The following is a 56,657-nucleotide window of genomic DNA, read 5'->3' as shown; positions in this document are numbered from 1 at the left end:
CGCCGGGCAGAACCGGCCAGGCTCGGTCCCGAGTCGACTCGCCATTGCATCCACAGGCCCCTGGGAGGGGACGATGTTCGATACCTACGTCACGGTCGTCGGCAACGTGCTGACCGCGCCGGAATGGCGTCGTACGGCGCAGAGCAACACCCTGGTCGCCAACTTCAAGGTGGCCTCGACCGCCCGCCGCCTCAACCGCGACAGCGGCCGGTGGGTGGACGGCAACAGCCTGCGCGTCCGGGTCAACTGCTGGCGCAAGCTGGCCGAGGGGGTGGCCGCCTCGGTCATGGTCGGCGACCCGGTGGTGGTCGCGGGACGGCTCTACACCCGCGACTGGACCGACGACGCCGGCAACCACCGGGTGCTCTACGAGTTGGAGGCGGTCGCGGTCGGGCACGACCTGTCCCGGGGCCGGTCCCGCTTCCTGCGCAACCGGCCGAGCATGGCCACCAGCACGGTGGAGGACGCGGCGGCGGCCCAGCGGGTGCACGGCGAGCCGACCGAGCCGGTGCCGGCCGACCAGGCGCCCGCCGCGCCGGACGACCGCCCCCTCGACGACGACTTCGACCTGTCCGGCTTCGGCTTCCCGCGCGCCGGCCACGACCTGCCGGGCGGCGGGTACGTCCCGCCGGCCGACCCGTTCGACGACGAACCCGACGACGACCTGGCCCCGCTGCCCGACGACGAACCGGCGATGCCGTCCGGCGGCGGGGACCGGCCGGGCGACGGGGACGGCCCGGCCGGTGGGGACGGTCCGGGCGGTGAGGGCGGTCCGGGCGGCGGGGACCGGCCGGGCGACGGGGACGGCCCGGCCGGTGGGGACGGTCCGGGCGGTGAGGGCGGTCCGGGCGACGGGGACGGTCCGGGCGGCGGGAACCGGCCGGAGGGGGAGAACGGCCCCGGCGACGAGGGGTCGGCCGGTGCGCAGGGCGCGGTCGTCCCGACCCCGGGCGAGGTGGCGCTCGGTCCGGCGGGCCGGGGTCGGCGTGGCCGGGGGCGGGTGCCGGTGCCGGCCTGAGAAACACCCCACGGGTGCCCGCACCGGGTGGGGGCGCGCTCCGGAACCCGTGCCGGGGAAGGGGCACGGGTTCCGGTTCGTACGGAACGGGGGCGGGGTGGCGACGGCGACGTGGTCACCCCGCCGTACGACTAGGCTGGCCGGCCGGAGGTGGTGACGGGTGGGGCGACGCACAGCGACGGCGGACACGGTCGGGCTGCTGGCCGGGTACGCGCTGGACAGCCTGCTCGGCGATCCTCGGCGTTGGCATCCGGTGGCCGGCTTCGGCCGGGCCGCCGGTGTCCTGGAACGGCGGGTCTACCGCGCCGACCGCCGGGCGGGAGCGTTGTTCACCGCCGTCGCGGTGGGCGGGCCGGTGCTGCTCGGGGCAGCGGTCAGCCGGGCCACCCGGCGACACCCGGTGGCCCGCGCCCTGGCCGTGGCCGCCGGCACCTGGACGGTGCTCGGCGGGCGGACCCTGCGCCACGAGGCGACGGTGATGGGCGCGGCCCTGCGTGCCGGTGACCTGCCGGCCGCCCGGCACCGGCTCGGGCACCTCTGCGGCCGGGACCCGTCCCGGCTCGACGAGGGCGAGCTGGCCCGCGCCACCGTCGAGTCGGTGGCCGAGAACACCTCCGACGCGGTCGTCGCGCCGCTGGTCTGGGGCGCGCTCGCCGGGCTGCCCGGCCTGCTCGGCTACCGGGCGGCCAACACCCTCGACGCGATGGTCGGGCACCGCTCACCGCGCTACGCCCGGTTCGGCACCCCGGCCGCCCGCCTCGACGACCTGCTCAACCTGATGCCGGCCCGACTGACCGGACTGCTCACCGTGGCCGCCGCGCCCACCGTGCACGGCGACCGGGAACGGGCCTGGCAGGTCTGGCGTCGGGACCGCAACGACCACCCCAGCCCCAACGCCGGGCAGTGCGAGGCGGCGATGGCCGGTGCGCTGGGCGTCCGGCTCGGCGGCCGCAACGTCTACTTCGGGCGGTCCGAGGTACGGCCGTTCCTCGGCGACGGCCCACGCCCCGAGGCACGGCACCTCAAGCGGGCCGCCCGGCTCTCCGGCACGGTCGGGCTGGCCGCCCTCGCGCTGGCTGCCGCCTGGCCGACGACCGGGGGCCGGCTGGTCGCCGCCGGTGGCGCGCTGTGCGGTCGCCCACTGCGTCGGCTCACCGGATGGTCGGCAGCGGCGGCCGGGCGCGGTCGGGCCGCCGGGGTACGGCGGCCGGCGTGGGCGTCCGGGCCCGCCGGGGCCCTCCGCGTACCGGCCGTCGCCGGAGTCGGTGAGCGGGGGCGCGGGCGGTGAGCGGCGGGCTGCTCGTCGCAGGGACCACCTCCGACGCGGGCAAGAGCGTGCTCACCGCCGGCATCTGCCGGTGGCTGCACCGGGCCGGCGTCGCCGTGGCCCCGTTCAAGGCGCAGAACATGTCCAACAACTCCGCCGTGGTGGTCGGCCCGGACGGGCGGGGCGGCGAGATCGGGCGGGCCCAGGCGATGCAGGCCGCCGCCTGCGGGCTCGTTCCCGACCTGCGGTTCAACCCGGTGCTGCTCAAGCCCGGCAGCGACCTGGCCAGTCAGGTGGTGCTGCTCGGCGAGGCCGTCGACACGGTCACCGCCGGCAACTTCCGCACCCTGCGTCCGAAGCTCGCCGAGACGGCGTACGCGGCCCTGGCCGAGCTGCGGACGACCTACGACGTGGTGATCTGCGAGGGCGCGGGCAGCCCCGCCGAGATCAACCTGCGGGCCGGCGACTACGTCAACATGGGGCTCGCCCGGCACGCCGGTCTGCCCACGATCGTGGTCGGCGACATCGACCGGGGCGGCGTGTTCGCCTCGATGTTCGGCACGGTGGCCCTGCTCGACCCCGCCGACCAGGCGCTGGTCGCCGGCTTCGTGATCAACAAGTTCCGGGGTGACCTCGGCCTGCTCCGTCCCGGGCTCGACATGCTGCACCGGGTGACCGGCCGGCCCACCTACGGGGTGCTGCCCTGGCACCTCGACCTGTGGCTCGACGCGGAGGACTCGCTCGCCTACGGCCGGGTGCTCGGCCGGCCCGCCGCCCCGCACGGCACCGACTGGCTCGACGTCGCCGTGGTCCGACTGCCCCGGATCAGCAACGCCACCGACGTGGAGGCCCTCGCCACCGAACCGGGCGTGCGGGTCCGGCTCACCGTCGAGCCGGCCGAGCTGGCCGCCGCCGACCTGGTCGTCCTGCCCGGCTCGAAGTCCACCGTCGCCGACCTGGCCTGGCTGCGCGAGACCGGGCTCGCCGAGGCGGTCACCGCGCACGCCGCCGCCGGCCGGCCGCTGCTGGGCATCTGCGGCGGCTTCCAGATGCTGGCGACCGCCATCCACGATCCGGTGGAGAGCCGCCGGGGCAGCGTCCCCGGGCTGGGGCTGCTCCCCATCGAGATCACCTTCGACCCGGTCAAGACCGTCCGCCCCGCCGTCGGCACCGCCGCGCCGGACGTCCCGGTACGCGGCTACGAGATCCACCACGGGTACGTCTCCACCGCCGACGCGGACCTGCCGCCGCTGCTGCACCACGCCGACGGCCGGCCCGAGGGTGCGCGGCTCGGCGCGGTGCACGGCACCCACTGGCACGGCGCGTTCGAGTCCGACGAGTTCCGCCGCCGGTTCCTGACCGAGGTGGCCCGGTCGGCCGGCCGGCACGGCTTCACCGTCGCACCGGGCACCAGCTTCGACGCCGTCCGCGAGCGCTCCCTCGACCTGCTCGGCGACCTGGTCGAGGAGCACCTCGACACCGCCGCGCTGTGGCGGCTCATCGAGAGCGGCGCTCCCGCCGACCTGCCGTTCATCCCACCCGGCGCACCACCGGCGACCTGACCCTCCCGCCCGCCCCGGCCGGACACCCGGTCAGTGCCAGCCCCGGCCGGACACCCGGTCGATGCCCGCACCGGTTGGGCACCCGGTCAGTGCCAGCCCCGGCCGGACACCCGGTCAGTGCCCGCCCCGGCCGGACACCGGCCCCGTGCCCGCGTCGGCCGGGCAGATGGTCGGGGGCCGGGCAGATTGGTCGGGCCATCGTCGTGCCGGGCCCGGTCGTCAGCGGCGCACGTCGGCGGGCTGGTCGGACAGCGGCAACCCGGCCTCCAGCCACGCCTGCACGCCGCCGGTCATGTCGGTGGCGTTGCGCAGGCCCAACGCCTGCAGGCTCGCCGCCGCCAGGCTGGAGCTGAACCCGTGCCGGCAGACCACCACGATCTCCCGGTCGTAGCCGGTCGCCTCGGGGATGCTCCACTCGCTGGCCGGGTCCAGCCGCCACTCCAGCACCGTCCGGTCGATGACGACCGCGCCGGGCAGGTCCCCCTGCTCCCGGCGTTGCCCCTCGGTACGCGTGTCGACCAGCAGCGCACCCGCCCGTACCGCCTCGACCGTCTGGTGAGGACTCAACCGGCGCAGCCCGGCCCGGGCCTGTTCCAGCAGAGCGTCCACGCCGGGACTCATCACGTCATTGAGCACGTCCAGATCATGCCCCGGCACCCACCGCGTCGCCCGACGAACCTCACTCCCCACGGCGGAACCAGGCTCACGGGGGACACCCACTAGCGTCACCTGTGTGACGGTGGCCCTGGTCGAGGCGTACGCGACGCTGGCCCGGCGGGTGCTCGCCGGGCCGGCGCGGTTGGGGCGTACCCGACTGGTGGCCGTCGACGGGCCCAGCGGCGCGGGCAAGAGCGTCTTCACCGCGCGCCTCGCGGACGCCCTGGCCGGCCTGCCCGACGGCGGACGGCCACCGGTGGTGCACACCGACGACCTGCTCGACGGCTGGGACGACCAGTTCACCTTCTGGACCCGGCTGGAGGAACGGGTGCTCACCCCACTGCGGGACGGGCGACCGGGCTGCTACCGACGGTACAGCTGGGTACGCCGGGCGTTCCTGCCCCGCGAGGTGCCGGTGCCGGTCGCGCCGGTGCTGCTGCTGGAGGGGGTGAGCGCCGCGCGGGCGGCGATCCGTCCGGAGCTGACCCTGTCGGTGCAGGTCACCGCCCCGGGTCCGGTGCGGTTGCGGCGCGCGCTGGACCGCGACGGCGCGCACCTGCTGGCGGAGCTGCGGCGCTGGCACGCGGGGGAGGAGGCCCACTTCGCCGCCGACCGGACCGCCGACGCCGTCGACCTGGTGGTCGACGGCGCGCCGACCCTGCCGCACGACCCGGACCACTACTACGTCCGCCGCCCGGCACCCGCCGGTGCTCCCGGCCCGGCCGTCGGGCCGGCGGCTGCGGCCGGTCGCCGGTCCGGCCCGACCGCGGGTTCCGGCTCGCCGGGTGGCTCGCGGTAAGGCCGGCATACGATGCCGGTCATGACCTCACCGATCATGTCCGAGTCCGAGGTGCGGGCCGCCGTCGCGCGGGAACTGCCCGGGGTCCGTGCCGACCTGGAACGTCTCGTCCGCATCCCCGGCATCGCGTTCGAGGGGTTCGACCACTCGCACGTCGAGCGCTCCGCCGAGGCGGTCGCCGAGTTGCTGCGCGGCTGCGGTCTCGACGTGCGGATCGTGCGGTCGGGCGGTCAGCCCGCCGTGATCGGGACGAGGGCCGCCCCGCCCGGCGCACCCACCGTGCTCATGTACGCCCACCACGACGTGCAGCCCGTCGGCGACCTGTCGCTGTGGGAGTCCGAGCCGTTCGAGCCGGTCGAGCGGGACGGCCGTCTCTACGGGCGCGGCGCGGCCGACGACAAGGCCGGCATCATGGCGCACGTCGCCGCCCTGCGCGCCTTCGGCGACCGGCTCCCGGTCGGCGTGGTGCTGTTCATCGAGGGCGAGGAGGAGTACGGCTCGGACTCGCTGGAGCGGCTGCTCGCCGAGCACCGCGAGGAGATCGCCTCGGACGTCATCGTGATCGCCGACTCCACCAACTGGGACGTGGGCGTGCCGGCCCTGACCACCTCGCTGCGCGGCGTGGTCAACCTGTTCGTCGAGCTACGCACCCTGGACCACGCGGTGCACAGCGGCATGTTCGGCGGGGCCGTGCCGGACGCGTTGACCGCGCTGGTCCGCCTGCTGGCGACCCTGCACGACGACGCCGGGGACGTGGCCGTCGAGGGCCTGACCGGCCGGGCGGGGGCCGAAGTCGACTACCCGGAGGACCGGTTCCGGGCCGAGGCCGGGCTGGTCGAGGGGGTCGCGCTGATCGGCACCGGCCGGATCACCGAGCGGCTCTGGACCCGGCCGGCGGTGGCGGTGCTCGGCATCGACGCGCCGGCCACCGGCGAGGCGCCCAACGCGCTGGTCCCGGCGGCGAAGGCCAAGCTGAGCGTACGGCTGGCGCCGGGCGACGACCCCAAGCGGGCGTACGACGCGGTGCGTACCCACCTGGAACGGCACGCGCCGTGGGGTGCCCGGGTGACGGTGACCCTGGAGCACGACGGCGACCCGTGTGTCATCGACGCGTCGGGGCCGATGTTCGACGCCGCCCGCGCCGCCTTCCGGGTCGCCTGGGACGGCACCGAGCCGGTGGACATCGGCGTCGGGGGTTCGATCCCGTTCATCGCCACCTTCCAGGAGATGTTCCCGCAGGCGGCGATCCTGGTGACCGGGGTGGAGGACCCGCACGCGCGGGCACACGGCCCCAACGAGAGCCTGCACCTCGGCGAGTTCGCCCGGGTCTGCCTGGCCGAGGCGTTGCTGCTGGCGAACGTGGCCGGGCAGGGGCGACGGGCCGGTTAGGTCGCGGAACCATAACGTCGGGGTCGATGTCGCGGTTTGCGGCGTGTCGTACGCGCACCTGGTATAGCCTTTCGAACATGCGTACGAACGACGTGATGACGCGGCTGGAAGCCGCCGTGAGCGCTCTGGGGGACGTCGACGTCTCCGCGTGGCCCGAGGACACGCTCAAGGAACAGCTCGGCGAGCTCTCGGCCGTGCTGGTCGCCCTGGACGGCGTGCTGTCCCGGGTCGCCGACGGCGTCCGCGCCCGTGGGCTGCGCATAGAGGAACCCGTCTCGGTCTGAGCCGTGGTCCGGGTGGTCACACCCGGTGCCACTGGGGAGGACGGCCGGATCGGGACGGCCCGGGTACGGCAATACCCGGGCGATGTCGGGGGTGGCTGGCAGGATGAGGTGCGTGCGGTTCCTCGACCTGGCAGCCACCTCCGCGGCCGTCGCGGCCACCACCGGCCGGCGGGCCAAGGTGGAGCTGCTGGCCGGCGCGCTGCGGGCGCTCGACCTGTCCGAGGTGTCGGTCGGCTCCGGCTACCTCGCCGGTGAGCTGCGTCAGCGGCAGACCGGTGTGGGCTGGGCCAGTCTGCGCGACCTGCCGCCGCCTGCCGCCGAGCCGACCCTGACCGTGACCGCCGTCGACGCGGCGATCGACGAGATCGCCGCCGTGCACGGACCGGGTTCCCAGGCCCGCCGCCGGCACCTGCTCGCCGCCCTCCTCGGTGCCGCCACCGTCGACGAGCAGCGGTTGCTGGTCGCACTCTTCCGTGGCGAGCTGCGTCAGGGTGCCCAGGCGGGCCTGCTCGCCGACGCCATCGCCAAGGCCGCCGAGGTCCCCGTGACGGCGGTCCGCCGTGCCCTGCTGCTCGCCGGTGACCTGCGGGCCGTCGCGCTGGCCGCCCGCACCGGCGGGGCCGCCGCGCTGGCCGGGTTCGGGCTCCAGGTGGGCCGTCCGCTCGCGCCGATGCTGGCCCAGAGCGCGCCCTCGGTCGACGCCGCGCTCCAGGCGACCGGGGTGCCGGCCGTGGTCGACGTCAAACTCGACGGCATCCGCATCCAGGTGCACCGCTCCGGCGACGACGTCGCGGTCTTCACCCGCAGCCTCGACGAGATCACCGCCCGGCTGCCCGGGGTGGTCGCCGCCGTACGCGCCCTGCCGGTCCGCGACGTGGTGCTCGACGGCGAGGCGATCGGGCTGGACACCGCCGGCCGCCCGCTGCCGTTCCCGCAGACCTCCAGCCGGGCGGCCCGGCGGGCCACCGCCACCGGGGTCACCTCCGCCAGCGGTGCGGCCGACGTGGCCCCGCTGGCCGAGGCGACCGCGCTCACGCCGTACTTCTTCGACCTGCTGCACCTCGACGGCGACGACCTGATCGACCTGCCGGGCCGGCAGCGGTGGGCCCGGCTCGCCGATGTGGTCGACGGGTCGCTGCTGGTCGGCCGGGCCGAGGTGGCCGACCCCGAGCAGGCCGGCGCGGTGTTCGCCGCCGCGCTCGACGCCGGTCAGGAGGGGGTGGTGATCAAGTCGCCGGACGCGCCCTACGACGCCGGTCGACGGGGCACCGCCTGGGTCAAGGTCAAGCCCCGGCACACCCTCGACCTGGTCGTGCTGGCGGTCGAGTGGGGCAGCGGCCGGCGGGAGGGGTGGCTGTCCAACCTCCACCTTGGTGCCCGGGACCCGCGTACCGGCGAGTTCGTGATGCTCGGCAAGACCTTCAAGGGCCTCACCGACGACCTGCTGCGCTGGCAGACCGAACGCTTCCTCGGGCTGGCCGTGGAGCGCGGGGACTGGGTGGTGCGGGTCCGCCCCGAGCAGGTGGTCGAGATCGCCTTCGACGGGGTGCTCGCGAGCACCCGCTATCCGGGCGGGGTGGCGCTCCGGTTCGCCCGGGTGCTGCGCTACCGCGACGACAAGTCGGCCGCCGAGGCGGACACCATCGACACGGTCCGGGCGCTGCACGCCGGGCGACCGACCGACCGACTGAGCCACCCCGGCGGGACGATCGTTCAGAGCGTGGACAGCGAACGGGCGTAGTTGACCTGGTTGTTGATCTGCTGCACCTGCCCCTGGTCGACCACCGGGATACGGGCCACGTACTGGTGGCCGCCGCTGGTCACCGTCACCTGCACCATGCCGTGGTACCGGGTCTCCTTGATCAGCAGGAAGAGCAGGCTGAAGATGGTGAGGCAGAAGAAGCCGAGGATGGCGCAGACGATCGCCCAACTGGCGATCTTCTCCTCCCGCTGCCAGTGGTCGGTGACGTACCAGGTGGCGCCGGCCAGGGGCAGCACCCCCGTCGGGGTGTGGATGACCGGCGGACTCACCATGATCTCGCCGATCTGCACCGCCGCCGGCTGCTGACCACCCGCGATCCCCGGCGTCGGGGTGAACTGCGGCGGGTACGGTCCCGGCTGGCCCACCGGCGCGGCGTACGGATCGACCCCGGCCGGTGCCGAGAACCCCGCCGGCGGCGTCGAGAACGGCACCGGTGGTGCGGAGAACTGCGCGGGCGGTGCGGAGAACTGGGCCGGCGGTGCCGGGTACGGCCCGGTGGTCGACGGGGTGGAGGGGTCGACCGGTACCGCCGGGGGAGGCGTGGTCGGGAACGGGGCCGTGGGGGGCGTCTGCTGCGTCGGTGCCGGGGGGAACACCGCCGGGGTCGCCGGGAAGGCCGCCGGGGGCGCGGGGAACGCCGTCGACGCCGGTGGCACGTCCGGCGACGGGGCCCAGGGATCGTAGGCGGGGCTCGCCTGCGTGGGCGGACCGGACGGCGTGGGCGGACCGGACGGGGCTGGCGGACCGGACGGGTACGACGGATCGGACGGGTACGACGGGGCGGGGTCGGCGGTCACCGCGACACCTCACGCGCGTTGGACATCCTGCGGACCATACAGCGTCCGACGTCGCCCCGCGTCCCGGCGTTCACCCGGCCCGGAGCGCGCCGGTCCGCCGGGGGCCCGCCGGAGGCCCGCCGGGTGCCGCTACCGCCAGCCCGGAACAGCACCGTGAGCCGCCGCTCGGCCCCGATGGGTTCGAGTCCGTCGTGCAGGCCGGGCAGGTGCCTGTCGTGGGCCCTGTCGAGGTGATGACGACAGCGAGTCACGGCCGAGCGGGAGTGGTGGGCCGAGCCCGCGCGGTCCCGGCAGCACCGGTTGATGCCGTGACGTCATCAGCTCGAAAGGACGCGCACCCATGGTGCGACGCCGCCCGGTGCGCGCCCGCGACGCCCGCACCAGCTCGCCGCCCCGGGGGTACCGGGCCGGTGGGGCGGCGCGGACGGGCCAGCCGGGCGGGCCAGGGCAGGCCGCCGGGCGGGCCAGGGCGGGCCGGGCGGGCCAGGGCGGGCCGGGCGGCCAGGGCAGGCCGGGCGGTCAGGCGGAGGGGGCCGGTTCGGCGGCCCGGTCCACGGGCGGCTTCGGCGCGTCCAGGCCGGCGGCCCGTCGGGCCTCCCGCCGGGCCACCCAGCCGTAGCCGAAGAGCGTCATCGCGGCGAACAACCACCACTGGACGACGTAGCCGAAGTTCTGCCAGTTGTTCGTGTGCCCGATCGGCACCGCCCGGAACGCCGGGTCGTTCGCCGGGGTCTGCTCGTCGAGCAGCAGGTACGCCCCGTGCAGCGGGTACGGCAGTTCCCGGGCCAGCTTGTCCACGGTCACCCGACGGGTCTCCAACCGGCCGTCGCGCCGGTCCACGCCGTTGCCGCCGCTCTCGGTGGGGTGCACCCGGCCGACGACGGTCACCTGACCGGTCGGCAGTGCCGGCACCTCGGGCATGGCCAGCGCGCCGCCGGGTGCCGGGGGGACCCAGCCCCGGTCGACCAGCACGGCCGTGCCGTCGTCGAGGACCAGCGGGACGAGCACCTCGAAGCCGACCCTGCTCTCCACCGTCCGGCCCCGGACCAGGATGACGTTCGTGGCGTCGTACCGGCCGGTGGCGGTGACCCGGCTCCACTCGGCCTGCGCGGCGGGGGCCGCACCGACGGTGCCCGCGCCGCCGGTGGGGGCCGGCAGCGTCGAGCGCAGCGGCGCGGGGGTGCCGGCGGTGCCGGCGTCGATCCGCTCGTTGACGGCGGTACGTTCCCGGTAGCGGTCCAGCTGCCAGTTGCCGAGCAGCACCATGACGGCGGCGGCGACCAGGGTCAGCGCGAGGATGCCCAGCCAGCGTGGGGTCAGCAGGAACCGGTACACAGCACGAGGCTACCCGTATGACCGACGCCACCCTGCGCGACGGCCCGGCACCGGCCCGTACGGTGTGCGGATCGGCGGTCTCCACCTGTCGCCGGGGGCGGGTATGGTCACGCCTGCGGATCGCCGCCGGTGTTCCTCCCGGCCGTCCGCGAGCCACCGCCCGTCGCCACCGAGGAGTCGATGATGACCGCCGTGCCGCGCCTCGTGTTCAGCGCGCCGTCCTCCGGTCACGGCACCAACGCGCTGTCCGTCGGTCTGCTCGCCGCGCTCGCCGACCGGGGGCTCGACGTCGCCGGGTTCAAGGTCGGCCCGGACCACGTCGACGCCGCCTACCTCGGCCTGGCCGCCGGCCGTCCCGGCCGTACCCTCGACCCTCGGCTGATCGGTGGCGACCGGCTCGGGCCCCTCTTCGCGTACGGCGCGCAGGGTGCCGCGTTGGCTCTGGTCCAGGGCACCATGGGGCTGTACGACTCGGTCGGGGGCCGCCCCGAGGCGGAGTCCACGGCCGCCGTGGCGACCGCGCTGCGCAGCCCCGTCGTGCTGGTGATCGACGTGGCGGCGATGGGCCAGTCGGTGGCCGCACTGGTGCACGGCTTCCGTTCGTACGACGAGCAGCTCTGGTTGGGCGGGGTGATCCTCACCCAGGTCGCCTCCGGCCGGCACGAGGCCATGCTCCGGGAGGCGCTCGACGACGTCGGGATGCCCGTCTACGGCGCGTTGCGCCGGCACGAACTGCCCCCGGTGCTGCCCGCCCGCCGGCACGGCGTGACGCCGGTCCTCGGCCGCGACGCCGAGGCGGCCCGGGCGGTGCGTCGGCTCGGCGAGGCGGTCGCCGGGACGGTCGACCTGGAACGCCTGCTCGGGTTGGCCCGTTCCGCCCCGGCGCTGTCCGTCCCGGCCTGGTCGCCGGTGTCCGACGCCCCGGTGTCCGACGCCCCGGTGGTGGCGCTCGCCGGTGGCCCCGGCGGCAGCTACAGCCACCCGGAGACCGCCGAGCTGCTGCGGGCCGCCGGGGCCCAGGTGGTCACCGTCGACCCGCTGCGCGACGAGGCGCTGCCCGCCGGCACCCGCGCGCTGGTCGTCGGGGGCGCGCTGCCCGAGTCGTACGCGCGGGACCTGTCGGCCAACCGGCGGTTGTGCATCGCGGTGGCCGAGCTGGCCCGCACCGGCCGTCCGGTGATCGCCGAGGGCACCGGCCTGCTGTGGCTGGCCCGGGAGCTGGACGGGCTGCCGATGTGCGGGGTGCTGGACGCGATCGGCGCGAGCCGGGACGGCCTGGTGGTCGGTTACCGGGAGGCGACCGCCCTGTCCGACAGCGCGGTCGCCCGTACCGGTGCGACGGTGGTGGGCTACAAGCAGCACGGCGCGGTGCTCACCCCCCGGGCCGGGCAGCGGGCCGCCTGGGGTTGGGAGGGCGGCACGCCCGAGGGCTTCGTCTGGCGGGGGGTGCACGCCTCCCAGCTCGGCCTGCACTGGGCGGCGTACCCCGAGATCGCGACCCGGTTGGTGACGGCGGCGGCGCTGCCCTCGCCGGTCGAGGGCGTCGCCGCGCCGGCCTGACCGGCCCTGTTGCCTGACCGGCCCGGCAGCCACCGGCCCGCCTCAGCCGACGATGGCGTCCGACGGTGGGGTGAACTGGCGGATCGGGGTGCCCTTGAGGCCGTCGCGCAGGGTCTGGGCGACGGCGTTGACCGGGACCTGGGACTGCCCGTCACCGACGGCGTTGAACGGGTTGTCCGGGTCGGCGATGAAGCTCGCCGCCGCCAGCTCCGGGGTGTAGCCGACGAACCAGGCCGACCGGGTGCTGTCCGTGGTGCCGGTCTTGCCGGCGACCGGGCGGCCCACGGTGCGACGCACGCTGTCCGCCGTCGACCAGCCGCCGCAGCTTCCCTTGGCCGGGGTGTCGCCGGTGGGGCAGCGGGCGGCGTCGGTGGCGGCGCGGGCGGCGTCGGCGTTGACCACCTGCCGGCACCGGGGCTTGGCGACCTCCCGTTCGATGCCACCGGCGGTCCGGTAGGTGGCCGGGGTCCCGTCCCGGTTGGTGATCGAGTTGACCGGCATCGCCTCGCAGTACCGCCCGTCGGCGGCGATCGCGGCGTAGGCGTTGGCCATCTCCAGCGGGGTGGCGTCGGAGACGCCCAGGGTGAACGCGCCCCACTTCTTCGCCTTCGCGGGTGACGCCTGCTCCTTGTCGACGTCGGTACGCCAGCGCAGGCCCAACTGTTCCGCGAGGTGCACCCCCCGGTCCGCGCCGATCTTCTCCTCCAGTTGGACGAAGTAGGTGTTCACCGACTTGCCGAACCCGGACCACATGGTCTGCCGGCCGGTCATCGCCCCGCTGGCGTTGGACGGGGACCACCCGTCGTAGACGGCCGAGCGGTACCGGTACGGCGAGTCGAACGCGGTGGACAGCGGCATCCCGGCGTCCAGGGCGGCCAGCATCGGGAACATCTTGAACGTCGAGCCCGCCTGGTAGCCCGGGAGGGTGCCGCCGCCGAGCAGCGGGGCGACCGTGTTCGGGTAGTTCGCCTTGGTCTTCGGGTCGGCCTCGGGGTTGGAGCTGGGGCCGTTCTCGCCGACGTCGAGCGAGTACGTGCGGTTCACCGCCATCGCCTTGATCCGTCCGGTGCCCGGTTCGGCGACCACGATCCCGTTGGCGAAGGGGCTGCTGACGCCTTCCTTGGCGCGGACGTTCTTCTCGGCGGCGGCCTGGACCCTCGGGTCGAGGCTGAGCACGATCCGGTAGCCGCCCCGGCGCAGCTTGTCCATCCGTTCCAGCCGGTTCTCCCCGAACGCGGGCTGCGCGCTCCACCAGTTCTTCACGTAGTCGCAGGCGAAGCCCCAGGCGTTGTACGCGCCGGGGATCGCGGCGCAGTCGTTGGCGGGGGTGGTGGGCCGGGTCCGGATGGGTTCGCTCTTGGCCACCGCCGCGGCGTCCGGGGACAGGTAGCCGAGCTGGGTCATCTTGTCGAGCACGTAGTTGCGCCGGCCGGTGGCCTCCTTCTGGTCGGAGCTGAGCGGGTCGTACTCGGAGGGGGACTTGACCAGGCCGGCGAGGGTGGCGGCCTCGACCGGGGTGAGCGTGGCCGGGGTCTTGGAGAAGAAGATCTGCGCGGCGGCGTAGATGCCGTACGCCCGGTGGCCGAAGTACGCCGAGTTGAGGTAGCGCTCCAGGATCTGGTCCTTGGTCAACTCCTTCTCGATGTCCAGCGCCATCCGCATCTCCTTGACCTTGCGCAGGCTAGTCTGCTGGATGGCCTCCTGGACCTCCTGCGGCGTCTGCGCGCTGTCCCGCAGCGCCATCCGGACGTACTGCATCGTCAGGGTGGAGGCGCCCTGGGAGACGCCGCTGGAGCGGGTGTTGGCCACGAAGGCGCGGGCGACGCCCTTCGGGTCGACGCCCCGGTGCTGGTAGAAGCGGTTGTCTTCGGCGGCGACGATGGCCTGCTGGATGTTCGGCGACATGTCCGACAACTTGGTGTACTGCCGGTACTCCTCGTAGAACATCGTCAGGATCGTCTTGCCGTCTGGCGCGTAGAGGTAGGACGTCTCGGCGGGCAGGGCGGTGCGCAGGATGTTCGTCTTGTGCTCCACGGCGTGCGCGGTGGCCTTGGCACCCAGGCCGGTCACGGCGGCCAGCGGGTACGCCACGGCGGCGAGGACGATGCCGGCGATCAGCCCGGCACGCAGGAGAGGGACGGAACGACCAACGGCAGCAAGGGGTCGATTGCTCACCTGGTCAAGTTATGACATTTCCGATTCGTACATGAGAAGAATTCATGAACGCTCGGGCGTTCCCCGGCCGGGACCGGCGACCGTGGGTGAAGCGTCCGGTGTGCCGTGATGTGGACCACCCCGGGATCGACTGTCCCCTGCGCCGGCTTCCCGGCAGGATCGCGGACATGCATGGGCAACTGACCGGCGTCGAGCCGTCGACCGGCCCGGGAGCCGCCGTCGGGTCGGCGACCGCGCCCGGGGCGGCCGTCGACGCCGAACCGGATCTCGCCCACCACGGGGACGCCGAGGCCACCCCCGGCCTGGTCGACCTGGCCGTCAACGTGCGTCGCGACCCGATGCCGGACTGGCTGGCCGACCCGCTCACCGCCGCTCTCGCCGACCTGGCCGGCTACCCCGACCCCCGGCCGGCCCGCGCCGCCGTCGCCGCCCGGCACGGCCGCCCGGAGGCGGAGGTGCTGCTCACCGCCGGTGCCGCCGAGGGCTTCGTGCTGCTCGCCCGCGCCCTGGTCGGGGTACGCCGCCCGGTGGTGGTGCACCCGCAGTTCACCGAACCGGAGGCAGCGCTGCGGGCCGCCGGCCACCGGGTCGAACGGCTCCTGCTCGACCCGGACGACGGCTTCCGGCTCGACCCCGCGCGGGTGCCGGCCGACGCCGACCTGGTCATGATCGGCAACCCGACCAACCCGACCTCGGTGCTGCACCCCGCCACCGCCCTGGCCGCCCTGGCCCGACCCGGCCGGGTGCTCGTCGTCGACGAGGCGTTCGCCGACACCACAGGCGTCGACGGCGTCGACGGCGAACCCGAGTCGCTCGCCGCCCGCCGGGACCTGCCCGGCCTGGTGGTGGTGCGCAGCCTCACCAAGACCTGGGGACTGGCCGGGCTGCGGATCGGCTACCTGCTCGGCGAGGCAGCCCTGCTGCAGCGGCTGGCCGCCGCCCAGCCGCTGTGGGCCGTGTCCACCCCGGCGCTGGCCGCCGCCACCGCCGTCGCGTCACCGACCGGCGTCGCCGCCGAGCGCGCCATCGCCGCCCGGCTCGCCACCGACCGCGACCACCTGGTGCGCCGCCTGTCTGCCCTGCCCGGGGTACGCGTCGCGGGCCGCCCGGCCAGCGCCTTCGTCCTGGTCCACCGGCCCGGCGCCGACCGGGTACGCCAGGCGTTGCGCGACCGGGGCTGGGCCGTACGACGTGGCGACACCTTCCCCGGGCTCGGGCCGGACTGGCTGCGGATCGCCGTCCGCGACCCGGCCACCACGGACGCGTTCATCGAGGTACTGGCGGAGATCCTGGAGGCATGATGCTGGAGACGACGATCGCGGAGATCGGCCCGCCCGACCCGGTGGCGATGACGGCCGCCCGGGACCTCCAGGCCCGGCTGACCAAGCCGGCCGGCTCGCTCGGCGCGCTGGAGGAGTTGTCCGTACGCCTGGCCGGCCTGGCCGGGGTCTGCCCGCCGCCGTTGCCCGAACCGGCGGCGGTGGCGATCTTCGCCGGTGACCACGGCGTGCACGCCCAGCGGGTCACCCCGTGGCCGCAGGAGGTCACCGCCCAGATGATCGGGAACTTCCTGGCCGGCGGTGCGGTCGTCAACGCGTTCGCCCGGCAGGCCGGCGCCTCGGTCACCGTGGTCGACGTCGGCGTGGCCGCGCCACTGCCGTTCCCGCCTACCGACGCCCCGTCCGCCGAGGTCCTGTCCACCGACGCCCCGTCCGCCGAAGTCCTGTCCGGCGACGCCGTGCCCGCCCCGGCCGGCACCAGCCCGGCACCGCCGCGCCTGCTCGACGCGAACGTGCGGCGCGGCACCCGGGACATGACGGTCACCGCCGCACTCACCCGGGACGAGGCGCGGGCGGCGGTCGAGACCGGCATCCGGGTCGCCGGCGAGCTGATCGACGCCGGGGCGGGTGTGCTGCTCACCGGCGACATGGGGATCGCCAACACCACGCCGGCCGCCGCGCTGGTCGCCGCGTTCACCGGGGTCGCCGCAGAGGCGGCCACCGGCCGGGGCACCGGGGTGGACGACGGGACGTACCGGCACAAGGTCGACGTGGTGCGCACGGCGCTGGACCGGCACCGGCCCGACCCGGCCGATCCGCTGGGGGTGCTGGCCGCCGTCGGTGGCCTGGAGCACGCGGCGCTGGCCGGCCTGATCCTCGGTGCGGCGGCCCGCCGGGTGCCGGTGCTGCTCGACGGGGTGATCGCGGTCAGCGCCGCGCTGGCCGCCGCCGCCCTCGCCCCCGACGCGGTCGGTGCGATGGTCGCCGGGCACCGCTCCGCCGAGCCGGGCGCGACCGTGGCGCTGCGGCACCTCGGCCTCGACCCGCTCGTCGACCTCGGCCTGCGCCTCGGCGAGGGTACCGGGGCGCTGCTGGCCCTGCCGGTGGTCGTCGGCGCGGTCCGGGTGCTGCACGAGGTGGCCACCTTCGACGCGGCGGGGGTCTCCGAGAAGTGAGCGCCAGCCCCTACCCTCTCGGACTGCGGCTCGCCGGGCGGCGGGTGGTCGTGGTGGGCGGCGGTGCCGTGGCCAGCCGGCGGGTGCCCGCCCTGCTTGACGCCGGTGCCGACGTGCTGCTGGTCGCCCCCGAGGTGACCCCGGCCCTGCAAGCGCACGTCGACGCCGGACGGCTGCACTGGCGACCGCGCCGGTTCGCCCCCGACGACCTCGACGGGGCGTGGCTGGTCCAGGTCGCGGTGGACGATCCGCTCGCCGCCGCCTCGGTCAGCGCCGTCGCCGCCGAACGGCGGATCTTCTGCGTCCGGGCCGACGACCGGACGGCGGCCACCGCGTGGACCCCGGCGGTGACCCGGCACGGTCCGGTGACCGTGGCCGTGCTGGGCGGGGGAGACCCGCACCGGGCGATGGGTGTCCGCGACGCCGTCCGGGAGCTGCTCGCCGCCCGGACGGGCCCCCTCGTCGACCCCGGGGAAGTCGACCCGGGGGAAGCCGACCCGGGCGAACCGGTGGCGGACGCGCCCCTCGCGGGCCCGCCGGAGCCGACACCGGCCGGGTCCGGTGACGCCGCGACCCGGCCGGGTGGCCCGGTCGGTCGGGTGTCGCTGGTCGGCGCGGGGCCGGGCGATCCGGAGCTGATCACGGTGAAGGGGTGGCGGCTGCTCACCGAGGCGGAGGTGGTGGTCGCCGACCGGCTGGTGCCCGGGTTGCTCCTGGACGAGTTGCGCCCCGACGTCGAGCTGGTCGACGCCGCGAAGATCCCCTACGGGCCGTCGCGCGCCCAGGAGGAGATCAACCGCATCCTGGTCGACCGGGCGCTCGCCGGCAAGGTGGTGGTACGCCTCAAGGGTGGCGACCCGTACGTCTTCGGGCGTGGCGGGGAGGAGCTGCTGGCCTGCGCGGCGGCGGGCGTACCGGTGACCGTGGTGCCCGGGGTGACCAGCGCCGTGGCCGTGCCGGCGTCGGCCGGTGTCCCGGTCACCCACCGGGCGGTGGCGCACGAGTTCACGGTGGTCTCCGGCCACGTCGCCCCGGACTCGCCGGTCTCCCTGGTGCGCTGGGAGGCCCTCGCCGGCCTGCGGGGCACCCTGGTGGTGCTGATGGGGCTCAAGAACCTGGCCGCCATCGCCGACACCCTGACCCGGCACGGCCGGGACGCGGCCACCCCGGTCGCGGTGATCCAGGAGGGCACCACGGGTGGTCAGCGCAGCCTGCGGTCGACGCTCGGTGCGGTGGCGGCCGACGTGGTCGCGGCGGGGCTGCGGCCCCCGGCCATCGTGGTGATCGGCGACGTGGTCGACGCCCTGACGCCCTGACGCTGCCGGGTCGTCCGGCTTGATCCACCCCTTGTGGGCCGATGTAGCGGTATCCCGTGTCGCGGATACCGCTACATCGGCCCAACTGGAGTCGAGCTACTGCTTGAGCATGTTGTCCAGCAGCAGGGCGCAACGGATCAGCCCGAGGTGGCTGTACGCCTGCGGGTGGTTGCCCAGCCCGCGCTCGGCCAGCGGGTCGTACTGCTCGGGGAGCAACCCGGTCGGGCCGGCGGTGTCGACCATCTGGGCGAACAGCTCCTCGGCGTCGGTACGCCGACCGGTGCGCAGGTACGCCTCGATCAGCCACGCCGTGCAGATGTGGAAGCCACCCTCCCGGCCCGGCAGCCCGTCGTCCCAGTGGTACCGATAGACGACCGGGCCGCTGCGCAGATCCGCCTCGATCTTGAGCACGGTGGAGAGGAAACGCGGGTCGTCGCCCGGGAGCAGGCCGGACAGCCCGATCCAGAGCGAGGAGGCGTCCATGTCCTCGTCGCCGTACGCGACGCTGTACGCCTCGACCTCCTCGTGCCAGCCGTTCTCCAGCACGTTGGCGCCGATCCGGTCGCGCAGCTCGACCCACTCCGGCTTGTCCTCGCCACCGTGCTGACGCACGACGTGCAGGGCCCGGTCGACGGTCATCCAGCACATCACCTTGGAGAAGATGTGGTGCCGGGGTGGGAGGCGGGCCTCCCAGATGCCGTGGTCGGGCTCGTGCCAGCGGCGGCGGACCGCCTCGACCATGTTGTCCAGCACCCGCCACTCGTCGTCGCGCACCGAACCGCGGGCGTCGGCGACGGCCGCGATCAGGTCGGCGATCGGGCCGAACACGTCGAGCTGGAGCTGGTGGTTGGCGAGGTTGCCGACCCGGACCGGCCGGGAGCCGGCGTACCCGGGCAGGGTGTCGATGACCGCCTCGGCACCCAGCTCGTAGCCGTCGACCGTGTAGAGCGGGTGCAGCCGCTCGGGGTGCCCGCCGGTGCGCTCGATGCAGCCGTCCACCCAGCGCAGCAGCGCCTCGGCCTCCTCGATCGAGCCGAGGTCGACCAGGGCCCGCGCGGTCATCGCCGCGTCCCGCAGCCAGCAGTACCGGTAGTCCCAGTTGCGGACGCCGCCCAGCTCCTCCGGCAACGAGGTGGTCGCCGCCGCCAGGATCGAGCCGGTCGCCTCGTGGCAGAGCCCACGCAGGGTGAGCGCGCTGCGGGCGACCAGGTCCCGGGCGGTGGCGGGCAGCCGCAGTGAGGCCACCCACTCCTTCCAGGGCTGCTCGGCGCTGGCCTGCCGGTCGTGGATGGCGACCGCGTGGTCCTCCAGGCTGTGCGTGCCGAAGCGCAGCTCCAGCACCACCTGGCCGCCGGTGGCGGAGAGGTCGACCACGGCGTGCGCGGTCTCGTACCCGCCGTCGTTGCGGACCTGCCAGGCCACCCCGGGGGAGTAGAGCGCGACCGGCTCGTTGGAGCCGAGCACCAGCAGGCCGTTGTCCATCGGCTGGAGCTGGGTGGCGACCTGACCGAACTCCGGGCGCGGGGCGAACTCGATCCGGGCCCGGCCGGAGCCGGTGAGCACCCGGACCAGCGTGGAGTCGCCGGTGATGACGGCCGGACCGTCCGGGGTGGTCTCCCGGGCCGGCAGGTCCAGCCAGTCGGTGACGGTGAGCCCCGACCAGCGGGTCTCCACGGTCATCGTGCCGTTGCGGTAGCGCTGGCCCAGCGGGATGCCGCCGCGCTCCGGGCCGACGGTGAAGTGCCCGGCCGGGCTGCCGCCGACCAGGTCGGCGAAGATCGCCGCCGAGTCGGGCTTGGGGTGGCAGAGCCAGCTCACCTTGGCCTCGGGGGTGAGCAGCGCGACGGTACGCCCGTTGGCCAGCATCGAGTGCCGTTCGATCGGCACCGCCCGCTCGCCGAAGAGCCAGTGCCGGCGGGTCTCCAGCAGCAGGCCCAGCGCGCGGGCCGCCTCGATCGGCTCGGCCACCCGGTGGTGCGCCTGGGTGTCCCCGGGGCCGATCTTGATGCCCAGGTCGGGGCCGCGCAGGGTGCCGAAGGCGTTCTCGTCGGTGACGTCGTCGCCGATGAAGAGCACCGCGCTGGCCGAGAGCTGGGTGCGGAGCTGGTCGACCGCGGTGCCCTTGTGGGTGGCGACCACCGACAGCTCGATGACCTCCTTGCCCTGGGTGACGGTGACGTCGTCCCACGTCGCCGGCCCGTTGCGGACGGCCTCGACGGCGGCGGCGGCGACCTGCGGGTCGACCCCGCGGGTGTGCACCGCGACGCTGGCCGGCTTGCGTTCCAGCCGGACCCCCGGGTGGGACTGGGCGATCTCGCGCAGCGCGTCGCGCAGCCGGGTGCGCACGGCGACCAGCTCGGGGGAGAGCCGCTCGACGAAGCCGATGTCGAACTCGGAGCCGTGGCTGCCGACGAGGTGGATCTCGTTGGGCAGCCGGGACAACGCGGCCAGGTCGCGCAGCGCCCGTCCGGAGACCACCGCGACGGTGGTCTGCGGCAGCGAGGCCAGCGCCCGGACGGCGGCGACCGACTCGGGCAGCGGCACGGCCTTGCTCGGGTCCTCCACGATCGGCGCGAGGGTGCCGTCGTAGTCGCAGGCGACCAGGAGCTGTGGTACGCGGGCGATGCGTCCGATCGCGGCGAGCAGTTCCGGGTCCATCGTCCCGGCGGCGGGGGTGATGATCTCGGCGGTGGGGGCGTTCACTCGGCCTCCGTCCCCGGTGCGCCCAACTCGGTCAGAAAGGACTTCGCCCAGTGCCCCACATCGTGGGTGCGCAGATGACGTTGCATGATCCGCATGCGTCGACGGGCCTCCGGCTTCTCTACGTGTACAGCCCGCAGGAGGGCGTCCTTGACGGCGTCGGGGTCGTGCGGATTGCACAGGAACGCCTGGCGCAGCTCGGTGGCGGCGCCGGCGAACTCACTGAGCACGAGCGCACCGCCCTGGTCGGCGCGCGATGCGACGTACTCCTTGGCCACCAGGTTCATTCCGTCTCGCAGCGGGGTCACCATCATCACGTCGGCCGCGACGTACATCGCGGCCAGTTCGCTGCGACTGTACGACTGATGCAGATAATGCACCGCCGGCACGCCGACCCTGCCGAATTCGCCGTTAATCCGACCAACCTCGCGTTCCACCTTGACCCGAAGTGCCTGGTAGTGCTCCACGCGCTCCCGGCTGGGGGTGGCCACCTGCACCATAACCGCGTCCGGAACTGTCAACTTTCCGTCAGCAAGGAGTTCCCGGAAGGCCTTGAGTCGAAGTTCGATGCCCTTCGTGTAGTCCAGCCGGTCGACGCCCAGGATGATCGTCTTCGGGTTGCCCAGCTCCTCGCGGATCTGCTTGGCCCGGGCCTGGATCGCCGGGTCCTCGGCCAGCCGCTCCATCTCCTTGGTCTCGATGGAGATCGGGAACGCGCCGGCCTTCACCTGCCGCCCGTCGACCTGGATCATCTGCCCCTCGTAGCGCAGCCCGAGCAGGTGCCGGGCCAGCCGGACGAAGTTCTGCGCGGCCAGCCGCTGCTGGAAGCCGACCAGGTCGCTGCCGAGCAGACCGCGCAGGATCTCGGTGCGGAACGGCATCTGCATGAACAGCTCGATCGGCGGGAACGGGATGTGCAGGAAGAAGCCGATCTTCAGATCCGGCCGCAGCTCGCGCAGCATCGCCGGGACGAGCTGGAGCTGGTAGTCCTGCACCCAGACGGTCGCGCCCTCGGCCGCGACGTCCGCCGCCGCCTCCGCGAACCTGGCGTTGACCAGCCGGTACGCCTCCCGCCAGCGGCGCTTGTAGGCGGGGGTCTCGACCGCGTCGTGATAGAGCGGCCAGATGGTCGCGTTGGACTGGCCCTCGTAGTAACGTTCCAACTCCTCGGCGCTCAACGGCACCGGGTGCAGCCGGATGCCCTCCAGATCGAACGGCTCCGGGGCGGCGCCGGTGCCACCGGCCCAGCCGACCCAGGTGCCCCGGTGCTCGGCGAGGACGGGGTGCAGCGCGGTGACCAGCCCGCCTGGGCTGCGCCGCCACTGTCGTCCCTCGGGTGTGCTCACCTCGTCGACCGGCAGTCGGTTGGCCACAACGACAAAGGAGCTACGGACGGTCACGATCGGCCACCTCCGGGTGCTGACGGGTCCACCGCGATGAGCGTACTGAGCGTAGCTGCGGCGTCTGGGACCCCGTGCCGGACTTACCTACCCGTCCCACGGCCGCTGAACCCGTACCGTGATCTTGTCAACATCACCAGCTCAGCGGTGGCGGACCCGGCGTGGACCGGACCGGGCGGGGTGATGTGGGCGCGGCCGGCCGTACCTGTCAGGATTGACGACGGCGTGCGCGTGGCCGGCTCCCGGCCGGCGGCGGGTGGAGGTCGGAGCCCGCGCCGACGCACCCGCGAGCCCGCGACCGTAACCGACGCGCGACAGTAACCGACGGAGGTACCCCGCACCGTGGCCCAGTTCATCTACGTCCTGGAAAAGGCGCGCAAGGCGCACGGCGACAAGGTCGTGCTCGACAACGTGACGCTGAACTTCCTGCCGGGGGCCAAGATCGGTGTGGTCGGCCCGAACGGCGCCGGTAAGTCCAGCCTCCTCAAGATCATGGCAGGGCTGGACAAGCCGAGCAACGGCGAGGCCCGGCTGATGCCCGGCTACACCGTCGGGATGCTCGCCCAGGAGCCCCCGCTCAACGACGCGAAGACCGTGCTCGGCAACGTCGAGGAGGCGGTCGCCGAGACCAAGACCAAGCTGGAGCGGTTCAACGCCATCGCCGAACAGATGGCCACCGACTACTCCGACGAGCTGATGGAGGAGATGGGCAGGCTCCAGGAGGAGCTGGACCACCTCGACGCCTGGGACATCGACTCCAAGCTCGAACTGGCCATGGACGCGCTGCGCTGCCCGCCGCCGGACGCCGACGTCACCCAGCTCTCCGGTGGGGAGCGCCGCCGGGTGGCCCTGTGCAAGCTGCTGCTGGAGGCGCCCGACCTGCTGCTGCTCGACGAGCCCACCAACCACCTGGACGCGGAGAGCGTCTCCTGGCTGGAGCAGCACCTGGCCAAGTACGCCGGCACCGTCATGGCGATCACCCACGACCGGTACTTCCTCGACAACGTGGCCAACTGGATCCTGGAGCTGGACCGCGGCCGGACGTACCCGTACGAGGGCAACTACTCCACCTACCTGGAGAAGAAGGCCGCCCGGCTGGCCGTCGAGGGCCGCCGCGACGCCAAGATGAAGAAGCGCCTCACCGAGGAGCTGGAGTGGGTCCGCTCCAACGCCAAGGCCCGGCAGACCAAGTCCAAGGCCCGGCTCGACCGCTACGACGAGATGGCCGCCGAGGCGGAGAAGACCCGCAAGCTGGACTTCGAGGAGATCCAGATCCCGCCGGGCCCGCGCCTGGGCAGCACGGTCATCGAGGCCAACCACCTCAGCAAGGGCTTCGGCGACCGGCTGCTCATCGACGACCTGTCGTTCTCGCTGCCGCGCAACGGCATCGTCGGCATCATCGGCCCGAACGGCGTCGGCAAGACCACCCTGTTCAAGACCATCGTCGGGTTGGAGCAGCCGACCGGCGGCGAGGTCCGGGTCGGCCCCACCGTCTCGCTGTCGTACGTCGACCAGAACCGGGAGGGCCTCAACGGCGACAAGACCGTCTGGGAGGTCGTCTCGGACGGTCTCGACTACCTGATGGTGGGCAAGGTCGAGATGCCGTCCCGGGCGTACATCGCGGCGTTCGGCTTCAAGGGGCCGGACCAGCAGAAGCCGACCAAGGTGCTCTCCGGTGGCGAGCGCAACCGGCTCAACCTGGCGCTGACCCTCAAGATCGGCGGCAACGTCATCCTGCTCGACGAGCCGACCAACGACCTCGACGTCGAGACGCTGTCCAGCCTGGAGAACGCGCTGCTGGAGTTCCCCGGCTGCGCCGTGGTCATCTCCCACGACCGGATGTTCCTCGACCGGGTCGCCACCCACATCCTGGCCTGGGAGGGCGACGACGAGAACCCGGCGAAGTGGTTCTGGTTCGAGGGCAACTTCGACGCGTACGAGAAGAACAAGATCGACCGGCTCGGGGCGGAGGCGGCCCGGCCGCACCGGGTGACCTACCGCAAGCTGACCCGCGACTGAGCATGGCGGACCGTTTCGTCTACCACTGCACCCTGCGCTGGTCCGACCTGGACGCGTACGGCCACGTCAACAACTCGCGCTTCCTCACCCTGTACGAGGAGGCGCGGGTGGCGTTGATGTTCGCCGGTGGCAAGGCGTGGGGGGTCGGCTCGTTCGCCGACGGGGTCGTCATCCGCCGGCACGAGGTCGACTACCTGCGCCCGGTCGACTACGCGCTCGGCCGGGCCACCGCCCAGGCCGCGCCGACGGTCCGGATCGAACTGTGGGTGGAACGCATCCGGGCCGCCTCGTTCACCGTCGCCTACGAGCTGTACGACGGTGACGTGCTGGCCAGCACCGCCCGCTCGGTGCTGGTCCCGTTCGATCTGGTGGAGAAGCGACCCCGGCGGATCAGCGACGACGAACGGGCCTTCCTGGAGTCGTGGGCCCCGACCGGCGGAGCGGCGTGAACGGCGGCGCCACCGTCCGGCCGGAGCACGGGTTGGTGGGGGCGGACGACGCGGGGGCCTTCCTGGCCCGGCTGGTCCGCCTCGACCCGGCCACGGTGGTCCGGCTACGCCCGCTGCCCGGCGTCGGCCGTACCGCGCTCTGGGCCCGGCTGCCGTGGGACGTGCTGGTGGTCCGGACGGTGGCCGGGGCCGCCCCGGCCGACGTCACCGTGGAAGCGGCCGAGCTGCTGGCCCGGCTGGCCGACGCCGACACCGCGCTGCCGCCCGGCCGCGACGAGCGGTGGCGGTGGCCGCTGCCCCCGGTGGTGAGCCGCCCGGTCGAGGTGCTGCCCGCCGCCGAGCTGCGGCGCATCGCCGAGGCCGCGGCGGGCACCCTGCGCACCGCCGCCACCGAGGGGGTACGCGGGCGCGCGGTGGGCCAGCGGGTACTGCGGGACGCGCTGCTCGACCACGTGGCGGTGACCGTCACTCCCGACGCCGATCCGGCCGACCCGGTGGAGATCACCCAACGGCTGGTGCAGGGGCTGGTCCGGATGGGGTTCCTCGGCCCGGCCGAGGTCACCGCGGCGGGGGAGGTCCAGGTCCGGGTGGCCGGCCGGTGGGTCGGTCTGGTGGGACCATACGGAGCCGCCTGGTCGCGGAAAGTTTCCGATCTCGCAATTCGTCCGGCGCGGGATCAGCCGAAAGTATGACCCCGGCTCATTCTTCCGGGCTGGGGCTGCCGTTGGGGGGGTGCCTCAACCCGGCTGTCCGGGTACCGTCCATCCTCGGATCCAACGCACCGTAGGCGATTGGATCCGCTGGGGAGTGAGGTGCGCGAGCGATGCCGTGGTGGTCATGGCGCCCTGGTCCCGCCGCTGGCGGCGAACCGGAAACTCGAAGCGGAGTCTCGGTGGACAGCATCCGGGTGGGGCCACCGCCGCCCCGGCAGCCGGCGGAGGACTGCCCCGGCACCGAGCGGCCCGTCGTGACCGACCGGCCGGCCTCCGTGGCCCCGGTCACCCTGGCCCGGGTGTGCGACGCGCTCGACCTGCTCGACGTGCGATACCTGGCCGACGGTGACGGCAACCTGCTGGCCATGTGGGAACGGCACGCGGTGCTGGTGACCCTCGAAGGCCCCGAGGACGAGATCCTGGTGATGCGGGCCCGCCCGCACGCCACCGTCCCGCCGGACTGGGCCGACCGGGCCTACCGGGTGGTCAACGAGTGGAACCACACCCGCCGGTTCTGCAAGGCGTACATCGGCGACCCGACCGAGCGCGGCCAGTTGCCCATCTACGCCGAGTTGCAGGTGCCGCTCGGCGCCGGGGCGCACGACGCGCTGCTGGTGGAGATGCTCGACTGCGGCGCGGCCGTGGCGACCACCTTCGTCGACTGGCTGCACGACGAGGGTGCCCTGCTCTGAGCCGCCCGACGCGCCGCCCGCGCCGTGGCGGCGGTGGGGTCAGCCGGCGGCCGGGTCCTCCATCACGTTGACCATGAAGTAGGCCGACCGCTCCAGGTAGTCCCAGAGGGTCGCCGCGAGGTCCGGCGGCAGGTCCAGGTCGTCCACCGCCCGGCGCATGTGGTGCAGCCAGGCGTCCCGCTCGGCCGCGCCGATCCGGAACGGCGCGTGCCGCATCCGCAGCCGGGGATGCCCCCGCTGGGCCGAATAGGTGTTCGGGCCGCCCCAGTACTGCATCAGGAACAGCGTCATCCGCTCGGTGGCCGGCCCGAGGTCGTCCTCCGGGTACATCGGGCGCAGCAGCGGATCGTCGGCGATGCCGGCGTAGAACCGGTCGACCAGCCGCCGGAAGGTGGGCTCACCACCGACCGCGTCGAAGAAGGTCGTCGACGGAACGGGCCGGAGGTCGCCTACGGAATCCACCGTTCCATCCTGCCAGGTACGGCGACGCCACGGTCGCCGCCCACCGGCCGATCACATCACAGCGTGCCGCCGAGAGGTCCGCTGTCCGGGCCGGGGCGACGCCGAACCGGGCCGGTCGCCCGCCGGGGGCCCGGTGCCGGCGTTGGCCAGGTCGGCGGCCTTCACGGCGGCGTCGACGGTGGCCCGGTCCGGCCAGCGCAGCGCGGTGACCAGCATCAGCAGCACCCCGGCGGCGCTCCACACCCCGACCACCACCGGCACCGAGAAGCGGTCGGCGAGCATGCCGGTGACCAGCACCGCACCACCCTGGATCACCTGGATGCCGGTGGCCATCACGCCGAAGGCACGGGCCCGGTAGCCGTTGGGCAGGGCCCGGACGAACAGACCGTTCGCCGTCGGGATCAGACCGGCGACCGCGAAGCCGCAGGCCGCCGCGAGCAGGGCGACCACCACGGGGGGCGGGTTCAGCAGCGCGGGCACCAGGGCCAGCGGGGCGAGCACCGCCAGCGGTCGCATCAGGGTGAGCCGGCCGGCGGGCGACACCAGCCGGCCGACCAGCAGGCCGCCGACGATGTACCCGACCGGGTTGGCCGCCATGATGACGGCCTGGGCGGCACCCGAGTCCAGACCGTTGCCGGAGCGTTCACCGGCCCACGCGGCGGCCAGTCCCTCCGGGACGATCGAGAAGAGCATGGCGCTGAACACCAGCAGGCTGATCGCCCGCAGCACGGGGGTGCCGAAGACGATCCGGAACCCCTCCCCGGTCTCCCGCAGCAGGTGGGTCCGGTGCGCCGCGCTCAGCGTCGGCTCCCGGTCGTGCACGCCGAGCTGGACGAACAGGGCGGACAGCCCGAAGGTGGCCGCGTTGAGCAGCAGCGCCGCCGTCGGGCTGACCGCGGCGACCGCCGCCCCGGCCAGGTAGCCGACCACCTGCGCGGCCTGGCTGGCGCTGGCGTTGAGCGACAGCCCGAGCACCAGCCGGTCGCCGGTGAGGATCGCCGGCAGCAACGCCGAGCGGGCCGCCTGGCTCGGCGGGTTGGCCAGGGTGGCGGCGAAGAGCAACGCGAGGATCGCCCAGACCGGCAGGCCGGGCAGCACGATCAGGACGGTCAGCAGCATCCGGATGACGTCGCAGGTCACCATCACCCGCCGGTGCCGGTACCGCTCGGCGAGCGCGGCGAGCAGCGGACCGCCGACCAGCCACGGCAGGTAGCTGACCGCGAACGCGGCGGCAGACAGGGCGACGGAGCGGCTCTCCTGGTAGACCAGCACGGTGACGGCGGCCTTGGCGACGTAGTCGCCCACCCAGGACAGGACACTGGCGGCGAAGACCGCCCGGAACTCCCCCTGCCCGAACACCTCGCGGAAGGTGGCCGGCCGGTCCGGGGCGGGTCGCTGGTCGGACACCGTCGCCTCCATCGTGCCCCGGCACCGGCCACTTGTGATGGCCCGGCGGGGCCCCGTCGTCAGATTCGCGGATCAGCGATGACGTGATCACGCTCCCGGGAACGCGTGCACCGGATTCTGCCCGATCGTCTGACAACTGACTAGGGCGAACGGATTGATCGTCGCATCCCCGACTGAACGAACGGACGATACCGGAGGGGCCGCCCGGCGCGCGAGCCCCGACCATCGGGCCGCATCGGACAGGTGGTGAGCTGCGGTTTCAGTTACCCCCGCCCCGCCCGGCGCCGGTGCCGCCGGTGCCCGCCGGGGTCCCCGGGGCCGTCGGACAGTTCGTGTCCGTCGGATCGTTCGTACCCGTCGGGGTGGCCGGACCCGTCGTAGCCGCCGGGCCGGCGGCGGCGGTGCCGGCGGTCGACGGGGCGGTCGGGCCCGACAGGCCGGAGGTGGCGGCGGTGCCGGTGGCCGACGGGGCGGCGGTGCCGGTGGCAGTCGGGGCGGCGGTGCCGGTGGCCATGCCTACCGGCGGCAGCCCCGGATAGAGCCGGGCCGCCGCGATCCGCGCGGTGATGCCGGAGTTCTCCAACGCCTCGGCGAGCCGGCGACGCAGCTCCCGGCCGACCGCGAACTGGCCGTCCGCCGTGGTCTTGACCACCGTCCGGATCACCGCGCCGTCGACGGTCATCTGCTCCACCCCGAGCACCTCGGGCGGCTCGACGATGTCGGCGGACAGCTCCGGGTCCACCGCCACCGAGGCGGCTGCCGTCCGCAGCACCGCGTTGGCCTCCTCGGTGCCGGCGAACCCGATCGGCAGGTCGACGACGACCAACGCCCAACCCTGGCTCTTGTTGCCCACCCGGATGATCTCGCCGTTGCGGATGTACCAGAGCACCCCGCGACCGTCGCGGACCGTGGTGACCCGCAGCCCCACCGACTCGACCACCCCGGTCGCCTCGCCCAGGTCGACCGTGTCGCCGACGCCGTACTGGTCCTCGATCAGCATGAACAGCCCGGCGATCAGGTCCTTCACCAGACTCTGCGCGCCGAAACCGAGCGCCACCCCGGCGATGCCGGCGCTGGCCAGCAGCGGGGCCAGGTCAAAGCTGAACTCGCGCAGGATCATCAGCAGCGCGATGCCGAAGACGAACGCGGTGACCATGCTGCGCAGCACCGAGCCGATCGCCTCGGCGCGCTGGCGACGCCGCTCGGGGACGAACTCGGTCGGGTCGAGGGTGGCGGTGGGCACCCGCTCGCGCAGCGGACGCAGCAGGGTGGGCACCGCCCCGTCGGTGGTGGTCCGGACCAGCCGGTTGATCGTCCGGTGCAGCGCCCAGCGGGCCACGAACGCCAGCAGCAGGATCAGCACGACCCGCAGCGGCTTGAGCAGGATCCAGTAGCTGCCCTCGGCGAACCAGGCCGACCCGGTCACCCGGTAGAGGTACTCGCAGGAGGTGCTGCCCAGACAGTCGGCACCCGAGCCGCCCCCGGCATCCGGGCTGCCACTCGGGGCCGGGCTCGGTGCGGCGGACAGGACGACGGTCGACAGGCTGAGGACGCTCACCCTGTCTTAGTACCGCAGCGGACGAGAGGGCCGACGGCCGGCCCACCGGGGAGTCCCGGGCCCGTGATCGTACGGCACCGAACCGGACATCTTCCTACATCGTGCGGAGGGTTCCGCGGGTACCCCGGATTAGTGCGTGCATTACGGGGTCCGATCAGGGACGATTGGCGTCAACGGACGACGGTGATCCCGCCGGAGTCGGTCGTGGCCCTCGGCTGCCCGGGGATCGGCCGGCGCTGCCAGCGGTGGGAGCGGCTGGACCGGGAGGGTGAGCACGATGCCTGACATACGACCCACGGTGGGCTCCGGCGCGCTGGTCCTCAACGCCACCTACGAGCCGCTGTGTGTCGTGTCCGTGCGTCGCGCCGCGATCCTGGTGCTCTCCGCCAAGGCCGTCTGCGTCGCCGACGGCGACGGCATCCTGCACAGCGCCCACGACGCGCTTCCCGTCCCCTCGGTGGTGCGGCTGACCCGGTTCGTCCGGGTGCCCTACCGCACCCACGTCGGGCTCTCCCGCCGGGCGATCTTCGCCCGTGACGGCAACCGCTGCGCCTACTGCCGGGGCCCGGCCGAGACCATCGACCACGTCTTCCCGCGCAGCCGTGGGGGCCGGCACGCCTGGGAGAACGTGGTCGCCGCGTGCGCCCGGTGCAACCACACCAAGGGCGACAAGACGCCGGCCGAGCTGGGCTGGCGGCTGCACTGCCTGCCGGCGGCCCCGAAGGGCACCGCCTGGCGGGTGCTCGGCCACCGCGCGCCCGACCCACGCTGGGCGGACTGGCTCGACCTGCGGGAGCCGCTGCGCGAGGCCGAGGCCGCCTGACCGGGGGCCGAGCCGCCTGAGCGGGGGCCGGCCGAGCCGCCGCCGCGCGAAGTCGAGACCGCCTGACCGCCGCGTCGCCGGCGGGTGCGCCCGGGGCCGCAACGACCGCACGGGTCGGCTCCGGACAGGGGTCAGCGGGCCCGGACCAGGGTGGCGTACACCACGACGTTGTCGGCGTAGCCGGTCCCGCCGCCGACCCAGCGTCCACCGCAGGTGATCAGCCGCAGGTTGGGGCGGCTGAAGTCGCCGAAGATCTCGTCGACCGGCAACCGTTCCTTGCCGTACCGCTGCACCTGGTCGACCTCGAAGACGGCCACCCGGTGATCGGCGCGGGTCACCTCGATCTCGTCGCCGTCGCGCAGTTCCCGCAGCCCGTGGAAGACCGCCGGGCCGGTGGTGGTGTCCACGTGCCCGACGATCACCGCCGGGCCGTACTGGCCGGGCGTGGGGCCCTGGTCGTACCAGCCGGCCTCCTGGGCGCGGGCGGCGGCCGGGACGTCGATGCTGCCGTCCGGGGCGATGCCGACCTGGTGCACCGGGGCCCGCACGTCGATCCGGGAGATGGCGATCTGGGTCGGCGGGCTGCCCGACAGCACCGGGAACCGCTTCGGCGGCGGGCGCAGGCCGGCGACGAACCGGTCCGGCAGGACGCTGAGCCCGGTGACCCGCTCCACCCCGAGCATCGCCACGATCAGCAGCATCACCGCGGCGATCGCCAGCACCGGCAGGCCCGGCCCGGACCCGGCGAACCGGCCGCCGAACGCCGGCACCCGGGGCACCGGGCGTACCGGACGGGCCTGGGTGACCGGGTCGGCGGTGGTCACGCTGGCGGAGAAGGCCTGGCCGGCGACCCGGCGGAAACGCCAGGCGGCGCGGCGGGTGCGGGCGGCGATCCGGTGGGCGGCGCGCCGGCTGCCGGCGGCGACCCGGACCGTACGCCGGGCCGCCGCCCGCAACCGGTGGCCGGCCGGCCGCGAACGGGTGCGGGCCATGACGGCAGGCGGTCAGGCACCGGGCCGGGTCCGTCGGCGGTTGCCGCCGAAGACGCCGAGCCCGGCCGCCACGGCCGCCACGGCCAGGCCGCCGACCAGCAGCAGCGAACCGCTGCCCCGGTCACCCGCCGTCCCGCCGCCGCCGGTCGCCGGGCCCTTGCTCGGCTGGGCCATGTTCAGCACGGTCAGCATGGTCGAGGCGGTGTTGCCGTTGGCGCACCGCAGGTCGACCGGGTAGTCCCCGGGCTGCTTGTTGCCCGGGACGGTGACCGCACCGGTGAGGAAGCCGTTGTCGGGCCGCAGCACGACCCGCCCGAAGGCGTCCGAGTGCACGGTGGCCTGCTGGTTGTTGGCGTTGTCGCAACTCGCCCGGACGTTGACTCGGGTGCCGGCCTGCGCGGTGTTCGGCGTGACCTCGACGAAGGTGTTCTCCCCGGCGCGCGCCGGGGTGGCCGCGGCCAGGACGAACACCCCGACCAGGGTGAACATCGCCAGGACGGCGTGGACGGCACGACGGTGCAGAGTGAGCCCCCGCATGGTTCCCCCCTCCCGGCGACGGTTCGCCGGAATCCTGCGACGGGTGTGCGGGGCTGCATTCCCGCTGGCCCGGGGGCAAACCCGGACTCGGGCCCGCCCGGGGTCAGGCGGGCGGCAGCGGGGTGACCGGATGCCACTGCAACGGGCTGGAGAGCACCATCGTGCTGGACGGCTGCCCGTACGGGGCGAGTCGGTCGATCACCGCCTCGAACTGCCCGATCGAGCCGGCGGCGACCTTGAGCATGCTGCACGCGTCCCCGGTGATCCGGTGGATCTCCTGGATCTCCGGCCAGTCGACGACGTTCGGGTCGTGCAGGATGCACCGTGGGCCGTAACAGGACATCCGGATCAGCGCCACCACTCCACGGCCGGCGCGGGCCAGGTCGACGTGCGCGTGGTAGCCGGTGATCACCCCGGACTCCTCCAGCCGGCGGACCCGTTCGGCGACCGCCGGCGGGGACAGGTGCACCCGCCGGGACAGCTCGCTGTACGACAGCCGCGCGTCGGCCTGCAACTCGCGCAGCAGGGCCCAGTCCATCTCGTCCACGTACCGACCTTATCTTCGGCAGGCCGATCGGCCGAAGTGCCTTTCGTTCGTGAAGTGAGAGCCGCTCAGCTCCATCGAAGCGGCATTCCACCACGGGTACGTGACGGGAGATCATGTTCGGACAGCCGAACCGGAGGAGGCGAGACGGTGGAACAGACGGACCTGCGGACGCACTCCCCGAACCCGGTGGTGCGCCCGTCCACCCCGCAGCAGCGGCGGGCCCGCGCCGCCCGCAACGGCGGTGAGCCCACCCTGGAGTTCGCCGACCGGACGCCCTACGACGCGTACGTGCACGCCAGCACCCTGCACACCCTCCAGCAGCCGCTGAGCAGCGACCCGGGCGAGATGTCCTTCCTGATGGTCAGCCAGATCATGGAGCTGTACTTCGGGCTGACCTGCCACGAGCTGCGCCAGGCCCAGCGTGACCTGCGGGCCGACCGGGTGTGGGCGGCGCTCGCCCCGCTGCGCCGGGCCGCCCTGCACCTGGAGGGGCTCAACGCCGCCTGGCGCGGGCTGCGCTGGATGACCCCCGCCGACTTCAACCGGTTCCGCAACCTGCTCGGCGAGGGCTCCGGCTTCCAGTCCGCGATGTACCGCCAGCTGGAGTTCCTGCTCGGGCTGCGCGACCCGGCGCTGATCCGCCCCTTCCGCCGCCAACCCGAGGTGTACGACGACCTGCGCGCCGCGCTGGCCACGCCGAGCCTCTGGGACGACGTGGTCGCCCTGCTCGGCCGGCACGGGCACGAACTGCCCGCCGAGCTGCGGGACCGGGACGTCGCCGACGAGCACCTGCCGCACCCCCGGGTCGAGGCGGCCTGGGTGGCGGTCTACGACGACGACGGGCCGGACAACCACCTGCGGCAGCTCGGCGACGCGCTGGCCGACGTGGCCGAACAGTTCGGCGACTGGCGCTGGAACCACGTCAAGGCCGTGCAGCGCACCATGGGCGCCAAGGTGGGCAGCGGCGGGTCGGCCGGGCTGGCCTGGTTGCAGCGCAGCATGTCCCGGGTGGTCTTCCCCGAACTGTGGTCGGCCCGCACCGCGATGTGACCCCGGCGGCCCGCGCCCGCGGTGCGTGACGCCCCGGCACGCTGCCCACGGACCGGCCCCGCCGCCGGGCGGGGCGACGGGACCGGCCGGTACGCGGTCAGGAGTGCGGGCAGGTGTCCCGGTACTCCTGGATCGCGCTGCCCCGGGGTGCCGGGCAGAGGAACTGCTCGTAGCGGGTGTCGTCGTCGACGAACCGCTTCAGCCAGGAGATGCTGTACTTCGCCACGGTGACGTTCGGCGAGGTCGGCGCGGAGTGACCGGCCGCGTTCAACTCCAGGTACGCCTTGTCCAGGCTCGCCGGCAGGCTGGTGTAGAACGGCTCCGAGTGCGAGGCCACCGGGGCGGTCGAGTCGTTCTCCGCACCGATCACCAGCGTCGGCACCCGTACCGACGACCAGTTCTTGACCGTGTGCCAGCCGGTCAGCGGGATGGCGGCCTGCAACGCGGGCCGGGTGTTCGCCGCCGACAGGCTGCCACCGCCGCCCATCGAGTGCCCCATCACCGCGAGCCGGGTGCGGTCGATCCGGGTCCGCACCGCGCTGCTGCCGGTCAGGTAGTCCAACGCGGCGAGCAGTTGGGTGCCCCGGGAAGCCGGCTGGTCGTACACGGAGAGGGTGTCGATGGTGATGACCACGAAGCCCTGCGAGGCCAGTCGGGGACCGAGCCAGGCGACGCTGGACTGGCTGGCGGTGTAGCCGGGGGAGATCGCCACCGCGCCGAAGGTGCCCTCGGCGGTGCTGGTCGGGTAGTAGATCGTGCCACCCCGGAACCCGCTCACGGCGGACGCCGCGACGGTGCTCTGGGCGATGGCGAACGGGCCCCGGGTGGCCTCGATGCTGGCCGTCGTCGGGGCGGGGCCCCGCTCGTACGGGTTGGCGGCGACCGCCGCGACCGTCCGGTCGTTGACGGGCGCGGCGCTCGCCGCGGGTGCGGCGAGCGCGCTGCCGCCGACCAGGGCGAGCGCGAGCAGCGGCCGGGTGACCAGTCGGGGCCAGGGCCGGCGGGACCGGGCGGGGTGGGAGTGGAGGGCGGGCACGGGTTGCACGGGGGCTCCCTGCGGGTGGGCGGACCGGAATCGATCGAGAACGTCCGATCGGTACGGGCCATCCTCCGGGTCCCGGCACCGAGACCGGCAATCCCGGCCGGGTCATGTCAGCGGAATATGGGGCGGACGCCACACCCGGGCCGGTCGTGTCGTCCCGGCGCGATCGGGTACCGAACCGGCAGGATGGGACCGGGTGACCCGACTCGTCGCCGCCGTGGGGCCGCTGGAACACTGGAGTGACAGGTGGGATCGGCACCCCGCAGGCTCGCGGGGCGTCGGCTCCGCTAACGTGAATGGCAGCGGAGTCGGGAGCCGGTGTCACGATCGTCCACCCGACCCGGAAGCTCTGGTCTCTCTTACCGCCTGGGGGCGTTGGGATTGTCTGTCACTGACACGTTGCTGATCTTCGTCGGCATCCCGGCGGCGGTGGTGCTGGTGATCGTCGGGCTGGTCTTCGCCGCCAACCACGGCAGCGGCGGCGGCGCCAAGCGCTACCGGCCGGGCCGACGCTTCGACTTCACGCCGGTCTGGTTCCTGGGCCGCCCGGAGCAGTTGGCCGACTCGGCCGGCACCGCCCTGGCCGCCGGTGCCCAGGCGCCGGCGCTGACCAGCCACAAGCAGCAGCAGGCCGGCATCGAGGCGCCGGCCGGTGGAACCGGAGGCGCAAGTGACCGTTGGTGAGCAGGTCGACCAGGCCGGCACGGGCACCCCGCCCGAGGTGCTGGACGGGCCGTTCTCGACCCGGCAACTGCTGCGCATCGACGAGGCGCTGCGCCTGGCCGACCAGGGCAGCGGCCTGGTCTTCTCGGTCTACGTCGGCGGCCTCGACGAGCCGGTCCGGGAGCACGCCGAGCGGCTGCACCGCCAGCTCGCCGAGCCGGACAAGTCGGTGCTGATCGCCGTGTCGCCCAACCAGCGCCAGTTGGAGGTCGTCACCGGCCGGTACGCCCGCAAGCGCATCCCCGACACGTACGTCAAGCTGGCCGCGCTGTCCATGGTGGCGTCCTTCGGCGGCGGTGACCTGGCCGGCGGCATCATCCAGGGCCTCGACCAGCTCGCCAGCCACGCCGGTCGGGCCTGAGCCCCACCCGCACGTCCCGAACCGCCCGGAGCCCGGCCCGCACCACGCGGACCGGGCTCCGTCGCGTCCGTCACACCCGTCGGTGCCGAACCGGCCGGCTGCCGGTCAGCGGGGCCAGGTGCGGGGATCGAGTCGCATCGGCCACGGCTCGTCGACCGGCACCGGCTCGTCCGGACCGACGGTGCCGACGAGGTTGTAGTGCACCCCCTTGACCAGGCTGTACCGGTAGACGACGGGACCGAAGTCGCTCCGCTCCACCCGCCAGTAGGCGGGGATGCCGGACTCCGCGTAGAGCGCCGGTTTGGTCAGGCGGTCGTGACGGCGGCTGTTGGGCGATTCCACCTCGACGACCAGAGCGACGTCCGACGGGTCGGCCCACATCCGGTCCCGGGGGCACCCGGCCGCAGCACGGTGACGTCCGGGATGAGGTTGCCGGCCGGCACCCGGACCCCGATCTCGCGGATCACCCGCCAGTCGGCCGGCGCGTTCTGCCGCAGCGCCATCCGGATGTCGTCCGCAAGCTCGTGATGGTACGGGCCGGCCGAAGGGGTCACGTGCAGACTCCCGTCGATGATCTCGTAGCGGTTCCCGTCCTCGGGCAGGTCGCGTAGGTCCTGTTCGCGCCAGTCCCGCTCGGGCGGCCGCCACTCGTACCTCGGCTGTGCCATCGCTCACCTCCTCGCCCCACGATAACGGCCCGGGGCCGGCGTGGGCTCGCACCCGCGCCGGCCCCGGGCCGTGCCACCTCGACGTCAGCTGCTGTGGGCGTCCCGCGCGCGGGCCTTCAGCGCCCGGACCACCCCGTCGCGCCCCTCGGCCACCAGCCGGCGCAGCGGCGCCGGGTGGCCGTCGCCGGCCAACCACGCGTCGGTCGCCGCCACCGTCTCCTCCTCGACCAGGTACGCCGGGTACGCCAACTGCACGAACTCCTGCGCCGGCTCGCTGTCACGCTGCGCCCACACCTGCGCCACCGTGGCGAAGTACCGCTCCCGGTACGGCGCGGTCAACGCGACCTGCGTCGGGTGGGTGAGGCCCTGCAACAACGCCCGGTTACGCCAGTTCGGCAGCGCGTCCGGGCCGGTCAGCAGGGACCACACCGTCGCCTTGTTCTCCGCCGTCGGCACCAGCGCGTGCGCGTAGGCGGCCTCCCGCTCCCCGGAGGCCGTCCGGTCGCCGGCCAGTTCCGCCTCGATCTCGGCGGTGCCGGCCGCCCCCTTGGCCACCAGCGACTGCAGCACCGTCCACCGCAGCTCGGTGTCGATGGTCAGGCCCGCCGGCACGTCGGTGCCGGCCAGCCACCCGCGCAGCGTCGCCAGGTCCTCGTCGGCGCGGGCCGCCGAGGCGTACGCGCGGGCCCAGGCGAGCTGGAAGCCGCTGCCCGGCTCGGCCGCCGCCAGCGTGTCCCGGGCGGTGCGGGACAGTCCGGCCCAGCCGGTCGGCGCCCAGGCCGGGTCGGCGTAGAAGATCAGCGCGGTGCTGGCCTGCCGCAGGGTGGCGGTGACCAGGTTGATGTCGGTCTCGGCGGGCAGCCCGGCCAGCACCAGCGCGACGTAGTCGCGGGTGGACAGTTCGGCGTCGCGGACCATGTCCCAGGCGGCCGTCCAGCACAACGCGCGGGCCAGCGACGAGTCGAAGCCGGCGATGTGCTGCACCACGGTCGCCATGGACCGCTCGTCGAGCCGCAGCTTGGTGTAGGTCAGGTCGTCGTCGTTGAGCAGCAGCACGTCGGCGGCCGGCCGTCCGTGCAGCACCGACAGCTCGGTCACCTCGCCGGTGACGTCCACCTCGACGCGTTCGCGGCGGACCAGCCGGCCGTCGGTCAGGTCGTACAGGCCGACGCCGATGCGGTGGGTACGCAGCGTCGGGTGACCGGCCGGGGCCTCCTGCCGGACCAGCACCCGCTCGTAACCGCCGTCGGCGCCGATGGTCACCTCGGGGCGCAGGGTGTTGACCTGGGCGGTCTCCAGCCACTGGGCGGCGAACTTGCGCAGCTCCCGGCCGGAGGCCGTCTCCAGCTCCGACAGCAGGTCGTCGAAGGTGGCGTTGCCCCACGCGTGCTTGGCGAAGTACGCCCGCAGCCCGGCCAGGAACGGCTCCTCACCGACGTACGCCACGAGCTGCTTGAGCACGCTGGCGCCCTTGGCGTACGTGATGCCGTCGAAGTTGACCTCGACCGCCTCCAGGTCCGGCATCTCGCAGTAGACCGGGTGGGTGGAGGAGAGCTGGTCCTGCCGGTAGCCCCAGTTCTTGCGGATCGACAGGAAGGTCGTCCACGCCTCGGAGAACCGGGTGGCGTGGGTGTTGCACCAGTGGCTCGCCCACTCGGCGAACGACTCGTTGAGCCACAGGTCGTTCCACCAGCGCATGGTGACCAGGTCGCCGAACCACATGTGGGCCAGCTCGTGCAGGATCGTGTTGGCCCGCTGCTCGTACTCGAAGTCGGTGACCTGCGAGCGGAACAGGTAGTGCGACTCGGCGTGGGTGACGCAGCCGAAGTTCTCCATCGCGCCGGCGTTGAAGTCGGGCACCCAGAGCTGGTCGTACTTCGGCAGCGGGTACCGCACCCCGAACTGCTCGTGGAAGAAGTCGAAGCCCTGCTTGGTGATCAGGAACAGGTCGTCGGCGTCCAGGTGGGGGGCCATCGAGGCCCGGCAGAAGACGCCCAGGTCGATGCCGTCGTGACTGTCCCGCACCTCGTGGTACGGCCCGGCGCACAGGGCGGTGATGTAGGTGCTCATCCGCGCCGAGGTGGCGAAGTGGACGGTCTTGAGCCCCTCGCCGGCCGGTTCCTCCCGCTCGACGGGCATGTTGGACACCACCCGCCAGTGCGCCGGGACGGTGGCGTGCCAGGTGTAGACGCTCTTCAGGTCGGGCTGGTCGAAGCAGGCGAACACCTTCTGCGCGTCGGCCGTCTCGAACTGGCTGTAGAGGTACGTCTCGCCGTCGACCGGGTCGACGGTGCGGTGCAGGCCCTGACCGCTGTTGGAGTAGCCGAAGTCGGCGTCCACCACGAGCACGTTCTCGGCGGCCAGCCCGGTCAGCGCCAGGCCCTTCTCGGCCGACCAGCCGGCGAGGTCCACCGGCTCGCCGTTGAGCGTGGCCGCGCGCACCGACTCGGCGGCCGTCTCGATGAAGGTGCCGGCACCGGGTTCGGCACAGCGGAACCTGACCTCGGTCACCGACCGGAACGTGCGGCCCTCGGCCTGCACCGCCGTTGACAGGTCGAGGTTGATGTCGTACCCGGTGACCTCCAGCAGGCGGGCCCGCTCGGTGGCCTCGACCTGGGTCAGGTTGCGCACTCCTGGCACTTTCGTCTCCATCCCACTCTCGCCGCCTTCCGGCTGCGCCAGCCCCTGCCGGCCGCTCGTGGCGGCGACCCGAGCCGAGTCTTCCATGCACCGACCCCGCGGTGGTCGACGTCACGCTCTCATTCCGCTACCGATCGATGCCGTGGGGGGTGAGGATCGAGGGAAACCGCGCCGGGTCCGCCGGCGTGTCTGACGTCACGAAGGGACTCCACCGTGACCGAACGTGTCGCCGTCGACATGTGGTTCGACCCGCTGTGCCCGTGGGCCTGGATCACCTCCCGTTGGCTCCTGGAGGTCGAGCAGGTCCGGGATGTGGACATCAGTTACCACGTGATGAGCCTCTCCGTCCTCAACGAGGGCCGGGAGCTGCCCGAGCAGTACCAGGAGATGATGAAGCTGGGCTGGGGGCCGGTACGGGTCTGCATCGCCGTGGAGCAGGCGCACGGCGGCGCGACGCTGGCGAAGCTCTACACCGCCATGGGCACCCGCATCCACCTCGGCAAGGAGCCGCTGGGCCGGGAGATGATCACCGCGGCGCTGGCCGATGTCGGGCTGGACCCGTCGTTCGCCGACGCCGCCGACTCCACCGAGTACGACGAGGCGCTGCGGGCCAGCCACGAGGCCGGGATGCGCCCGGTCGGCACCGACGTCGGCACCCCCGTGGTGCACGCCCCCGGCCCGGACGGCGAGAAGATCGCCTTCTTCGGCCCGGTCATCACCCCGTCGCCCAAGGGTGAGGCCGCCGGCCGGCTCTGGGACGGCGTCCTGCTGGTCGCCGGCACCCCCGGCTTCTACGAGCTGAAGCGCTCCCGCGAGCTGGGCCCGATCTTCGACTGACCGCCACCCCGGCGGGGCCCGGCCGGTCGGGCCCCGCCGGGGACGGTTCATCTGGTGGACCCGGCGCGGGGTCGGCGTCGCGCGGGCCGTCGTCGCCGGTAGCGTCAAGCCCCATGACGGTCGTGCATCCGATCGCCCGGGCCTGGATCACCACTGGCGGCACCGGCGCGCAGAACTACGACGAGTTCGCCGACGACGCGGAGATCACCGCGATCATCGAGGCGAACCCGCACAGTGCCCTCGGCATCGAGATGCCCCACCGGGCGCCGGAGAGCCTGGGGAAGTCCTTTTCCGACGCGCTCGGCGACGCGGTGGCCCGGCTCACCGAGGCCAAGGCCGACGGCAGCTACACCCCCGCCGAGCAGGTGGTGGTCCTCTACCGGATCAGCGCGCCGGGGGAGGAGCCGGCGTACGGGCTGTTCGCCATGGTCGACACCGACCAGATCTCCACCAGCGCCGACGAGCCCGGCCTGGTCATCCGCAACGAGGACGTCTTCATCGCCAAGGTGCGGGAGCGGGTCGCCCTGGCCGAGGCGCTGGGTCACCTGCTCTCCCCCGTACTCCTGTTGCAGACCGGGCGCGGTGACGAGCTGCACGCCGCGCTCGCGACGGCGACCGACACGGCGGGCGCGCCGGCGGCCACCGACACCGACCAGGCCGGCCGCACGCACGCCATCTGGCTGCTCGGCCCCGGCCCCGAGCAGGACGCGCTGACCGCGCTGGCCGGCGGCGGCGAACTGGTGGTGGCCGACGGCAACCACCGCAGCCTGGCCGCGCAGACCGGCGGCTTCCCGCGCTTCCTCGCGGTGGTCACCACCCCCGCGTCGGTCGCCATCCAGCCCTACAACCGGCTGGTCAGCGAGCTGCCCTGCACCCCCGACGAGCTGCTCGACCGGCTGCGCGCCGCCGGCGCGCGGATCAGCCCGGTCGACGGCCCGGTCGAGGTCCCGGCGGCCGGCGGCACCGTGCACCTGCGGCTCGCCGGCCAGGGGTACGCGGTGACCCTGCCGCACGACGCGGCCGCCGCCCGGCTGGAGAACCTCGACCACGCCCTGGTGGAGCGGCTGCTGCTGCGCGACGCGCTCGGCCTCGACCCGGGCGACAAGCGGATCACCTACGTCGGCGGCGACTACCCGGCGAGCTGGCTCACCGGCGAGGTCGACGCCGGCCGGGCCGAACTCGCCGTCCTGATCGCCCCGGTGACCGTGGACGACTTCGTCGCGGTGAACCTGGCCCGGGAGAAGATGCCCCGCAAGAGCACCTGGTTCACCCCGAAGGCACGCGGCGGCCTGGTCGTCGCCGAGCTGCCCCGCTGAATCCTGTGACGAATCCGCCCCGGCACGCCGCCCCCACGGCGGGCCGGGGCGCGGCCCTGACAGACTGCCCGGTATGCGCGTCTACCTGGGATCCGATCACGCCGGTTTCGAGTTGAAGGTGCACCTGGCCAATCACCTGGCCAAGCAGGGCTACGAGCTGGTCGACGTCGGCCCGCACGCCTTCGACCCCGACGACGACTACCCGACCTTCTGCCTGCACACCGGTGACCGGGTGGTAGCCGACCCGGGCAGCCTGGGCGTGGTCATCGGCGGCTCCGGCAACGGCGAGCAGATCGCCGCCAACAAGGTCGCTGGCGTCCGGGCGGCGCTGGCCTGGAGCATCGAGACCGCCCAGCTCGGCCGGCAGCACAACGACGCCAACGTGGTGGCCGTCGGTGCCCGCCAGCACACCCTCGACGAGGCCGCCGCCATCGTCGAGGCGTTCCTCACCACCCCGTTCTCGGGCAACGAACGGCACGCCCGGCGGATCGCCCAGGTGGCCGAGTACGAGCGCACCCGCGAGCTGCCCGAGCTGCCCGCCCCCGCCGACCTGTCCTGACCGCCGCCCGCGCCGGGCTGCCGCCGGCGATCCGTCGACCGGGCCGGTCACCGGCCGGCCCGGTCACCGACCCGAACGGGGCAGGTCCTCCCGGGGGACCCAGTTCCGTCGGATGATCACCAGGCGTTCCTCGGCCTCGGCCAGATCCTGTTCGGTGGGGCGGGCCGCGTCCCGGGCGCGTAGCGCGGCCCGCACGCTGACCTGCGACGAGCCGGAACCGACCAGCCCGCGTAGCCCCCGCTCGCCGTCCTCGCCGCCCGGGGCCCGGCGGGCCCGTGGCGGTGGAGCCCCGTCGTGCACCTCGGCCGTCGCCGCCACCGGCGGCTCACCGCCGTCGGCCGTGGGCTCCGGCTGGTGCCGTAGCCGGCGTCGCCGTCGCTCCGCATCCACCATGTCCCGACCGTACCGTCCGGTGGCCCCCGTCGGGCCGGGCCGGGCGCGGCAGTTTGTCCGCTCGCTACCCTCGAAGACGGTGGACCGGTCGACGGCCGGCACCGGTCATGGGGAGGAACCAAGATGGCAGACCAGACACAGCCGTGGGCCGAGCGGACCGTCGAGGTGCCGCCCCAGCCCGGTGTCGGGGTGCCCCCGCAGCGGGAACCGTTCCGTCGGGGCGTCGCCTCGGTGGGGCAGCCCCGGGCTCCGCGTACCGAGCCGTTCCCGGTGGTCGAGCACGACCAGTCCGGCTGGTCCGAGCCCGCCGCGCCGCGCCGGCCGATGAGCTGGCACGTGGAGCAGTTGCGCCGGGGTGGCGAGTGGAGCGCGGCCGGCGCCCTCTTCGCCTTCGTCTGCTGGGGCATCTGGGCCATCTCCGGCCGGGGCGACCTGGGTGCTCCGCTGCTGACCTTCCTGCTCAGCCTGCTGGTGGCGGCCGGCCTGTTCGCGCTGTCCCGGCTACTCGGCCGGGTCATCCTGGAACGGCAGCTCGGCCGGGTACGCCGCAGTGCCCGGGGAGCGCACCTGGTGACCGGGATCTTCCTGGCCGGGGTGGGCATCGCCTACCTGCAGCAGACCCAGTGGGTGATGGACGCCTGGAACTTCGTCACCGGCAACTGAGCCACCCGGCGTCGGTACGGCGGGCGGGCCGGGTGGTGACCCGGCCCGCCCGCGTCCGGTCGCGGGGTTGTCCGCGACACCGGTCGACACTCCTCCAGGCCGGAGGCTGGCATACCCCGCCGCCCCGGCTTCATCCCCGCCCGGCCGGGTGATCCCGCGCGTCGCGCCGCGATCGTATGACCCCAACAGGATGTTGATGCACGTCGATTCGTCGCTCTAGGCTCCCGCCATCGAACCGGCGCCCCCACGAGGCGCGCCGCCGAGGGTTGGAGGCCCCGTGAACCGTTGGCGCAGTCTCACCGGCCGGATGGCTGCCACGATCGTGGCGATCACCGCCGGGTCGCTCGTCCTGACCGCCCCGGCCACCGCCGCGCCCACCCCCGACGCGGCCCCGTCCGTCGTCGGTGGCACCCGGGCCGCGCAGGGCGAGTTCCCGTTCATGGTCCGGCTCTCCATGGGCTGCGGCGGGGCGCTCTACAGCCCCCGGCTGGTGCTCACCGCCGCCCACTGCGTGAACCGCACCGGCACGAACACCAGCATCACCGCGACCCTCGGCGCGGTCGACCTCCAGTCGAGCAGCCGCATCCAGGTCAAGTCCAACTACGTCTACCGGGCCCCCGGCTACAACGGCAGCGGCAAGGACTGGGCGCTCATCCGGCTCGCCACCCCGGTCACCTCGCAGGCCACCCTGCCCATCGCCACCACCACCGCTTACGACAACGGCACCTTCACCGTCGCCGGCTGGGGTGCCGCCCGGGAGGGCGGCGCGCAGCAGCGGTACCTGCTCAAGGCCACCGTGCCGTTCGTCAGCGACGCCAGCTGCTCGTCCTCGTACCCCGGCGAGCTGATTGCCGCCGAGGAGATCTGCGCCGGCTACGCCAGCGGTGGCACCGACACCTGCCAGGGTGACTCCGGCGGCCCGATGTTCCGCCGTGACGCCGCCAACGCCTGGATTCAGGTCGGCATCGTCAGCTGGGGCGACGGCTGCGCCCGGCCCAACGCCCCCGGCGTCTACACCCAGGTCAGCACGTTCGCCGCGTCGATCGCCTCGGCCGCCGCGAGCCTCGGCGGCTGACCCACCGACCGCCCCCCGGGCCGCTGCGCCACCGACCGCCCCCGTGGCAGCCGGTGGCGCAGTGGTGTCCGGCTGCTCAGTGGTGTCCGGCCGTCCAGTGGTGTCCGGCGGCTCAGCCGCCCCGGCCGTTCAGCCGTCCCCGGCGAACCGGTACAGCACGAAGTCCCGCTCCGCCCCGCAGATGATCACCGACGTGTTCCACGCACACGACTCGCTGCGGACGCCCTGCAGCTGCCCCATCTCGGTCAGCCCGCCGGACTTCGACACCCCGGCCAGGCTCCGGTCGTCCTCGACGCTGCTCGGCGTCTCGGCGAAGACCAGCAGGTTGCCGGCGTCGACCCGGGCCGCCGTGCCCTTGCGGTCGGTCAGCACCGCCTTCCCGTCCGGGTCGAACAGGCTCACCGAGGTCTTCGGCAGCTCCCGCCGTACGAGCAGGTGCTCACCCACCGGCACCAAGCCCTGGCCGCCGGGCGCCGCCCAGCGGCGACTGCCCTTGCCCTCGGTGGCCGCGACCACCTCCGTGCGGTCGGCGTCGCCCTCCGGCACCTCCAACAGGCAGGCCCGGTGCTCGCCGCAGGCCACCAGCGCGGTGACCCGCCGCTGCTCACCGGCGCTGTAGAGCACCGTCGGCTCGGCGAAGCTGCCCAGGTCGTAACCGAGCAGCTTGTATCCCCGGTCCTCCGCCACCACGTACAACCGGTCTCCGTACGCGACCATCCGGTCGCTGACGTCGGCGACCCCGTCGCGGCGGCGGACCACCTCGCCGCTGTCCATGGCGAGCACCCGCACCGACCGGTCGGCACCCACCTGCACCAACTGGTCGGCGTCACCGAGCCAGGGGGCATCGGACGCGCCGTCGAACCCGGCGGGACCGACCACGCTCTGCGCGGTGCCCACCCGCAACACCGTGGTGCGGGTGTCGCCGTACTCGCTGCGGGGGTTGTCCAAGGTCCACTCCTGCCGGCCGTCACGCAGCCGCAGCCCGACCAGGCGGCTGCCGGCGCGGTCCACCCAGACCAGCCGCTCCGGGGTGACGTGCACCGCATCGTCGCCCTGCACCGGCAACCGCCACCGTTCCCTGCCGTCGCCGGCGTCGAGCACCACCACGTCGCGGGGGGTGCTGTCGCCGGCCGCGTCCGCCACGACCAGCACCGCCCCCGGCACCGCCCGGACCCCCTTCCACCGCTCGCCACCCGCTGCGACCGTGGTCCGCCACGCCTGCTTCCCGGTGCCGGCGTCGACGGCCACCACGGTGAGCCGGTCGTCGGAAAGCGCGTAGGCCAGGTAGGCGCGGTCACCGAGCACGGCGGTGAACATCGCCGTCGGCCGGTCCCCACCGGCGGCGGGCCGGGCCACCTCGGTGAGCGTGTGGAACTCCAACGCCGGGTAGCGGTCCCGGGTGAACCAGAGCGCCGCCGCGCCGAGCACGCCGAGCAGCGCCAGCCCCGCACCGATCCCGATCCACAGCCGGCGACGCCCGCGCCGCACCGGCGTCGAGGGGCCGGCACCGGTCCCCGGTGACGGCACCGCCCCCGCCGGTACGCCCGGCCAGCCCGTCGGATATCCGCCCTGCTCCGGCACGGTCCCGTCCGGCGGCAGCCCACCCGGGGTCGGCACCGGCGGCGCGCTTGATCCGACCACCGGTGGCCCACCGAACGCAGTGCCCGCCCCGGCCACCAGGGTCGCGCCGGGTCCCGCCGGCAGGGTCGCGTTCGGTTCCGGCGGGAGGGTGTGGCCCGGCCCCGGCGGGAGGGTGTGGCCCGGGCCGGCGGGCGCTGCGCCCCCCTGCAGGGTGGCGGCCACGCCGGCGGGTCGGCCGTCACCCGGACCGGCCGGGGCGGACGCGGTGTCGGATGCCCCCGGCGCGGCGTCGTGCACCGCAGCGGTCGACGCCTGTGCCGGTGCGGGCGAGGTCTGCACCGCGGCGGGCGACGGCTGTGCCGGGGCGGGCGACGGCTGTGCCGGGGCGGGCGACGGCTGTGCCGGGGCGGGCGACGGCTGTGCCGGGGCGGGCCCGGCCGCGCCGGCCGACCCGGGACGCCGGCCCGGCCGGGGCAGCGGCAGGTCGGTGAGCGCCCCCTCGGCCACCGGCAGCTCGGGCTGCTCCAGCACGGTCGGCGCGACCCCCAGCTCGGCGTGCAGCAGCCGGGCCACCAGCGGCACCCGGGACGAGCCGCCGACGAGGAACAACCCCGCGAGCCGGTCCGGAGTGAGGCCCGCCTCGGCGACCACCTCCCGGGTCCGGGCGACCGCCCGGGTCAGCAGGGGAGTGGCGAGCTGCTCCAGTTCGGCCCGGCTGAGCGGGACGGCGGTCTCCAGGCCGGGCACCGCGACCGGGGCCACGGCGACCCGGGACAGCATCTCCTTCGCGCCGCGCACGTTGTCCCAGAGCTGCTGCCGGTCCCGCCACTGCCCGGTCGTCTCCGGTCGGGTCAGCCGGGCCCAGAGCGCCGCCTGCCCGTCACCGACCAGCTCACCGACCCGGGCGAGCAGGGCCGCGTCCAGGTCCAGCCCGCCGAGGTCGGCCATCCCGCCGGTGGCGATCACCGTGAAACCCGAGTCGCCCCACGGGTCGGCGCCCTCGTTACGGACGACCGCCACGTCCAGGGTGCCGCCGCCGAAGTCGAACACCGCCACCGACTCGCCCACCGGCACCGGCCGCCGCAGCACCTCCGTGTAGTAGCGGGCCGCCGCCACCGGTTCCCGCAGCAGCCGGGTGCCCACCGGCACCGGACCGGACATGGTGTGCTCGGCCGCCGACGGCCAACCGGCCAGCGCCAACGCGTCGTGCAGCACCTGCCGCCGGGGAGCCTCCCAGGCGGCGGGATAGGTGAGCACCGCCGGGGGCAGGAACCCCACCGTCGCCACCGCCTGCTCGGCGACCGCCCACAGGGTCGCGGCGAGCAGCTCCGCCGGGGCGTACGACCGGTCGCCGAGGAGGACCGTCGGCTCGTCCACCAGGCGTTTCGGGTTCGGCTCGTACCGGGTCGGGTCCGCCTGGGCCAGCCGCTGGGCGTCCCGGCCGACGTGCAACCGGCCCTCGGTGTCGGCGTAGACCCCGGAGGGGAGGATCGGCTGCCCGTCGACCAGCAGCGGTCGGGTCCGCCCGTCCGGCCAGCGCAGCACGGCCACCGTGTTGGACGTGCCCAGGTCGACGCCGAGGGCGTATCCGTCCTGCTGGCCTGCCATCCGTCGCTACCTCCACCGGACGAGGGGATGCCCGGTCCCGCATGGTACGCAGCCCCCGCCGCCCCCGGCCGGTCCGGCCGCTGCGCCCTCGCTCCGACGCCTCCCGAGGCCCTGGCACAGCCGCGGGGTCCGGCCCCGTCCCGGCGGCCGTCAGTCCCGGCGGCCCGGCTCGGGCGGGGGGACCCGGTCGGCGTACGCGCCGGGCGGCCCCGAGTAGCGCCTGCCGTTCCGGTACGGCGAGGCGTTGGCGGTGCACCCGTGCAGGCCCAGCGTCTGCTGCTGCATCACCGGGGCCGGCCGGCCCCGCCCCGGACACCGCTCGTGGCCGTGGCCGAGCCGGTGCCCGACCTCGTGGTTGACCACGTACCGCCGGTAGACGGCCAGGTCCGCGCCGTACCCCGGCACCCCCTTCACCCAGCGGGCCACGTTGATCACCACCCGGTCGCCGTTGCGGCACGAGGTGTACCCGTCCGCCGCGTCCCCGCACAGCTCGTCGCGGGTGCCCGGGGTGGCCAGGTGGACGGTGAAGTCGGCCGGCCCACCGGGGCCGACCCGCCACAGCCGCAGCGCCCCGCCCGTGGTCCATCCCTGCGGGGCGGTCAACGTCGCGCTGACCTCGGCGGCGAACTCCGCCACCGGCAGCCCCCGGATGTCGCGCTCCACCGCCACCCGGTACCGCAGCAACCGGCCGGTGCCCCGGGGCGCCGTCGTTTCGCCGGCCGCGACCTGCCAGCGGTTGGTCCCGTCCGCCGGGTAGCCGACGGGGGCGGGCCCGGACCGGGCGGGCGTCCCGGCGACCGTTCCGACCGGCTGGGCGGACCCGTCCGCCCGGACGGACCCCGTCGGGGCGGGTGTCGCCGTCGCCCCGGCCGGGGAGGACGGTGCCGTCCCAGGCCGCCCCGCCGCCGGCAGCCCGCACCCGGTCAGCCAGGCCGCCATCAGCAACGCCGTCACCGGCCGCCCGCGCCGGGGGCTACCCTTCGTCGCCATGGTGCCTCCTCCACCCGCCGCCGGGCGGCGTCGGGCAGCGGGAAGGACGGGCGGCCCGCCGGAACAGTTGATCCCGCCGGCACTCAACCTTTCGGTGCCCTCGCCCGTCCTGTCCGGCGTGGCAATGGGGAAGAGCGGGCATGGCCCGGGGTGACGCCGAGTTCGTCGAGTTCGCCCGGTCCGCCTCCGGGCGGCTCAGACACGCCGCGTTCCTGATGACCGGCAACCACCACCAGGCCGAGGACGCCGCGCAGACCGCCCTGGTCCGCACGTACGCGTCCTGGTCCCGGATCCGCGACGAGGACGCCTACGGGTACGCCCGCACGGTGCTGGTCAACCACCTCGTCGACGGGTGGCGGCGGCCGATCCGGGAGTACCCCACCGACGACCTGCCCGAGCAGCGGCGTGGCGACGTCGCCGACGACGTGGCCACCCGCCGTTGGCTGCTCGACATCCTCGGCGCGCTCAGCGCCCGCGAGCGGGCCATCGTCGTGCTCCGCCACTACTTCGACCTACCGGAGGCACAGGTGGCCCGCGAACTGGGCGTATCGCTCGGCACGGTGAAGAGCACCGGTTCCCGGGCATTGCAGAAGCTGCGCGCCACCGGGGTCCCGGCGACCCAGGGGACCGGCCGATGACCGAGTTGGAGCGGTTGCGCCGGGCGATGCGGGCGACCGAACGGCCGTACCCCGAGGATCTCGACCTGACCGTGATCATGCGGGACGGCCGGCGGCTGCGCCGACGCCGCCGACTCGTCAACGTGGGCGCGACGGCGCTGGTCACCGTGCTGGTGGCCGGCGGCGTGGGGCTCGGCGTGCGGTGGGCCGGGCCGCCGGCGGCGGACCGCCCACCTGCCCGCGCGGCCACCGTGCCCGACGCGACGCCCCCGGCGACATCGTCGCCGACCCCCGGACCCACCCGGTGGGAGCCCCCCCGGAAGCCGATCGGCGAAGTGGTCGACACCGGCATCCGGTACGGCGTCGAGCAGCGGGTGTACTACCTGGTGGCGGTCGACGTGCCCGAGGCACCCAGGGTGCGGGTCGGGTTGATGGCCGGCCGTCGCACCCCTGCCGGCGAACTGATCGACGACATCGTCCTCAACGACGTGCAGGGCAGCGACCGGCGACCGGGCTTCCACGAGATCGGGTACGACGACACGACCCCCTCGGACGCCCGCCCGCCGGTGCCGACGTTCGGCTACTTCGTCGGGCCGGCGAGCCGGATCGTCGGCACCGTCGGGGGCCGGCAGGTCGACGCCCGGCTGGCCCGGTGGAGCACCGACCCGGAACTGGTGATCTTCTGGTTCGACCCGGTCGACCTCACCCCCGGCGTACGACTCGACGGCATCGTCGCCCGCGACCGCTCCGGCCGCCTGCTCTGACCGGCGACGGGACGGCCGGGTGTTCCGGTCCGGCGGCGTGGCGGTGCGCACCCCGCAGGCGCGGACCTCGTGCCGGGCTCCGGTCCGTCGGGTGGCCACTGCGCAGCGGGACCCGTGGGCACGCTTCCCGCGTGCTTGTATCGTGCCGGGCGTGACGTGCACCGACTGGTCGGACATCCGTGGACGGCTCGCCCGGTTGGCCGCGACGCCCGACTCCGATGCGGTGTTCGGCGCCGGCGACCACGGGTGGGAGCTGGAACCACCACTGACCGCCGACGAGTTGACCGAGGTGCAGGAGCAGCTGCGGGTGGAGTTGCCCGCCGAGTACCTGTCGTTCCTGCGGGAGGCCGGTCGGGGCGGCGCGGGGCCGGCCTACGGGCTGTTCCCGATGCGTCGGCGCGACGGACGGTGGCAGTGGGAGGGCGACGGCGCGGACCTCACCACGCTGGCGGCGCTCGGGCGTCCGTTCGCCCACGTCGAGGCGTTCAACCCGGCCGACGGCCTGCCCGCCGAACCCGAGGAGGACGACTACGACTCGCCGGAGGCGTTCACCGCCGCGCACGACGCCTACTGGGAGCGGTACGAGAAGGTCGTCTACACGCCGCAGAACTCGATCGGCCTGCTGTACCTGTGCCATCTCGGCTGCGCGTTACGGGAGGCGCTCGTCGTCAGCGGTCCCACCCGGGGGCAGATGTGGGCGGACGACATCGCCGAGGGCGGCGGGTTCCGGCCGCTGTACGACGACGACGGGACGCCGCTGGGGTTCGCCCGCTGGTACCGGCGCTGGCTGGAGGCGGCCGAGCGCGAGGTCGCACCCGGCTAGCCGTCCGGGTCGACGGCGAACGGGCAAGCCGCGAAGCGGCGCGGCAGTCGAACGCCCCGGCATCGACGACGGCCGGCCACGCTGGCGCTCGTCACGGCCCAACTTACTGGTCACGACCAATCCGACGCGTGGCGCGATACTCAAGGAGCCAGTAGGTGGCCATGAGGACCGATGCCGCCAGCAACAGCCCGGCACCGATCCACCGGCTCGGAGCGCGCCAAACGCTGGGCGTGCCCTCCGTGAGATTCCCTAGCCCCAGGAGAGCGTAGAAGCCCATGCATGCCGCCCCTGCGGCCCACACGCGGGGGTAGTGCAGGGTCCGCCCGAGCAGCTGAACCGTTGACGTGCGCCGGCTGCGAACAACCACCCAAGCAGCGCACCCGACCAGGGCGACAGCAGCGCCGGCAAGCAGGATGTCCATGACCATCGCATCCGCCTCGTAGGTCGTCACGGCAGTGACGGTAGCGGTACCACACAGCTGCCGACCGCAGACATATGGACAGCCGTCGTCTGGTGCGGCGGGCGTCAGGTGACCCGATCATGGCATCGGTGCTGGTGGTGCCCGGTAGCCGTCACGAGATCGAAGACACCTACGCGCTGTCCTGACCCTGGTCAGGACCACACGTCGCCGTAGAAGTCCTCGTCATCGTCGGCTTGGGGCAGCGGGGTCCGCCACCACAGCTCGATAAGGAACTCCTGGGTGTCGGCCTGCCTGCGATGAACGCGAACGCCGTAGACGCCGGCTCCCTGCGAAGGGGTGACCTCCAGTGCCGCTCCGGAGGTGATCACCTCGACGATCAGCTCTCCGGTCGGGCAGTGCAGCTCAAGCTGTCGAGATTCGTCCCACAGGCCGCTGTCCGGCGCGGGCTCACTGGCCCACGTCCGGAGTTCAAGGCCCACCTTCAATGCGTCCGAGAGAACTCGAACGCAGATTTCGTACGTGGACGCGCCGGCTACCTGGCCCTCCGCGTCCTGGAGTGACTCGCCCTCGTCGCCGGCATCGCACCACACGTCCCGCAGGACGAAGTGGCCATAGTGGGGACTGAAGGTGGTGCGGTGCACCACGAGCGGCTTCATGGGTCCAGAGGGTGGCACCGCCGTCCGACATTCGAGTACGAGAACGGCCCAGGCTTGGCGAACACGCCGCTGACCTGGGCCGGAGGGTGTGGAGCGGGCGACGGGAATCGAACCCGCACCGTCAGTTTGGAAGACTGAAGCTCTGCCATTGAGCTACGCCCGCGTACGCCCGGAAACCGGACGCGCCGCAAGCCTACCCCCACCCCCGCACCCCGGTTATTCCCTCCCCCCGGCCCCGTGTCCTCGGTGATCAAGAGGTTCGCGTCACCCTCGACGATCTCCCTGACGCGAACCTCTTGATCACCGGGGTCATGCCGAGCGCGCACCGGGGATATACCGAGCGGACGCCGAGGACGTGTATCGCGCGCACGCCGGAACGCGAGTGGGGGACCGGCCGGTCGGGGACGCCCCGGCATACCGGGCGGGGCGCGACGGCATACACTTCTTTCGCCACGGGGTGTGGCGCAGCTTGGTAGCGCACTCGCTTTGGGAGCGAGGGGCCGTGGGTTCAAATCCCGCCACCCCGACTGCGTGCGCATCCCGGGATCATCCCCGGGAGGCGACGCCGATCCGTGCGGTTCGCCGGGCGCTGCCAGAGCAGCGTCCCGGCTCGCCTACACTCGATGCGCGCAATCACGCCCAGACCCAGACCCACCACTGAGATCCGTCAAGGAGTACGCCTGTGAAGAGCACCGTCGAGACTCTGAGCCCGACGCGCGTGCGGCTCGCCATCGAGGTGCCGTTCGTCGAGCTCGAGCCGAGCCTCAAGAAGGCGTACCGGGAGATCGGCCAGCAGGTCCAGGTTCCCGGCTTCCGTCGGGGCAAGATCCCGGCCGCCGTGATCGACCAGCGGGTGGGCCGGGGCACCGTGCTCAACGAGGCGGTGCAGGAGGCGATCCCGCAGAACATCCTCGCCGCGGTGCGTGAGCACGACCTCAAGACGCTCGGCCGTCCCGAGGTCGAGATCACCGAGTTCAACGACGGTGACTCGCTCAACTTCACCGCCGAGGTCGACGTCCGGCCCGAGCTGACCCTGCCGGACCCGGCCACCGTCGAGGTGACCGTCGACGAGCTGCAGATCGACGAGAGCGAGATCGACGAGCAGGTGAAGAACCTGCGCGAGCGGTTCGCCACGCTCAAGACCGTCGAGCGGGCCGCCGCCGAGGGTGACTACGTGCAGATCGACCTGAACGCGACCGTCGACGGCGAGGACGTGCCGGGCGGCTCGGCGAGCAACATCTCGCACGAGGTCGGCAGCAAGCAGCTCCTGCCGGGTCTGGACGAGGCCCTGGTCGGTCTCGCCGCCGGCGACGAGACCACCTTCACGACCCAGCTCGTGGGCGGCGACTTCGCCGGCCGGGACGCCGAGGTGGCGGTGACCGTCCGCACGGTCAAGGAGAAGGAGCTGCCGGAGCTGGACGACGACTTCGCCCAGATGGCCAGCGAGTTCGACACCATCGAGGAGCTGCGCGCCGACCTGCGGGAGAAGGTCACCCGGGGCAAGCGGGTCGAGCAGATCTACGCCGCCCGGGACAAGGCCCTGGAGCAGTTGGTCGCCGCCGCCGAGGTGCCGGCACCGGAGGGTGTCGTCCGCGAGGAGGTCGACAGCCGTAAGCAGGCGATGGTCGACCAGCTGGAGCGGATCGGCGCCTCGATGGAGGAGTACCTCGCCGCCGAGGAGAAGACCGAGGAGCAGATCGACGCCGAGCTGACCGAGGCGGCGACCGAGGGCGTCAAGATCCAGCTGTTGCTGGACACTCTGGCCGACGCCGAGGACACCCAGGTCTCCGACGACGAGTTCGGCCACGAGATCGTCCACCGGGCGCAGCGCGCCGGGATGGCCCCGCAGCAGTACTACGACCAGCTGGTCCGCTCCGGCGCCGCCGCCGCCGTCTTCGGTGACGTGCGGCGCGGCAAGGCGCTCGCCTCCGTGATGGAGAAGATCAAGATCAAGGACTCGGCTGGCAACGAGGTCACCCTCGACGCGCTGCGGGCCGAGAGCGAGCAGGCGCACGACCACGACCACGAGCACTGATCCGACCCGGTAGGCCGCCGTGCGCCCGTTGCGGCGCACGGCGGCCGAGCCCCTTTTCCGGGTACGTCCCGAGCCTGCTGCGCTGAGAGCGAACAGTGCCGCGAGCGGGAGTCGATCACCCGGTGGAGCGGTTAATGTCGGGTACGACGGTACGGAGAGCGAAGGGCTGCCATGACCGACATGCACATCCCAGCGAAGCCGCTCCGGGCGATCGAAGCCCGAGGTGGCGACACCATTGGCAACCTCGACGACTCGGTCTACAACCGGTTGCTCAAGGAGCGCATCATCTTCCTCGGCAGCGAGGTGAACGACCAGGTCGCCAACCGCATCTGCGCCCAGCTGCTGCTGCTCGCGGCGGAGGACCCGGACCGCGACATCTTCCTCTGGATCAACTCGCCGGGTGGCTCGGTCTACTCCGGCATGGCGATCTACGACACCATGCAGTACATCGACAACGACGTGTCGACCGTGGCGATGGGCATGGCCGCCTCGATGGGTCAGCTGCTGCTCTGCGCGGGCACCAAGGGTAAGCGGTACGCCCTGCCGCACGCGCGGATCATGATGCACCAGCCGTCCGGTGGCCTCGGCGGCACCGCGTCGGACATCGCGATCCAGGCCGAGCAGATGCTCTACACCAAGCGGATGTTCCAGGAGCGGGTCGCCCACCACACCGGGCAGAGCCAGGCGCAGATCGAGGCCGACTCGGACCGCGACCGCTGGTTCACCGCCCAGGAGGCCATGGACTACGGCTTCATCGACAAGGTGATCATCGGAGCCACCCAGGTTCCGGATGGCGCCGGGACCCTGAGCTGAGGAGCTGACGATGACCGATCTGAGCCTGCCGCCCCAGTTCGCGGCCGTGCACAACCGTTACGTCCTGCCGTCGTTCGTCGAGCGCACCTCGTACGGGGTCAAGGAGTCCAACCCGTACAACAAGCTCTTCGAGGACCGGATCATCTTCCTCGGCGTCCAGGTCGACGACGCGTCGGCCAACGACGTGATGGCGCAGCTGCTGACGCTCGAGGGCACCGACCCGGACCGCGACATCATCATGTACATCAACTCGCCAGGCGGTTCGTTCACCGCCATGACGGCGATCTACGACACCATGCAGTACGTCCGGCCGGACATCTCCACCGTCTGCCTGGGCCAGGCGGCCAGCGCGGCGGCGGTGCTGCTGTCGGCGGGCACCCCGGGCAAGCGGATGGCGCTGCCGAACTCGCGGATCATCATCCACCAGCCGGCCACCGAAGGCGGCTACGGGCAGGGCTCGGACATCGAGATCCAGGCCCGGGAGATCCTGCGGATGCGCACCCAGCTGGAGGACATGCTCTCCCGGCACTGCAACCGGCCGATCGAGCAGGTCCGCAAGGACATCGACCGTGACAAGATCATGACGGCCGAGGAGTCCAAGGAGTACGGGCTGGTCGACACGATCCTGACCAGCCGCAAGAAGGGCCTGCTGGCCGCCAACGCGGCCCGCTGAGCACCATCGTTCGGAGGTCGGTCGGGGCGAGCAGTTCCCGGCCGACCTCTGACACACCCGTTTTGGGGGTCGGAGAAACCCTCGCCAGCGGGTAACGTCGGGGCCGTACGGCGTGGCCGGGTCGGACCGGCGGAACGGATTTCACCACGGACGGGCGCTCCGGCGCCCGCGGTTCAGGGCCGGTCTCCGGTCGACGAGTGCAGGGAGAACGTAGGTGGCACGGATCGGTGACGGCGGCGACCTACTGAAGTGCTCGTTCTGCGGCAAGTCGCAGAAGCAGGTCAAGAAGCTCATCGCGGGCCCAGGGGTCTACATCTGCGACGAGTGCATCGACCTCTGCAACGAGATCATCGAGGAGGAGCTGGCCGAGTCCGGCGAGGTGAAGTGGGAAGAGCTTCCCAAGCCGATGGAGATCTGCCAGTTCCTCGACAACTACGTCGTCGGTCAGGACCAGGCCAAGAAGGCGCTCGCGGTGGCGGTCTACAACCACTACAAGCGCATCCAGGCCGAGGCGGCCAACGCCCCCGGCTCCGGTAGCGACGCCGTCGAGCTGGCCAAGTCCAACATCCTGCTGCTCGGCCCGACCGGCTGCGGCAAGACGCACCTCGCGCAGACCCTGGCCCGGATGCTCAACGTGCCCTTCGCGATCGCGGACGCCACCGCGCTGACCGAGGCGGGCTACGTCGGCGAGGACGTGGAGAACATCCTCCTCAAGCTGATCCAGGCCGCCGACTACGACATCAAGCGCGCCGAGACGGGCATCATCTACATCGACGAGGTCGACAAGATCGCCCGTAAGTCGGAGAACCCCTCGATCACCCGGGACGTCTCCGGTGAGGGGGTGCAGCAGGCCCTGCTCAAGATGCTGGAGGGCACGGTGTCGAACGTGCCGCCGCAGGGCGGGCGCAAACACCCCCACCAGGAGTTCATCCAGATCGACACCACCAACGTGCTGTTCATCTGCGGTGGCGCCTTCGCCGGCCTCGACCAGATCATCGAGGCCCGCACCGGCTCCGGCGGCACCGGCTTCGGTGCCCGGCTCCGGTCGGTCTCCGAGCGTTCCACCGACGACATCTTCAGCCAGGTGATGCCGGAGGACATGCTCAAGTTCGGGCTGATCCCCGAGTTCATCGGCCGACTGCCGGTGATCACCAACGTGCGCAGCCTGGACCGTTCCGCCCTGGTGCGCATCCTCACCGAGCCGCGCAACGCCCTGGTCCGGCAGTACCAGCGGCTCTTCGAACTGGACGGCGTCGAGCTGGAGTTCGAGCCGGCGGCACTCGAGGCGATCGCCGACCAGGCGATGCTCCGGGGCACCGGCGCCCGTGGTCTGCGCGCCATCATGGAAGAGGTCCTCCTCTCCGTCATGTACGAGGTGCCGAGCAACCCGGACGCCGCGCGGGTGCTGATCACCCGCGAGGTCGTACTGGAGAACGTCAACCCGACCATCGTGCCGCGTGAGTTCACCGGTCGCCGGGCCCGTCGCGACCGCGAGGAGAAGTCGGCCTGACCGACACCCCGACCACCGTCGGAAGCACGGCCCCCGCCCGGGGCCGTGCTTCCGCGCGTACGGCGCCTGTGCCCTGACCGCCGTCTGAAGGCACCCGTCCATCCCGATCCACGCCCGCGGCTCGCGATCGGCTCTGGGCCGCGCTCAGGGTGTCCACGCGGTGC

General features: G+C 73.6%; 49 protein-coding genes, 2 tRNA genes and 3 pseudogenes. 32 read left to right on the top strand and 22 right to left on the bottom strand.

Annotated features, from left to right (window positions below):
- Window positions 1–73: 73 nt before the first annotated feature.
- The 3 genes and pseudogenes from ssb to ACN268_RS15435 all read left to right on the top strand — a co-directional run.
- Window positions 74–661: pseudogene (ssb, locus tag ACN268_RS15445) on the top strand (single-stranded DNA-binding protein); the annotation flags it as partial.
- 517 nt (window positions 662–1,178) lie between these two features.
- Window positions 1,179–2,306, top strand: coding sequence for a cobalamin biosynthesis protein (locus ACN268_RS15440; protein ID WP_421483792.1), 1,128 nt, complete (start codon window positions 1,179–1,181; stop codon window positions 2,304–2,306).
- Entirely contained in the window at window positions 2,303–3,847 is a 1,545-nt protein-coding gene (locus tag ACN268_RS15435; RefSeq protein WP_421483791.1) for a cobyric acid synthase, read from the top strand. Before ACN268_RS15440 ends, ACN268_RS15435 begins: the two co-directional genes overlap by 4 nt.
- Window positions 3,848–4,066: 219 nt before the next feature.
- On the opposite strand, the gene ACN268_RS15430 is transcribed toward ACN268_RS15435, so the two are convergent.
- Complete coding sequence (locus tag ACN268_RS15430) at window positions 4,067–4,468, bottom strand: rhodanese-like domain-containing protein (RefSeq protein ID WP_421483790.1); 402 nt, start codon at window positions 4,466–4,468, stop codon at window positions 4,067–4,069.
- Between ACN268_RS15430 and ACN268_RS15425 the strand changes: the two are divergent.
- The 4 genes and pseudogenes from ACN268_RS15425 to ACN268_RS15410 all read left to right on the top strand — a co-directional run.
- Window positions 4,403–5,210, top strand: a pseudogene (locus ACN268_RS15425) (uridine kinase family protein); the annotation flags it as partial. The gene ACN268_RS15430 and the pseudogene ACN268_RS15425 overlap by 66 nt on opposite strands.
- A 129-nt stretch (window positions 5,211–5,339) precedes the next feature.
- A complete protein-coding gene (locus ACN268_RS15420) occupies window positions 5,340–6,692 on the top strand; it encodes a dipeptidase (protein ID WP_421486906.1) in 1,353 nt (450 codons plus the stop codon).
- 77 nt (window positions 6,693–6,769) lie between these two features.
- Entirely contained in the window at window positions 6,770–6,976 is a 207-nt protein-coding gene (locus ACN268_RS15415; RefSeq protein ID WP_088646578.1) for a hypothetical protein, read from the top strand.
- Window positions 6,977–7,079: 103 nt separating this feature from the next.
- On the top strand, window positions 7,080–8,717 hold the full coding sequence (locus tag ACN268_RS15410) for an ATP-dependent DNA ligase (RefSeq protein WP_421483789.1): 1,638 nt from the start codon (window positions 7,080–7,082) through the stop codon (window positions 8,715–8,717).
- Here the strand turns inward: ACN268_RS15410 and ACN268_RS15405 are convergent.
- Together ACN268_RS15405 and ACN268_RS15400 are read right to left on the bottom strand one after the other, a co-directional pair.
- Window positions 8,690–9,535: a hypothetical protein gene (locus tag ACN268_RS15405; RefSeq protein WP_421483788.1), complete on the bottom strand. Its 846-nt coding sequence runs from the start codon at window positions 9,533–9,535 to the stop codon at window positions 8,690–8,692. The genes ACN268_RS15410 and ACN268_RS15405 overlap by 28 nt on opposite strands.
- A gap of 519 nt (window positions 9,536–10,054) precedes the next feature.
- Entirely contained in the window at window positions 10,055–10,870 is an 816-nt protein-coding gene (locus ACN268_RS15400; protein WP_421483787.1) for an SURF1 family protein, read from the bottom strand.
- 129 nt (window positions 10,871–10,999) lie between these two features.
- Here ACN268_RS15400 and ACN268_RS15395 point away from each other — a divergent pair, with 129 nt between their 5' ends.
- Window positions 11,000–12,430 (top strand): cobyrinate a,c-diamide synthase, encoded by a 1,431-nt coding sequence (locus ACN268_RS15395; protein ID WP_421483786.1) that lies wholly within the window; start codon window positions 11,000–11,002, stop codon window positions 12,428–12,430.
- 42 nt (window positions 12,431–12,472) lie between these two features.
- Here the strand turns inward: ACN268_RS15395 and ACN268_RS15390 are convergent, their stop codons facing one another.
- Window positions 12,473–14,605 (bottom strand): transglycosylase domain-containing protein, encoded by a 2,133-nt coding sequence (locus ACN268_RS15390; protein WP_421483785.1) that lies wholly within the window; start codon window positions 14,603–14,605, stop codon window positions 12,473–12,475.
- Window positions 14,606–14,772: 167 nt separating this feature from the next.
- Here ACN268_RS15390 and cobC point away from each other — a divergent pair, with 167 nt between their 5' ends.
- Genes cobC through cobA form a run of 3 tightly spaced genes read left to right on the top strand, consistent with a single transcriptional unit; the run spans window position 14,773 to window position 18,376 of the window.
- The gene (cobC, locus tag ACN268_RS15385) at window positions 14,773–15,906 is read left to right on the top strand and encodes an Rv2231c family pyridoxal phosphate-dependent protein CobC (protein ID WP_421483784.1); all 1,134 of its coding nucleotides are present in this window, start codon (window positions 14,773–14,775) and stop codon (window positions 15,904–15,906) included.
- Window positions 15,906–17,060, top strand: a complete 1,155-nt coding sequence (locus ACN268_RS15380) for a nicotinate-nucleotide--dimethylbenzimidazole phosphoribosyltransferase (RefSeq protein WP_421486905.1) — start codon at window positions 15,906–15,908, stop codon at window positions 17,058–17,060. The genes cobC and ACN268_RS15380 overlap by 1 nt, the downstream gene beginning before the upstream one ends.
- A complete protein-coding gene (cobA, locus tag ACN268_RS15375; protein ID WP_421483783.1) occupies window positions 17,057–18,376 on the top strand; it encodes a uroporphyrinogen-III C-methyltransferase in 1,320 nt (439 codons plus the stop codon). The genes ACN268_RS15380 and cobA overlap by 4 nt, the downstream gene beginning before the upstream one ends.
- Window positions 18,377–18,472: 96 nt before the next feature.
- Here cobA and otsB read toward each other — a convergent pair whose 3' ends face one another.
- On the bottom strand, window positions 18,473–21,034 hold the full coding sequence (gene otsB, locus ACN268_RS15370; protein WP_421486904.1) for a trehalose-phosphatase: 2,562 nt from the start codon (window positions 21,032–21,034) through the stop codon (window positions 18,473–18,475).
- A 41-nt stretch (window positions 21,035–21,075) separates the two neighbouring features.
- Window positions 21,076–22,476, bottom strand: a complete 1,401-nt coding sequence (locus ACN268_RS15365) for an alpha,alpha-trehalose-phosphate synthase (UDP-forming) (RefSeq protein WP_088646585.1) — start codon at window positions 22,474–22,476, stop codon at window positions 21,076–21,078.
- 342 nt (window positions 22,477–22,818) lie between these two features.
- On the opposite strand from ACN268_RS15365, the gene ettA reads away from it, so the two are divergent.
- From ettA to ACN268_RS15345, 4 genes are all read left to right on the top strand, one after another.
- Window positions 22,819–24,495 (top strand): energy-dependent translational throttle protein EttA, encoded by a 1,677-nt coding sequence (gene ettA / locus ACN268_RS15360; protein ID WP_421483782.1) that lies wholly within the window; start codon window positions 22,819–22,821, stop codon window positions 24,493–24,495.
- A 2-nt stretch (window positions 24,496–24,497) separates the two neighbouring features.
- Window positions 24,498–24,944, top strand: a complete 447-nt coding sequence (locus ACN268_RS15355; protein WP_421483781.1) for an acyl-CoA thioesterase — start codon at window positions 24,498–24,500, stop codon at window positions 24,942–24,944.
- The gene (locus tag ACN268_RS15350) at window positions 24,941–25,636 is read left to right on the top strand and encodes a hypothetical protein (RefSeq protein ID WP_421483780.1); all 696 of its coding nucleotides are present in this window, start codon (window positions 24,941–24,943) and stop codon (window positions 25,634–25,636) included. Before ACN268_RS15355 ends, ACN268_RS15350 begins: the two co-directional genes overlap by 4 nt.
- A 131-nt stretch (window positions 25,637–25,767) precedes the next feature.
- Entirely contained in the window at window positions 25,768–26,349 is a 582-nt protein-coding gene (locus ACN268_RS15345) for a YbjN domain-containing protein (protein WP_421483779.1), read from the top strand.
- A gap of 39 nt (window positions 26,350–26,388) precedes the next feature.
- Here ACN268_RS15345 and ACN268_RS15340 read toward each other — a convergent pair whose 3' ends face one another.
- The 3 genes and pseudogenes from ACN268_RS15340 to ACN268_RS15330 form a co-directional block, all read right to left on the bottom strand.
- Complete coding sequence (locus ACN268_RS15340; RefSeq protein ID WP_421483778.1) at window positions 26,389–26,811, bottom strand: globin; 423 nt, start codon at window positions 26,809–26,811, stop codon at window positions 26,389–26,391.
- Window positions 26,812–26,862: 51 nt separating this feature from the next.
- A complete protein-coding gene (locus ACN268_RS15335) occupies window positions 26,863–28,230 on the bottom strand; it encodes an MFS transporter (RefSeq protein ID WP_421483777.1) in 1,368 nt (455 codons plus the stop codon).
- Window positions 28,231–28,741: 511 nt separating this feature from the next.
- Window positions 28,742–29,677: pseudogene (locus ACN268_RS15330) on the bottom strand (mechanosensitive ion channel family protein); the annotation flags it as partial.
- Between the two features lie 376 nt (window positions 29,678–30,053).
- Between ACN268_RS15330 and ACN268_RS15325 the strand changes: the two are divergent.
- A complete protein-coding gene (locus ACN268_RS15325) occupies window positions 30,054–30,599 on the top strand; it encodes an HNH endonuclease (RefSeq protein ID WP_088646592.1) in 546 nt (181 codons plus the stop codon).
- A 131-nt stretch (window positions 30,600–30,730) separates the two neighbouring features.
- On the opposite strand, the gene ACN268_RS15320 is transcribed toward ACN268_RS15325, so the two are convergent.
- The 3 genes from ACN268_RS15320 to ACN268_RS15310 all read right to left on the bottom strand — a co-directional run bounded on the left by ACN268_RS15320 (window position 30,731) and on the right by ACN268_RS15310 (window position 32,675).
- Window positions 30,731–31,555 (bottom strand): class F sortase, encoded by an 825-nt coding sequence (locus tag ACN268_RS15320; RefSeq protein ID WP_421486903.1) that lies wholly within the window; start codon window positions 31,553–31,555, stop codon window positions 30,731–30,733.
- A 48-nt stretch (window positions 31,556–31,603) separates the two neighbouring features.
- Complete coding sequence (locus ACN268_RS15315; protein WP_421483776.1) at window positions 31,604–32,128, bottom strand: hypothetical protein; 525 nt, start codon at window positions 32,126–32,128, stop codon at window positions 31,604–31,606.
- A gap of 103 nt (window positions 32,129–32,231) precedes the next feature.
- On the bottom strand, window positions 32,232–32,675 hold the full coding sequence (locus ACN268_RS15310) for an Lrp/AsnC family transcriptional regulator (protein ID WP_204928042.1): 444 nt from the start codon (window positions 32,673–32,675) through the stop codon (window positions 32,232–32,234).
- Window positions 32,676–32,822: 147 nt separating this feature from the next.
- Here ACN268_RS15310 and ACN268_RS15305 point away from each other — a divergent pair, with 147 nt between their 5' ends.
- Complete coding sequence (locus ACN268_RS15305; protein WP_421483775.1) at window positions 32,823–33,725, top strand: tryptophan 2,3-dioxygenase; 903 nt, start codon at window positions 32,823–32,825, stop codon at window positions 33,723–33,725.
- A 97-nt stretch (window positions 33,726–33,822) separates the two neighbouring features.
- Here the strand turns inward: ACN268_RS15305 and ACN268_RS15300 are convergent, their stop codons facing one another.
- Complete coding sequence (locus ACN268_RS15300) at window positions 33,823–34,761, bottom strand: alpha/beta hydrolase (RefSeq protein WP_421486902.1); 939 nt, start codon at window positions 34,759–34,761, stop codon at window positions 33,823–33,825.
- Window positions 34,762–35,166: 405 nt separating this feature from the next.
- Here ACN268_RS15300 and ACN268_RS15295 point away from each other — a divergent pair, with 405 nt between their 5' ends.
- Together ACN268_RS15295 and ACN268_RS15290 are read left to right on the top strand one after the other, a co-directional pair.
- Window positions 35,167–35,451 carry a hypothetical protein gene (locus ACN268_RS15295; protein WP_088646597.1) on the top strand — a complete coding sequence of 95 codons (285 nt, stop codon included), beginning with the start codon at window positions 35,167–35,169 and terminating at the stop codon, window positions 35,449–35,451.
- A complete protein-coding gene (locus ACN268_RS15290) occupies window positions 35,438–35,851 on the top strand; it encodes a DUF5130 family protein (RefSeq protein ID WP_219464342.1) in 414 nt (137 codons plus the stop codon). Before ACN268_RS15295 ends, ACN268_RS15290 begins: the two co-directional genes overlap by 14 nt.
- 105 nt (window positions 35,852–35,956) lie before the next feature.
- On the opposite strand, the gene ACN268_RS15285 is transcribed toward ACN268_RS15290, so the two are convergent.
- From ACN268_RS15285 to pepN, 3 genes are all read right to left on the bottom strand, one after another.
- The gene (locus ACN268_RS15285; protein WP_421483774.1) at window positions 35,957–36,193 is read right to left on the bottom strand and encodes a hypothetical protein; all 237 of its coding nucleotides are present in this window, start codon (window positions 36,191–36,193) and stop codon (window positions 35,957–35,959) included.
- A complete protein-coding gene (locus tag ACN268_RS15280; RefSeq protein ID WP_421483773.1) occupies window positions 36,157–36,519 on the bottom strand; it encodes a Uma2 family endonuclease in 363 nt (120 codons plus the stop codon). Before ACN268_RS15280 ends, ACN268_RS15285 begins: the two co-directional genes overlap by 37 nt.
- An 84-nt stretch (window positions 36,520–36,603) precedes the next feature.
- Window positions 36,604–39,150: an aminopeptidase N gene (gene pepN, locus ACN268_RS15275; protein WP_421483772.1), complete on the bottom strand. Its 2,547-nt coding sequence runs from the start codon at window positions 39,148–39,150 to the stop codon at window positions 36,604–36,606.
- Between the two features lie 222 nt (window positions 39,151–39,372).
- On the opposite strand from pepN, the gene ACN268_RS15270 reads away from it, so the two are divergent.
- The 3 genes from ACN268_RS15270 to ACN268_RS15260 all read left to right on the top strand — a co-directional run bounded on the left by ACN268_RS15270 (window position 39,373) and on the right by ACN268_RS15260 (window position 41,871).
- Window positions 39,373–39,996, top strand: coding sequence for a DsbA family protein (locus ACN268_RS15270; RefSeq protein WP_357928069.1), 624 nt, complete (start codon window positions 39,373–39,375; stop codon window positions 39,994–39,996).
- A 113-nt stretch (window positions 39,997–40,109) separates the two neighbouring features.
- The gene (locus ACN268_RS15265) at window positions 40,110–41,312 is read left to right on the top strand and encodes a DUF1015 family protein (RefSeq protein WP_421483771.1); all 1,203 of its coding nucleotides are present in this window, start codon (window positions 40,110–40,112) and stop codon (window positions 41,310–41,312) included.
- A 73-nt stretch (window positions 41,313–41,385) separates the two neighbouring features.
- On the top strand, window positions 41,386–41,871 hold the full coding sequence (locus ACN268_RS15260) for a ribose-5-phosphate isomerase (protein WP_088647123.1): 486 nt from the start codon (window positions 41,386–41,388) through the stop codon (window positions 41,869–41,871).
- 63 nt (window positions 41,872–41,934) lie between these two features.
- On the opposite strand, the gene ACN268_RS15255 is transcribed toward ACN268_RS15260, so the two are convergent.
- Complete coding sequence (locus ACN268_RS15255) at window positions 41,935–42,264, bottom strand: hypothetical protein (RefSeq protein ID WP_421483770.1); 330 nt, start codon at window positions 42,262–42,264, stop codon at window positions 41,935–41,937.
- Window positions 42,265–42,387: 123 nt separating this feature from the next.
- On the opposite strand from ACN268_RS15255, the gene ACN268_RS15250 reads away from it, so the two are divergent.
- Both ACN268_RS15250 and ACN268_RS15245 read left to right on the top strand, forming a co-directional pair.
- Complete coding sequence (locus tag ACN268_RS15250) at window positions 42,388–42,927, top strand: hypothetical protein (RefSeq protein WP_421483769.1); 540 nt, start codon at window positions 42,388–42,390, stop codon at window positions 42,925–42,927.
- Window positions 42,928–43,204: 277 nt separating this feature from the next.
- Window positions 43,205–44,002: a serine protease gene (locus ACN268_RS15245; protein WP_421483768.1), complete on the top strand. Its 798-nt coding sequence runs from the start codon at window positions 43,205–43,207 to the stop codon at window positions 44,000–44,002.
- Window positions 44,003–44,131: 129 nt separating this feature from the next.
- Here ACN268_RS15245 and ACN268_RS15240 read toward each other — a convergent pair whose 3' ends face one another.
- Window positions 44,132–47,191 carry an Hsp70 family protein gene (locus ACN268_RS15240; RefSeq protein ID WP_421483767.1) on the bottom strand — a complete coding sequence of 1,020 codons (3,060 nt, stop codon included), beginning with the start codon at window positions 47,189–47,191 and terminating at the stop codon, window positions 44,132–44,134.
- Window positions 47,192–47,341: 150 nt separating this feature from the next.
- Window positions 47,342–48,181 carry a DUF3152 domain-containing protein gene (locus tag ACN268_RS15235; protein ID WP_421483766.1) on the bottom strand — a complete coding sequence of 280 codons (840 nt, stop codon included), beginning with the start codon at window positions 48,179–48,181 and terminating at the stop codon, window positions 47,342–47,344.
- A gap of 140 nt (window positions 48,182–48,321) precedes the next feature.
- Here ACN268_RS15235 and ACN268_RS15230 point away from each other — a divergent pair, with 140 nt between their 5' ends.
- From ACN268_RS15230 to ACN268_RS15220, 3 genes are all read left to right on the top strand, one after another.
- Window positions 48,322–48,819 carry a SigE family RNA polymerase sigma factor gene (locus ACN268_RS15230; RefSeq protein ID WP_421483765.1) on the top strand — a complete coding sequence of 166 codons (498 nt, stop codon included), beginning with the start codon at window positions 48,322–48,324 and terminating at the stop codon, window positions 48,817–48,819.
- Entirely contained in the window at window positions 48,816–49,562 is a 747-nt protein-coding gene (locus ACN268_RS15225) for a hypothetical protein (protein ID WP_421483764.1), read from the top strand. The genes ACN268_RS15230 and ACN268_RS15225 overlap by 4 nt, the downstream gene beginning before the upstream one ends.
- Window positions 49,563–49,713: 151 nt before the next feature.
- A complete protein-coding gene (locus tag ACN268_RS15220) occupies window positions 49,714–50,385 on the top strand; it encodes an SMI1/KNR4 family protein (protein WP_421483763.1) in 672 nt (223 codons plus the stop codon).
- 103 nt (window positions 50,386–50,488) lie between these two features.
- Here the strand turns inward: ACN268_RS15220 and ACN268_RS15215 are convergent, their stop codons facing one another.
- The 3 genes from ACN268_RS15215 to ACN268_RS15205 form a co-directional block, all read right to left on the bottom strand.
- Window positions 50,489–50,836 carry a hypothetical protein gene (locus ACN268_RS15215; RefSeq protein ID WP_421483762.1) on the bottom strand — a complete coding sequence of 116 codons (348 nt, stop codon included), beginning with the start codon at window positions 50,834–50,836 and terminating at the stop codon, window positions 50,489–50,491.
- 161 nt (window positions 50,837–50,997) lie between these two features.
- Window positions 50,998–51,462 (bottom strand): hypothetical protein, encoded by a 465-nt coding sequence (locus tag ACN268_RS15210; RefSeq protein ID WP_421483761.1) that lies wholly within the window; start codon window positions 51,460–51,462, stop codon window positions 50,998–51,000.
- Window positions 51,463–51,551: 89 nt separating this feature from the next.
- Window positions 51,552–51,625 (bottom strand) — tRNA-Gly (locus ACN268_RS15205).
- 290 nt (window positions 51,626–51,915) lie between these two features.
- Between ACN268_RS15205 and ACN268_RS15200 the strand changes: the two genes are divergently transcribed.
- The 5 genes from ACN268_RS15200 to clpX all read left to right on the top strand — a co-directional run bounded on the left by ACN268_RS15200 (window position 51,916) and on the right by clpX (window position 56,493).
- A tRNA-Pro gene (locus tag ACN268_RS15200) sits at window positions 51,916–51,989 on the top strand.
- A 155-nt stretch (window positions 51,990–52,144) separates the two neighbouring features.
- Window positions 52,145–53,497 (top strand): trigger factor, encoded by a 1,353-nt coding sequence (gene tig / locus ACN268_RS15195; protein ID WP_421483760.1) that lies wholly within the window; start codon window positions 52,145–52,147, stop codon window positions 53,495–53,497.
- Window positions 53,498–53,668: 171 nt separating this feature from the next.
- The gene (locus ACN268_RS15190) at window positions 53,669–54,310 is read left to right on the top strand and encodes an ATP-dependent Clp protease proteolytic subunit (protein WP_067310650.1); all 642 of its coding nucleotides are present in this window, start codon (window positions 53,669–53,671) and stop codon (window positions 54,308–54,310) included.
- A 10-nt stretch (window positions 54,311–54,320) separates the two neighbouring features.
- Complete coding sequence (locus ACN268_RS15185) at window positions 54,321–54,983, top strand: ATP-dependent Clp protease proteolytic subunit (protein WP_030333536.1); 663 nt, start codon at window positions 54,321–54,323, stop codon at window positions 54,981–54,983.
- 214 nt (window positions 54,984–55,197) lie between these two features.
- Window positions 55,198–56,493, top strand: a complete 1,296-nt coding sequence (clpX, locus tag ACN268_RS15180) for an ATP-dependent Clp protease ATP-binding subunit ClpX (RefSeq protein WP_357928115.1) — start codon at window positions 55,198–55,200, stop codon at window positions 56,491–56,493.
- Window positions 56,494–56,657 lie beyond the last annotated feature (164 nt).

This window comes from Micromonospora sp. WMMD735, assembly GCF_049178995.1.
Taxonomy (GTDB): Bacteria; Actinomycetota; Actinomycetes; order Mycobacteriales; family Micromonosporaceae; genus Micromonospora; species Micromonospora wenchangensis.
Note: the sequence above shows the minus strand (reverse complement) of the source record. Positions and strands in the feature narration are given on the sequence as shown.

Excerpts from the sequence above, each read along its gene's own strand:
- ACN268_RS15430 (WP_421483790.1), bottom strand. The coding sequence starts at position 4,468 with ATGAGTCCCGGCGTGGACGCTCTGCTGGAACAGGCCCGGGCCGGGCTG.
- ACN268_RS15420 (WP_421486906.1), top strand. The coding sequence starts at position 5,340 with ATGTCCGAGTCCGAGGTGCGGGCCGCCGTCGCGCGGGAACTGCCCGGG.
- ACN268_RS15415 (WP_088646578.1), top strand. The coding sequence starts at position 6,770 with ATGCGTACGAACGACGTGATGACGCGGCTGGAAGCCGCCGTGAGCGCT.
- ACN268_RS15410 (WP_421483789.1), top strand. The coding sequence starts at position 7,080 with ATGAGGTGCGTGCGGTTCCTCGACCTGGCAGCCACCTCCGCGGCCGTC.
- cobC (WP_421483784.1), top strand. The coding sequence starts at position 14,773 with ATGCATGGGCAACTGACCGGCGTCGAGCCGTCGACCGGCCCGGGAGCC.
- ACN268_RS15380 (WP_421486905.1), top strand. The coding sequence starts at position 15,906 with ATGCTGGAGACGACGATCGCGGAGATCGGCCCGCCCGACCCGGTGGCG.
- otsB (WP_421486904.1), bottom strand. The coding sequence starts at position 21,034 with ATGGACCCGGAACTGCTCGCCGCGATCGGACGCATCGCCCGCGTACCA.
- ACN268_RS15355 (WP_421483781.1), top strand. The coding sequence starts at position 24,498 with ATGGCGGACCGTTTCGTCTACCACTGCACCCTGCGCTGGTCCGACCTG.
- ACN268_RS15345 (WP_421483779.1), top strand. The coding sequence starts at position 25,768 with ATGCCGTGGTGGTCATGGCGCCCTGGTCCCGCCGCTGGCGGCGAACCG.
- ACN268_RS15335 (WP_421483777.1), bottom strand. The coding sequence starts at position 28,230 with ATGGAGGCGACGGTGTCCGACCAGCGACCCGCCCCGGACCGGCCGGCC.
- ACN268_RS15325 (WP_088646592.1), top strand. The coding sequence starts at position 30,054 with ATGCCTGACATACGACCCACGGTGGGCTCCGGCGCGCTGGTCCTCAAC.
- ACN268_RS15315 (WP_421483776.1), bottom strand. The coding sequence starts at position 32,128 with ATGCGGGGGCTCACTCTGCACCGTCGTGCCGTCCACGCCGTCCTGGCG.
- ACN268_RS15280 (WP_421483773.1), bottom strand. The coding sequence starts at position 36,519 with ATGGCACAGCCGAGGTACGAGTGGCGGCCGCCCGAGCGGGACTGGCGC.
- ACN268_RS15265 (WP_421483771.1), top strand. The coding sequence starts at position 40,110 with ATGACGGTCGTGCATCCGATCGCCCGGGCCTGGATCACCACTGGCGGC.
- ACN268_RS15260 (WP_088647123.1), top strand. The coding sequence starts at position 41,386 with ATGCGCGTCTACCTGGGATCCGATCACGCCGGTTTCGAGTTGAAGGTG.
- ACN268_RS15255 (WP_421483770.1), bottom strand. The coding sequence starts at position 42,264 with ATGGTGGATGCGGAGCGACGGCGACGCCGGCTACGGCACCAGCCGGAG.
- ACN268_RS15250 (WP_421483769.1), top strand. The coding sequence starts at position 42,388 with ATGGCAGACCAGACACAGCCGTGGGCCGAGCGGACCGTCGAGGTGCCG.
- ACN268_RS15240 (WP_421483767.1), bottom strand. The coding sequence starts at position 47,191 with ATGGCAGGCCAGCAGGACGGATACGCCCTCGGCGTCGACCTGGGCACG.
- ACN268_RS15235 (WP_421483766.1), bottom strand. The coding sequence starts at position 48,181 with ATGGCGACGAAGGGTAGCCCCCGGCGCGGGCGGCCGGTGACGGCGTTG.
- ACN268_RS15230 (WP_421483765.1), top strand. The coding sequence starts at position 48,322 with ATGGCCCGGGGTGACGCCGAGTTCGTCGAGTTCGCCCGGTCCGCCTCC.
- ACN268_RS15225 (WP_421483764.1), top strand. The coding sequence starts at position 48,816 with ATGACCGAGTTGGAGCGGTTGCGCCGGGCGATGCGGGCGACCGAACGG.
- ACN268_RS15210 (WP_421483761.1), bottom strand. The coding sequence starts at position 51,462 with ATGAAGCCGCTCGTGGTGCACCGCACCACCTTCAGTCCCCACTATGGC.
- ACN268_RS15190 (WP_067310650.1), top strand. The coding sequence starts at position 53,669 with ATGACCGACATGCACATCCCAGCGAAGCCGCTCCGGGCGATCGAAGCC.
- ACN268_RS15185 (WP_030333536.1), top strand. The coding sequence starts at position 54,321 with ATGACCGATCTGAGCCTGCCGCCCCAGTTCGCGGCCGTGCACAACCGT.